Annotated in this window: 70 protein-coding genes and 1 pseudogene (2 of these 71 running past the window's edge); 41 read left to right on the plus strand and 30 right to left on the minus strand. The window is 55.0% G+C overall.

The window, feature by feature from the left end; genetic code table 11:
• From TAM4_RS10580 to TAM4_RS10630, 11 genes are all read left to right on the plus strand, one after another.
• Nucleotides 1-107: the end of a DUF1102 domain-containing protein gene (locus tag TAM4_RS10580; protein ID WP_048150704.1), read on the plus strand. It extends 430 nt beyond the left edge of the window; 107 of the gene's 537 nt are visible here — the last part of the coding sequence; the start codon falls outside the window, past its left edge; its stop codon occupies nucleotides 105-107.
• 43 nt (nucleotides 108-150) lie between these two features.
• Nucleotides 151-1,209 (plus strand): signal peptidase I, encoded by a 1,059-nt coding sequence (locus TAM4_RS10585; RefSeq protein WP_014123220.1) that lies wholly within the window; start codon nucleotides 151-153, stop codon nucleotides 1,207-1,209.
• A 2-nt stretch (nucleotides 1,210-1,211) separates the two neighbouring features.
• Nucleotides 1,212-2,129, plus strand: coding sequence for a hypothetical protein (locus tag TAM4_RS10590; RefSeq protein ID WP_148258709.1), 918 nt, complete (start codon nucleotides 1,212-1,214; stop codon nucleotides 2,127-2,129).
• Nucleotides 2,130-2,133: 4 nt separating this feature from the next.
• The gene (locus tag TAM4_RS10595; protein ID WP_014123222.1) at nucleotides 2,134-3,105 is read left to right on the plus strand and encodes a DUF5305 family protein; all 972 of its coding nucleotides are present in this window, start codon (nucleotides 2,134-2,136) and stop codon (nucleotides 3,103-3,105) included.
• A 75-nt stretch (nucleotides 3,106-3,180) separates the two neighbouring features.
• Complete coding sequence (locus TAM4_RS10600) at nucleotides 3,181-3,714, plus strand: inorganic diphosphatase (RefSeq protein WP_014123223.1); 534 nt, start codon at nucleotides 3,181-3,183, stop codon at nucleotides 3,712-3,714.
• Between the two features lie 33 nt (nucleotides 3,715-3,747).
• Entirely contained in the window at nucleotides 3,748-4,308 is a 561-nt protein-coding gene (locus TAM4_RS10605; protein ID WP_014123224.1) for a DNA-directed RNA polymerase, read from the plus strand.
• A 2-nt stretch (nucleotides 4,309-4,310) separates the two neighbouring features.
• Nucleotides 4,311-4,499, plus strand: coding sequence for a transcription elongation factor subunit Spt4 (spt4, locus tag TAM4_RS10610; protein ID WP_014123225.1), 189 nt, complete (start codon nucleotides 4,311-4,313; stop codon nucleotides 4,497-4,499).
• Nucleotide 4,500: 1 nt separating this feature from the next.
• Entirely contained in the window at nucleotides 4,501-5,043 is a 543-nt protein-coding gene (locus TAM4_RS10615; protein WP_014123226.1) for a GTP-dependent dephospho-CoA kinase, read from the plus strand.
• Nucleotides 5,033-5,329, plus strand: coding sequence for a 30S ribosomal protein S24e (locus TAM4_RS10620; RefSeq protein WP_014123227.1), 297 nt, complete (start codon nucleotides 5,033-5,035; stop codon nucleotides 5,327-5,329). Before TAM4_RS10615 ends, TAM4_RS10620 begins: the two co-directional genes overlap by 11 nt.
• 10 nt (nucleotides 5,330-5,339) lie before the next feature.
• Nucleotides 5,340-5,510 carry a 30S ribosomal protein S27ae gene (locus tag TAM4_RS10625; protein WP_014123228.1) on the plus strand — a complete coding sequence of 57 codons (171 nt, stop codon included), beginning with the start codon at nucleotides 5,340-5,342 and terminating at the stop codon, nucleotides 5,508-5,510.
• A 31-nt stretch (nucleotides 5,511-5,541) separates the two neighbouring features.
• Complete coding sequence (locus tag TAM4_RS10630; RefSeq protein WP_014123229.1) at nucleotides 5,542-6,123, plus strand: HemK2/MTQ2 family protein methyltransferase; 582 nt, start codon at nucleotides 5,542-5,544, stop codon at nucleotides 6,121-6,123.
• Between the two features lies 1 nt (nucleotide 6,124).
• Here the strand turns inward: TAM4_RS10630 and TAM4_RS10635 are convergent, their stop codons facing one another.
• Nucleotides 6,125-6,793 (minus strand): TIGR00703 family protein, encoded by a 669-nt coding sequence (locus TAM4_RS10635; protein ID WP_014123230.1) that lies wholly within the window; start codon nucleotides 6,791-6,793, stop codon nucleotides 6,125-6,127.
• 93 nt (nucleotides 6,794-6,886) lie between these two features.
• On the opposite strand from TAM4_RS10635, the gene TAM4_RS10640 reads away from it, so the two are divergent.
• The gene (locus TAM4_RS10640) at nucleotides 6,887-7,711 is read left to right on the plus strand and encodes a DUF835 domain-containing protein (protein ID WP_014123231.1); all 825 of its coding nucleotides are present in this window, start codon (nucleotides 6,887-6,889) and stop codon (nucleotides 7,709-7,711) included.
• Here TAM4_RS10640 and TAM4_RS10645 read toward each other — a convergent pair whose 3' ends face one another.
• From TAM4_RS10645 to TAM4_RS10665, 5 genes are all read right to left on the minus strand, one after another.
• Entirely contained in the window at nucleotides 7,712-8,170 is a 459-nt protein-coding gene (locus TAM4_RS10645) for a DUF371 domain-containing protein (RefSeq protein ID WP_014123232.1), read from the minus strand.
• Complete coding sequence (locus tag TAM4_RS10650; protein ID WP_014123233.1) at nucleotides 8,127-8,711, minus strand: thymidine kinase; 585 nt, start codon at nucleotides 8,709-8,711, stop codon at nucleotides 8,127-8,129. The genes TAM4_RS10645 and TAM4_RS10650 overlap by 44 nt, the downstream gene beginning before the upstream one ends.
• A 39-nt stretch (nucleotides 8,712-8,750) precedes the next feature.
• A complete protein-coding gene (locus TAM4_RS10655) occupies nucleotides 8,751-9,179 on the minus strand; it encodes an NfeD family protein (protein WP_014123234.1) in 429 nt (142 codons plus the stop codon).
• Between the two features lie 5 nt (nucleotides 9,180-9,184).
• Nucleotides 9,185-10,132 (minus strand): SPFH domain-containing protein, encoded by a 948-nt coding sequence (locus TAM4_RS10660; protein WP_014123235.1) that lies wholly within the window; start codon nucleotides 10,130-10,132, stop codon nucleotides 9,185-9,187.
• A gap of 75 nt (nucleotides 10,133-10,207) precedes the next feature.
• Nucleotides 10,208-11,545 (minus strand): hypothetical protein, encoded by a 1,338-nt coding sequence (locus tag TAM4_RS10665; RefSeq protein ID WP_014123236.1) that lies wholly within the window; start codon nucleotides 11,543-11,545, stop codon nucleotides 10,208-10,210.
• A 108-nt stretch (nucleotides 11,546-11,653) separates the two neighbouring features.
• Between TAM4_RS10665 and TAM4_RS10670 the strand changes: the two genes are divergently transcribed.
• The 6 genes from TAM4_RS10670 to TAM4_RS10695 all read left to right on the plus strand — a co-directional run bounded on the left by TAM4_RS10670 (nucleotide 11,654) and on the right by TAM4_RS10695 (nucleotide 19,309).
• Nucleotides 11,654-13,549 carry a phosphoadenosine phosphosulfate reductase family protein gene (locus TAM4_RS10670; protein WP_014123237.1) on the plus strand — a complete coding sequence of 632 codons (1,896 nt, stop codon included), beginning with the start codon at nucleotides 11,654-11,656 and terminating at the stop codon, nucleotides 13,547-13,549.
• A 130-nt stretch (nucleotides 13,550-13,679) separates the two neighbouring features.
• Complete coding sequence (locus TAM4_RS10675; protein WP_014123238.1) at nucleotides 13,680-14,978, plus strand: ATP-binding protein; 1,299 nt, start codon at nucleotides 13,680-13,682, stop codon at nucleotides 14,976-14,978.
• A 41-nt stretch (nucleotides 14,979-15,019) separates the two neighbouring features.
• Nucleotides 15,020-17,836 (plus strand): protein kinase, encoded by a 2,817-nt coding sequence (locus TAM4_RS10680; protein WP_083820432.1) that lies wholly within the window; start codon nucleotides 15,020-15,022, stop codon nucleotides 17,834-17,836.
• Between the two features lie 48 nt (nucleotides 17,837-17,884).
• Nucleotides 17,885-18,508, plus strand: coding sequence for an HVO_0476 family zinc finger protein (locus TAM4_RS10685; RefSeq protein WP_014123240.1), 624 nt, complete (start codon nucleotides 17,885-17,887; stop codon nucleotides 18,506-18,508).
• A gap of 35 nt (nucleotides 18,509-18,543) precedes the next feature.
• Nucleotides 18,544-18,723 (plus strand): hypothetical protein, encoded by a 180-nt coding sequence (locus TAM4_RS10690; protein WP_014123241.1) that lies wholly within the window; start codon nucleotides 18,544-18,546, stop codon nucleotides 18,721-18,723.
• A gap of 10 nt (nucleotides 18,724-18,733) precedes the next feature.
• Nucleotides 18,734-19,309, plus strand: a complete 576-nt coding sequence (locus tag TAM4_RS10695) for an adenosylcobinamide amidohydrolase (protein ID WP_048151097.1) — start codon at nucleotides 18,734-18,736, stop codon at nucleotides 19,307-19,309.
• A gap of 2 nt (nucleotides 19,310-19,311) precedes the next feature.
• Here TAM4_RS10695 and TAM4_RS10700 read toward each other — a convergent pair whose 3' ends face one another.
• The 5 genes from TAM4_RS10700 to TAM4_RS10720 form a co-directional block, all read right to left on the minus strand.
• Nucleotides 19,312-20,115, minus strand: a complete 804-nt coding sequence (locus tag TAM4_RS10700; protein ID WP_014123243.1) for a DUF1648 domain-containing protein — start codon at nucleotides 20,113-20,115, stop codon at nucleotides 19,312-19,314.
• Nucleotides 20,112-20,468 (minus strand): PadR family transcriptional regulator, encoded by a 357-nt coding sequence (locus TAM4_RS10705; protein ID WP_014123244.1) that lies wholly within the window; start codon nucleotides 20,466-20,468, stop codon nucleotides 20,112-20,114. Before TAM4_RS10705 ends, TAM4_RS10700 begins: the two co-directional genes overlap by 4 nt.
• Nucleotides 20,469-20,486: 18 nt before the next feature.
• Nucleotides 20,487-21,470, minus strand: coding sequence for a DUF3887 domain-containing protein (locus TAM4_RS10710; protein WP_148258712.1), 984 nt, complete (start codon nucleotides 21,468-21,470; stop codon nucleotides 20,487-20,489).
• Nucleotides 21,470-21,790 (minus strand): YbjQ family protein, encoded by a 321-nt coding sequence (locus tag TAM4_RS10715; RefSeq protein WP_014123246.1) that lies wholly within the window; start codon nucleotides 21,788-21,790, stop codon nucleotides 21,470-21,472. Before TAM4_RS10715 ends, TAM4_RS10710 begins: the two co-directional genes overlap by 1 nt.
• A gap of 83 nt (nucleotides 21,791-21,873) precedes the next feature.
• Entirely contained in the window at nucleotides 21,874-22,488 is a 615-nt protein-coding gene (locus TAM4_RS10720) for a YiiX/YebB-like N1pC/P60 family cysteine hydrolase (RefSeq protein WP_014123247.1), read from the minus strand.
• A gap of 110 nt (nucleotides 22,489-22,598) precedes the next feature.
• Here TAM4_RS10720 and dph2 point away from each other — a divergent pair, with 110 nt between their 5' ends.
• From dph2 to TAM4_RS11745, 4 genes are read left to right on the plus strand one after another with little or no spacing between them, the layout of a single operon-like run.
• On the plus strand, nucleotides 22,599-23,633 hold the full coding sequence (gene dph2, locus TAM4_RS10725; protein WP_014123248.1) for a diphthamide biosynthesis enzyme Dph2: 1,035 nt from the start codon (nucleotides 22,599-22,601) through the stop codon (nucleotides 23,631-23,633).
• Nucleotides 23,630-24,262: an METTL5 family protein gene (locus tag TAM4_RS10730; protein WP_014123249.1), complete on the plus strand. Its 633-nt coding sequence runs from the start codon at nucleotides 23,630-23,632 to the stop codon at nucleotides 24,260-24,262. The genes dph2 and TAM4_RS10730 overlap by 4 nt, the downstream gene beginning before the upstream one ends.
• Nucleotides 24,237-25,568, plus strand: coding sequence for an RsmB/NOP family class I SAM-dependent RNA methyltransferase (locus TAM4_RS10735; RefSeq protein ID WP_014123250.1), 1,332 nt, complete (start codon nucleotides 24,237-24,239; stop codon nucleotides 25,566-25,568). Before TAM4_RS10730 ends, TAM4_RS10735 begins: the two co-directional genes overlap by 26 nt.
• A 30-nt stretch (nucleotides 25,569-25,598) precedes the next feature.
• Entirely contained in the window at nucleotides 25,599-25,736 is a 138-nt protein-coding gene (locus TAM4_RS11745; protein WP_014123251.1) for a hypothetical protein, read from the plus strand.
• A gap of 76 nt (nucleotides 25,737-25,812) precedes the next feature.
• On the opposite strand, the gene cobT is transcribed toward TAM4_RS11745, so the two are convergent.
• Nucleotides 25,813-26,814 (minus strand): nicotinate mononucleotide-dependent phosphoribosyltransferase CobT, encoded by a 1,002-nt coding sequence (gene cobT / locus TAM4_RS10740; RefSeq protein WP_014123252.1) that lies wholly within the window; start codon nucleotides 26,812-26,814, stop codon nucleotides 25,813-25,815.
• 54 nt (nucleotides 26,815-26,868) lie between these two features.
• On the opposite strand from cobT, the gene TAM4_RS10745 reads away from it, so the two are divergent.
• Nucleotides 26,869-28,311 (plus strand): cobyric acid synthase, encoded by a 1,443-nt coding sequence (locus TAM4_RS10745; RefSeq protein ID WP_014123253.1) that lies wholly within the window; start codon nucleotides 26,869-26,871, stop codon nucleotides 28,309-28,311.
• A 25-nt stretch (nucleotides 28,312-28,336) separates the two neighbouring features.
• Here TAM4_RS10745 and TAM4_RS10750 read toward each other — a convergent pair whose 3' ends face one another.
• The 3 genes from TAM4_RS10750 to TAM4_RS10760 are packed head-to-tail and all read right to left on the minus strand — an operon-like array spanning nucleotide 28,337 to nucleotide 30,644.
• Nucleotides 28,337-29,842, minus strand: coding sequence for a DUF262 domain-containing protein (locus TAM4_RS10750; RefSeq protein WP_014123254.1), 1,506 nt, complete (start codon nucleotides 29,840-29,842; stop codon nucleotides 28,337-28,339).
• Nucleotides 29,843-29,895: 53 nt separating this feature from the next.
• Complete coding sequence (locus TAM4_RS10755) at nucleotides 29,896-30,108, minus strand: hypothetical protein (protein ID WP_014123255.1); 213 nt, start codon at nucleotides 30,106-30,108, stop codon at nucleotides 29,896-29,898.
• Nucleotides 30,105-30,644: a GTP--adenosylcobinamide-phosphate guanylyltransferase gene (locus TAM4_RS10760; RefSeq protein ID WP_014123256.1), complete on the minus strand. Its 540-nt coding sequence runs from the start codon at nucleotides 30,642-30,644 to the stop codon at nucleotides 30,105-30,107. The genes TAM4_RS10755 and TAM4_RS10760 overlap by 4 nt, the downstream gene beginning before the upstream one ends.
• Before the next feature lie 142 nt (nucleotides 30,645-30,786).
• Here TAM4_RS10760 and TAM4_RS10765 point away from each other — a divergent pair, with 142 nt between their 5' ends.
• Nucleotides 30,787-31,872, plus strand: a complete 1,086-nt coding sequence (locus TAM4_RS10765) for an MJ1477/TM1410 family putative glycoside hydrolase (RefSeq protein ID WP_237702138.1) — start codon at nucleotides 30,787-30,789, stop codon at nucleotides 31,870-31,872.
• Here TAM4_RS10765 and TAM4_RS10770 read toward each other — a convergent pair.
• Genes TAM4_RS10770 through TAM4_RS10800 form a run of 7 tightly spaced genes read right to left on the minus strand, consistent with a single transcriptional unit; the run spans nucleotide 31,853 to nucleotide 34,914 of the window.
• Entirely contained in the window at nucleotides 31,853-32,233 is a 381-nt protein-coding gene (locus tag TAM4_RS10770; RefSeq protein ID WP_014123258.1) for a PIN domain-containing protein, read from the minus strand. The genes TAM4_RS10765 and TAM4_RS10770 overlap by 20 nt on opposite strands.
• Nucleotides 32,220-32,429 (minus strand): DUF2281 domain-containing protein, encoded by a 210-nt coding sequence (locus TAM4_RS10775; RefSeq protein ID WP_014123259.1) that lies wholly within the window; start codon nucleotides 32,427-32,429, stop codon nucleotides 32,220-32,222. Before TAM4_RS10775 ends, TAM4_RS10770 begins: the two co-directional genes overlap by 14 nt.
• A 32-nt stretch (nucleotides 32,430-32,461) precedes the next feature.
• A complete protein-coding gene (gene cobS, locus TAM4_RS10780; RefSeq protein ID WP_014123260.1) occupies nucleotides 32,462-33,157 on the minus strand; it encodes an adenosylcobinamide-GDP ribazoletransferase in 696 nt (231 codons plus the stop codon).
• Between the two features lie 2 nt (nucleotides 33,158-33,159).
• Nucleotides 33,160-33,570 (minus strand): alpha-ribazole phosphatase CobZ, encoded by a 411-nt coding sequence (gene cobZ / locus TAM4_RS10785; RefSeq protein WP_014123261.1) that lies wholly within the window; start codon nucleotides 33,568-33,570, stop codon nucleotides 33,160-33,162.
• Nucleotides 33,567-33,998, minus strand: a complete 432-nt coding sequence (locus TAM4_RS10790) for a PIN domain-containing protein (protein WP_014123262.1) — start codon at nucleotides 33,996-33,998, stop codon at nucleotides 33,567-33,569. The genes cobZ and TAM4_RS10790 overlap by 4 nt, the downstream gene beginning before the upstream one ends.
• Nucleotides 33,999-34,232 carry a hypothetical protein gene (locus tag TAM4_RS10795; RefSeq protein ID WP_014123263.1) on the minus strand — a complete coding sequence of 78 codons (234 nt, stop codon included), beginning with the start codon at nucleotides 34,230-34,232 and terminating at the stop codon, nucleotides 33,999-34,001. It abuts the gene before it with no gap.
• A 34-nt stretch (nucleotides 34,233-34,266) separates the two neighbouring features.
• Nucleotides 34,267-34,914: a diphthine--ammonia ligase gene (locus TAM4_RS10800; RefSeq protein WP_014123264.1), complete on the minus strand. Its 648-nt coding sequence runs from the start codon at nucleotides 34,912-34,914 to the stop codon at nucleotides 34,267-34,269.
• Between the two features lie 42 nt (nucleotides 34,915-34,956).
• On the opposite strand from TAM4_RS10800, the gene TAM4_RS10805 reads away from it, so the two are divergent.
• The 9 genes and pseudogenes from TAM4_RS10805 to TAM4_RS10845 all read left to right on the plus strand — a co-directional run bounded on the left by TAM4_RS10805 (nucleotide 34,957) and on the right by TAM4_RS10845 (nucleotide 42,440).
• Nucleotides 34,957-35,703 carry a uracil-DNA glycosylase family protein gene (locus TAM4_RS10805; protein ID WP_014123265.1) on the plus strand — a complete coding sequence of 249 codons (747 nt, stop codon included), beginning with the start codon at nucleotides 34,957-34,959 and terminating at the stop codon, nucleotides 35,701-35,703.
• Complete coding sequence (gene cbiB / locus TAM4_RS10810; RefSeq protein WP_014123266.1) at nucleotides 35,691-36,575, plus strand: adenosylcobinamide-phosphate synthase CbiB; 885 nt, start codon at nucleotides 35,691-35,693, stop codon at nucleotides 36,573-36,575. The genes TAM4_RS10805 and cbiB overlap by 13 nt, the downstream gene beginning before the upstream one ends.
• Entirely contained in the window at nucleotides 36,560-37,522 is a 963-nt protein-coding gene (locus tag TAM4_RS10815; protein ID WP_014123267.1) for an aminotransferase class I/II-fold pyridoxal phosphate-dependent enzyme, read from the plus strand. Before cbiB ends, TAM4_RS10815 begins: the two co-directional genes overlap by 16 nt.
• Before the next feature lie 184 nt (nucleotides 37,523-37,706).
• Nucleotides 37,707-38,810 (plus strand): NADPH-dependent hydrogenase/sulfhydrogenase 1 subunit beta, encoded by a 1,104-nt coding sequence (gene hydB, locus TAM4_RS10820; RefSeq protein WP_014123268.1) that lies wholly within the window; start codon nucleotides 37,707-37,709, stop codon nucleotides 38,808-38,810.
• Nucleotides 38,807-39,691, plus strand: a complete 885-nt coding sequence (hydG, locus tag TAM4_RS10825) for an NADPH-dependent hydrogenase/sulfhydrogenase 1 subunit gamma (RefSeq protein WP_014123269.1) — start codon at nucleotides 38,807-38,809, stop codon at nucleotides 39,689-39,691. Before hydB ends, hydG begins: the two co-directional genes overlap by 4 nt.
• 10 nt (nucleotides 39,692-39,701) lie before the next feature.
• On the plus strand, nucleotides 39,702-40,496 hold the full coding sequence (hydD, locus tag TAM4_RS10830; RefSeq protein ID WP_014123270.1) for an NADPH-dependent hydrogenase/sulfhydrogenase 1 subunit delta: 795 nt from the start codon (nucleotides 39,702-39,704) through the stop codon (nucleotides 40,494-40,496).
• A pseudogene (gene hydA, locus TAM4_RS10835) lies at nucleotides 40,493-41,777 on the plus strand (NADPH-dependent hydrogenase/sulfhydrogenase 1 subunit alpha). Before hydD ends, hydA begins: the two are co-directional and overlap by 4 nt.
• A 56-nt stretch (nucleotides 41,778-41,833) precedes the next feature.
• A complete protein-coding gene (locus tag TAM4_RS10840; protein ID WP_014123271.1) occupies nucleotides 41,834-42,049 on the plus strand; it encodes a hypothetical protein in 216 nt (71 codons plus the stop codon).
• Entirely contained in the window at nucleotides 42,012-42,440 is a 429-nt protein-coding gene (locus TAM4_RS10845; protein ID WP_014123272.1) for a type II toxin-antitoxin system VapC family toxin, read from the plus strand. Before TAM4_RS10840 ends, TAM4_RS10845 begins: the two co-directional genes overlap by 38 nt.
• A gap of 1 nt (nucleotide 42,441) precedes the next feature.
• On the opposite strand, the gene TAM4_RS10850 is transcribed toward TAM4_RS10845, so the two are convergent.
• Nucleotides 42,442-43,158 (minus strand): hypothetical protein, encoded by a 717-nt coding sequence (locus TAM4_RS10850; RefSeq protein ID WP_014123273.1) that lies wholly within the window; start codon nucleotides 43,156-43,158, stop codon nucleotides 42,442-42,444.
• A 107-nt stretch (nucleotides 43,159-43,265) separates the two neighbouring features.
• Between TAM4_RS10850 and TAM4_RS10855 the strand changes: the two genes are divergently transcribed.
• Complete coding sequence (locus TAM4_RS10855) at nucleotides 43,266-43,709, plus strand: hydrogenase maturation protease (RefSeq protein ID WP_014123274.1); 444 nt, start codon at nucleotides 43,266-43,268, stop codon at nucleotides 43,707-43,709.
• 30 nt (nucleotides 43,710-43,739) lie between these two features.
• Nucleotides 43,740-44,480 (plus strand): Rossmann-like domain-containing protein, encoded by a 741-nt coding sequence (locus TAM4_RS10860; RefSeq protein ID WP_014123275.1) that lies wholly within the window; start codon nucleotides 43,740-43,742, stop codon nucleotides 44,478-44,480.
• Here TAM4_RS10860 and tsaA read toward each other — a convergent pair.
• The 5 genes from tsaA to TAM4_RS10885 are packed head-to-tail and all read right to left on the minus strand — an operon-like array spanning nucleotide 44,455 to nucleotide 46,849.
• The gene (gene tsaA, locus TAM4_RS10865; RefSeq protein ID WP_014123276.1) at nucleotides 44,455-44,952 is read right to left on the minus strand and encodes a tRNA (N6-threonylcarbamoyladenosine(37)-N6)-methyltransferase TrmO; all 498 of its coding nucleotides are present in this window, start codon (nucleotides 44,950-44,952) and stop codon (nucleotides 44,455-44,457) included. The two genes, TAM4_RS10860 and tsaA, sit on opposite strands and share 26 nt — an antisense overlap.
• A 41-nt stretch (nucleotides 44,953-44,993) precedes the next feature.
• The gene (locus TAM4_RS10870) at nucleotides 44,994-45,557 is read right to left on the minus strand and encodes a DUF2250 domain-containing protein (RefSeq protein WP_371136992.1); all 564 of its coding nucleotides are present in this window, start codon (nucleotides 45,555-45,557) and stop codon (nucleotides 44,994-44,996) included.
• Nucleotides 45,472-45,903, minus strand: a complete 432-nt coding sequence (locus TAM4_RS10875) for an isoprenylcysteine carboxylmethyltransferase family protein (protein ID WP_014123278.1) — start codon at nucleotides 45,901-45,903, stop codon at nucleotides 45,472-45,474. The genes TAM4_RS10870 and TAM4_RS10875 overlap by 86 nt, the downstream gene beginning before the upstream one ends.
• A gap of 3 nt (nucleotides 45,904-45,906) precedes the next feature.
• Nucleotides 45,907-46,317 carry a NifB/NifX family molybdenum-iron cluster-binding protein gene (locus TAM4_RS10880; RefSeq protein ID WP_014123279.1) on the minus strand — a complete coding sequence of 137 codons (411 nt, stop codon included), beginning with the start codon at nucleotides 46,315-46,317 and terminating at the stop codon, nucleotides 45,907-45,909.
• 55 nt (nucleotides 46,318-46,372) lie between these two features.
• Nucleotides 46,373-46,849 carry a ferritin family protein gene (locus TAM4_RS10885; RefSeq protein ID WP_014123280.1) on the minus strand — a complete coding sequence of 159 codons (477 nt, stop codon included), beginning with the start codon at nucleotides 46,847-46,849 and terminating at the stop codon, nucleotides 46,373-46,375.
• A 186-nt stretch (nucleotides 46,850-47,035) separates the two neighbouring features.
• Between TAM4_RS10885 and TAM4_RS10890 the strand changes: the two genes are divergently transcribed.
• From TAM4_RS10890 to TAM4_RS10905, 4 genes are all read left to right on the plus strand, one after another.
• Entirely contained in the window at nucleotides 47,036-47,632 is a 597-nt protein-coding gene (locus tag TAM4_RS10890; protein ID WP_014123281.1) for a NifB/NifX family molybdenum-iron cluster-binding protein, read from the plus strand.
• Nucleotides 47,633-47,663: 31 nt separating this feature from the next.
• On the plus strand, nucleotides 47,664-47,900 hold the full coding sequence (locus TAM4_RS10895) for a hypothetical protein (protein WP_014123282.1): 237 nt from the start codon (nucleotides 47,664-47,666) through the stop codon (nucleotides 47,898-47,900).
• A gap of 67 nt (nucleotides 47,901-47,967) precedes the next feature.
• Nucleotides 47,968-48,156, plus strand: a complete 189-nt coding sequence (locus tag TAM4_RS10900) for a hypothetical protein (RefSeq protein ID WP_014123283.1) — start codon at nucleotides 47,968-47,970, stop codon at nucleotides 48,154-48,156.
• Between the two features lie 40 nt (nucleotides 48,157-48,196).
• Nucleotides 48,197-48,505 (plus strand): hypothetical protein, encoded by a 309-nt coding sequence (locus tag TAM4_RS10905; protein WP_014123284.1) that lies wholly within the window; start codon nucleotides 48,197-48,199, stop codon nucleotides 48,503-48,505.
• 8 nt (nucleotides 48,506-48,513) lie between these two features.
• Here TAM4_RS10905 and TAM4_RS10910 read toward each other — a convergent pair whose 3' ends face one another.
• Both TAM4_RS10910 and sufC read right to left on the minus strand, forming a co-directional pair.
• On the minus strand, nucleotides 48,514-49,854 hold the full coding sequence (locus tag TAM4_RS10910; protein ID WP_014123285.1) for a SufD family Fe-S cluster assembly protein: 1,341 nt from the start codon (nucleotides 49,852-49,854) through the stop codon (nucleotides 48,514-48,516).
• Nucleotides 49,851-50,591 carry a Fe-S cluster assembly ATPase SufC gene (gene sufC, locus TAM4_RS10915; protein WP_014123286.1) on the minus strand — a complete coding sequence of 247 codons (741 nt, stop codon included), beginning with the start codon at nucleotides 50,589-50,591 and terminating at the stop codon, nucleotides 49,851-49,853. Before sufC ends, TAM4_RS10910 begins: the two co-directional genes overlap by 4 nt.
• A 124-nt stretch (nucleotides 50,592-50,715) precedes the next feature.
• Between sufC and TAM4_RS10920 the strand changes: the two genes are divergently transcribed.
• Both TAM4_RS10920 and TAM4_RS10925 read left to right on the plus strand, forming a co-directional pair.
• Nucleotides 50,716-51,144, plus strand: coding sequence for a NifB/NifX family molybdenum-iron cluster-binding protein (locus TAM4_RS10920; RefSeq protein ID WP_014123287.1), 429 nt, complete (start codon nucleotides 50,716-50,718; stop codon nucleotides 51,142-51,144).
• A gap of 4 nt (nucleotides 51,145-51,148) precedes the next feature.
• Nucleotides 51,149-51,162, plus strand: the start of a protein-coding gene (locus tag TAM4_RS10925) for an MBL fold metallo-hydrolase (RefSeq protein WP_014123288.1). 799 nt of this gene lie beyond the right edge of the window; only the first 14 of its 813 coding nucleotides appear in the window; the start codon lies at nucleotides 51,149-51,151; its stop codon lies off the right edge, out of view.

Consider the following 51,162-nt stretch of genomic DNA (forward strand, 5'->3'; position numbering starts at 1 on the left):
GAGACCCCGTCAAGGTCGGCATGATATTTGACACGACAAACGCAACCCTCGGATCTGAGCAGTTTACTATGACAATAACTGCAGACAGAGGTGCATGCGAACGGTGATTTCTTTTTTCGGGGCTCTGCCCCCTTTTAGGGGGAGTGAAAAATGAAGAGATTGATCGAGTACACATTCACTTTCATCGTCCTCGTGTTTCTCATGGGTTCGTTAGCCGGCTTCTTCTTGGACAGGCCCGTTTTTGTGTCCTACGCATACTCCGACAGCATGACCCCCACGATAGACAAGGGGGATCTGTTCTTCGTTAACCCATTTGCCAGGAACTTTGACGTTGGTGATATCATAGTCTTTCACCGGAGGAGCGGCTGGACGGTCCACAGGATCTTTGCGGTCACCGATGAGGGGTACATCACCAAGGGTGATCACAACGTGGCAACGGACCAGCAGGACGGCAAGTTCCCGGACGTGAAGAGGTCGGACATAGCCGGGAAGGTGGTAACACTTTTCGGGAAACCCCTGGTTATCAGGGGGGCGGGCGCGTTTCTCCAGTCGGTTAAGTTAAAACTCACAAACCCTTACGCAATAGCCCTGTTGCTTGTGCTGGGGGCAGTTCTGACGTTTTCTGGCGGTTCTGGGAGGAGACATCGCCGCGTGAAGTACTACAGGATAAGCCTCAGGACGGTTTACGCGATAGTTTCCGTCCTGATCATCGGCGGCTTTCTCTTCGTTACCGTCGCATCGTGGGGGACTCTGGCCTTTACCTACTCCTCGACGCTCGCCGGGGGTCAGAGACCCGGCTGGTACCTTCCAGGTTCAACCTTCGAGAAGAACATCACGGTCGAAAACAAGGCACTCTACCCGTTCTACTATTTCGTTGAAGGAAGCAGCACGAGGGCCCAGCTCATGGATCCAGCTTTCTTCTACCTAAGGGGCGGCTCCAGGAAAAACCTGACCGTCCACGTCACCGTTCCAAAGGACACCAGGATATACCGCGAGGAGTTCCAGGTTCGCTCTTATCCGGCCATTATCCCCGCCTCGGTCGTTGTTTATCTCTACTCAATCAGTCCGTACCTTCCACTCCTCGCCTACGCCCTGTTCCTGTCAGCGCTTTTGGTTTTCTTCTACCGCCTCGCTGGGATTTCCAAGGGGGACGTGGTCAGGATACGGAAACGGAGGGGTTTCCTCTCAAAAGTACTGGGGGATGGTTAGTTATGAGAAGGCTTGTGTTGTTTTTTGTAATGTTCCTCGGTCTGCTCCTCGTGGTAGGCTCGAGCGGAAACTTCAGGGAATACGGGGCGGACAGGATAGTAAAGCTGGCCATCGTCGATGGCAACGATTCCTACGTCTCCTACTCCTGCAGCGGCAGCATCGTGTACATGAACAGGAGCTCAAGCGTCCAGTTCACGGCAATAACGCTGTTCAACTCGATGAACGAAACGATGTCCGTTAGAGTTGAGGGGGACTTCTCGGGCTTACCTGATGGGCTTTCGGGGAACGTGGACGATTCGTGGCACACCCTCGATGCCGGTGACGGCGTTGTTATCGAGGGCAATTTCTCGGCCGATGCGGATGCCGTCAGCGGAACCTACACGGTGCCCCTTACAGTCTACGCTGAATGGAACGGGGGAAGCGCCGAACTAAAGGACTGCTCCATCAGGGTCAGCCTGAGCTCGCCGGAATACGTGCTCAGGAAGGGAATCGTTGGAGGTGTCTACAACTACACCTCCGGGAACCACACGATAGTCCTCCAGCTTAACTTCACCAACAACGGGCCGAGCGGTGATTTTGTGATATGGGACAGGGTTCCACCTTATCACTGCTTCCGTTGTCCCGGGACGTGCAACCATTCGAGTGCTCACGTGACGATAAAAAGCACGAGTGCAAGCCTAGGGACAGTTATTCTGAACCCCCCGGCGGGCTTCTCATGCTGCAACTGCCACGCCAGGAACTGTGTCGTGTGGAGGGTCCACGTGCCCCACGGTGAGACCGTAACGCTGGAGATAACGCTCGACGTTTCCTTCGATGTTCCGTCCGGATGCGTCGCCAGGTTCACCCTGAACAAGGGGGCCCATCTCTGCGGAACCAATGTCAGGTCAAATAAAGTAATCGTTACCGTTAATGGAGGTTGAGAAGATGAAGGATGTTAAGTTCGACAGAAGGCATCTGCTCCTCGCGGGGATTGCCGTTTCGATTGTCCTCGCGGTTCTTTTTGGAGCGTATTCAAGTGCCGCCTATTCGAGAGCGCCCATATCCACGAGCGCCAAGTACTCCACTCTATACAAGGAGGAGGGGCGTTTCGTGCACTTCGGGGTGTTCTCCAACAACAGCATCTATGAAAGCGGCAGTACACACGATTACTATCCGTCCAGGATAACGAGGCTGATAAGTGGAAACTACACCTTCCGCACGAGCCCATCATCTCCCGGAACCTATATGGCCACGATGCACCTTGACTACTACGTCTCCACCGGGAGGAAGAAAGTCTACGTATACCGGGAGGAGATCCCCCTTGGAAGCGGCTCCTTTGAGGGGTCCTTCACCCTGCCCGTGACCTTCAACATGAGCCTCCTGAGCGAGAAACTCAAGCGGGTCCGGGAGGGAACCGGGCTTTATCGGGCGGAGCAGGAAGTTTACGTCACGGTTGAGGTTAGGCCTGAGGGCAGGGACTCCTTCACCCAGAGGATCGGGCTGAGCAAGGATTCGGCGAGCATGCTCTACCTGACCGGGACAGAGAAGGATTATAAAAAGGTCACCAGGAGTGTAAGCACGACAACGAACTCCCTCTCCTTCGCGGGTTCCGACGTTAAGGTCTCCACCGCCAGGGCCCTGTTCCCGGCGATGGCCATAATCTTTGCCATACCGCCGATCGGGCTGGCCTACTCCCGGCGGGAGAAGAAAGCGAAGCCGAAGGCACTCAAATCGCTCGGGAAGTACACTGTTGAGGGGACGCCTCCGGCCGGAAGGCGCGTGGAACTGAAGTCGGCCGAGGACCTTGAGCGCGCCTTTGAGCTGGTGGACAGGCCCATAGTCCACTACCGCGACGGCGATACCGACGTCTACGCGATAGCGGACGGCGAGACCGTTTATGAGTACCGGGCTTCCTAGCCCGGCACCAACAACTTTAAAAGGGCAAGCGGAAAGCCACCTTAGGAGTTCTAAAAGGGTTAGAGGTGGTTAGAGATGAACCCGTTCCACGAGCTTGAGCCCGGACCGGACGTTCCGGAGGTTGTGTACGCTCTCATAGAGATCCCTAAGGGAAGCAGGAACAAGTACGAGCTCGACAAGAAGACCGGCCTCATAAAGCTTGACAGGGTCCTTTACAGCCCGTTCTTCTACCCGGTGGACTACGGAATAATCCCGCAGACCTGGTACGATGACGGCGATCCCTTCGACATAATGGTCATAATGCGCGAGCCGGTTTACCCGCTCACCCTCATCGAGGCCAGGCCGATAGGCATCATGAAGATGAACGACTCCGGCGACAAGGACTGGAAGGTCTTAGCGGTTCCGGTCGAGGACCCGTACTTCAAGGACTGGAAGGACATCGACGACGTTCCAAAGGCCTTCCTCGACGAGATCGCCCACTTCTTCCAGAGGTATAAGGAGCTCCAGGGCAAGGTCACCGAGATAGAGGGCTGGGGCAACGCCGAGGAAGCGAAGAAGGAAATCCTTCGTGCCATAGAGCTCTACAAGGAGAAGTTTGGGAAGGAGTGAGCCTTCCCCCAATCTCTTTTCGGAGGTCAGGCCATGTACAAGCTGCTGAAGGTTAAGGACGTCGTCAGGATTCCGCCCAGGATGTTCACGATGGATCCAAGGGAGGCGGCAAAGCTGGTCCTCCGCGAGACCTACGAGGGCATCTACGACAGGGACGAGGGCGTTGTGCTGGCCGTTCTCGACGTGGAGGAAGTGAGCGAGGGCGTCATCGTTCCGGGAGACGGGGCTACCTACCACGAGGTCGTCTTCAACGTTCTCGTGTGGCAGCCTTTCATGCACGAGGTTGTTGAGGGAGAGGTAATCGACGTGGCCCCGTACGGAGCCTTCGTCAGGATCGGCCCGATGGACGGCCTGGTCCACATCAGCCAGCTCATGGACGACTACGTCGTGTTCGATGAAAAGAACAAGCAGTTCCTCGGTAAGGAAACCAAGAGGATCCTCAAGCTCGGCGACGAGGTCAGGGCGAGGGTGATAGCGATAAGCGTCAAGAGCAGGGTCATAAGGGAGAACAAGATAGGCCTAACAATGCGCCAGCCGGGTCTCGGAAAGTTCGAGTGGATTGAGAAGGAGAAGAGAAAGGCAGAGGAGGCGTGAGCATGGTCAAGGAGAGGGCCTGCAGGCACTGCCACTACATAACGACCGAGGACCGCTGTCCCGTCTGCGGGAGCAGGGATCTCAGCGATGAGTGGTTCGACCTCGTCATAATCATAGACCCCGAGAAGAGCAGAATAGCAAAGAAGCTCGGTGCAACCGTGCCCGGCAAATACGCAATCCGTGTGAGATGACATGTGCGACGACTTCTACTTTTACCTGCCCCCCGCCTTACGGGACGAGCTCAAAGAGCCCTTAGGAGAACTGGTTAGGGGGGAGATTCCGGAGCCCTACCTCAGGGTTCTACCCCTCCTTCGGGAGGCGCCCTTTCTGATAACCGTCGGCGACGTCGTGACCGAAAACGTCATCAGGCTCGGGGTGTATCCATCGGTGGCCATATACGACCACCGGACAAAGAGAAAAGCCTACAATCCCTCCGTCGGCTCCGAGGCCGTGTTTTTGACCGTCAAGAACCCTCCTGGAACCATAACGAAAGCTTTATTAAACGCCGTCAGAAAGGGAGTCGAGATCGCCGGCAGGGGAAGGAGGGTCCATATCAAGGTCAACGGCGAGGAAGACCTCGCGGCGATCCCTGCGGTGCTCTACGCCCCCCTCGGCTCGATGGTGCTCTACGGCCAGCCCGACGAGGGGGTAGTGCTTATAAAGGTAACACCCGAATGCAAGCGCAGGTGCGCGCGAATCTTAGCGAAGATGGAGGTGGTTCGTGATGGAGATTAAGGTGACCGAGATAAAGGAGAACAAGCTCCTCGGAAGAAAGGAGATATACTTCGACATCATCCACGAGGGCGAGCCTACCCCGAGCAGGGAAGCGGTGAAGGGCAAGCTCGCCGCGATGCTTGACCTCGACCCGAACACGATGGTTCTTCAGTACATCAGGAGCTACTTCGGAAGCCACGTTTCCAAGGGCTACGCCAAGGTCTACGAGACCAGGGAGAGGATGCTCTACATCGAGCCCGACTACATCCTCCTCCGCGATGGTCTGATCCAGAAGGAGGAAGAGTGAGGTGGTGTAGATGGCCAAGAAGAAAAAGACCAGCCAGAAGTGGAAGCTCTACGAGGTTAAGGGTGGAAAGGTCGTCAGGAAGAACAGGTTCTGCCCGCGCTGCGGGCCCGGAGTCTTCATGGCCAACCACAAGGACCGCTGGGCCTGCGGAAGGTGCGGCTACACCGAGTGGAAGAAGTGATCTCCCTTTTCTTTCCCCTCTGGCGGTGACGATGCCCCTTTATTACGGCCTCAGGATCCTGCTCGACGATAGCGTTTATGAACCTGCCGAGGATACCTTTCTCCTCGCCGAGACCGTTGATGTCAAGCCCGGTGAGATAGCCCTCGACATTGGCACGGGGACCGGGATTATAGCACTCCTCATGGCGCGGAAGGCTAAACACGTTCTTGGCGTTGATGTGAACCCTAAGGCAATAGAACTCGCCCGAAAGAACGCCCTGCTCAACGGAATTGAAAACGTGAAGTTTCGCCTGAGCGACCTCTTCGAGAACGTTGAGGGGGAATTCGACGTCGTAACCTTCAACGCCCCCTATCTTCCCGGTGAGCCTGAAGAGCCCATCGACCTGGCCCTTGTAGGAGGCGAAACGGGGAGGGAAGTGATAGACCGCTTTATACGGGAAGTTCCGGATTACCTGACCGAGAACGGTCGGGTATACCTCGTTCAGAGCTCCATAACAGGGATTGAGGAAACGCTGGAGATGTTCCAGAAAGCCGGTCTGAGAGCGAGGGTCCTCGCAAAGAGGCACCTCTTCTTTGAGGACATCGTTGTCGTTCTGGCGGAAAAGAAAAAGTAGCTCAGTCGAGCATTGCGAGGACCTTATCGACCTCGTTCGAGACCTCCACGTCGAAGAGGTGTATCGTGGGCAGGAGCCACCAGAGGCGGTAATTGTGGGTCTTGTCTTCCTCACCGTAGTACTGGAAGACGAACCTTCCAAAGCCGGTCAAATCTCTGTGAACGTCCCTGACCTCCCTCAGAACCCTCCTCACCTTCGGCGGGTACTCCTCGAAGGGCAGAGGAAGGCTCTTGATGAAAACCCTGTCCTTGAAGAAGTCCGTCGTCAGGCCGACGCTGCCAACGTGCTTCTCGAGCTGGTTGAACTTCTTGGCCGTCCAGAAGCGGTGCAGGATTAGCCTCGGGTCCTCCTTGGCGAGCGGGTAGTTGGCTTCCTCCGTATCGAGCCAGAACTCAAGGTAGGGCTGGCCGCGCTCTATAACGATTCTTGCAAGCAACCTCGCGTTCTTCGGTATCTCCTTCTGGGTCTCGCTGATGTGGTACTCCCTGCCGTCCTGAGTGTAGGTCTCGCCCTCTTCCCTAGTTCCGGTTCTTGAGACGAAGTAGGCCTCCTTTCCGTCTATGGTTCCGAGATGTAGATCGTAGCCCCACGCCTTCAGATCCTTGAACTTGAACCTCCTCTCGGCCGGGACTATTCCGGTGTTCTCGACTATGTAGTAGCCCTCGAGCATTTTGATCACCTTTTGTAATTAAAAATCGGCCCTTTTAAGCTTTTCTCCCAAAAGGTCTTAAGGGTGAGGGAGTAAAGGGAGTGGGGTGCTTTCGTGGTTAAGGTGGCCGCTCTGATCGCTGGTCTTGTATCCCTGCTGGTGTATTCTGTTCTCTTGGTCATGGCTTACCTCTACTCAAGGAGGATCGTGGCACCTCTATCCAGGAAGTTCTCCGTGAACGTCATTCTTTCCGGAATCCTCGCGGTGATTGCAAGCGTTGTCGTCATAGTCGATGCCGTAACTGGCAAGGCTCTCTGGTGGCTTGAGGCTGCCCTGTTCCTCGTTTCTTACGTCCTCCTCATGGTGTCGGCGATCCATTACCTTCGCCTCTCTTCCCGGGTTCTTCACGAGTCCGGGAAAGGGGAGGAGGGAGGTGAGCAGAGCCCCCTCGTTGGCGGCTTCAGTGTCACCCCCGAGGAGCTTCCAAAGCTCGGCCCCCTCTGCGGGATGTTTAAGACCCGGATCTACATAGGCAGATCTCAGAACCCCACGGTGTGCGACTTTGACAGGCGCATATGGCTGAGCCGAATCGAGGCTCCGGATTCCGTTGATCCATCGAAGCTTCACGTTATCCTCGAATCCGTTATAAGGACGATCTCCGAGGGCGGTGGAAGCGGGCTCGTTCTCCTCGACGGGCTGGAGTTCCTGCTCCTTCACAACGACTTCAGGAGCGTCGTTAAGTTCCTCGCCTCCCTCAAGGACTACATGCTCCTCTCGAACTCCGCCGTTGTCGTGGTTCTCGATGAGGAAACCCTTGGAAAGAGGGAGATCTCGGTCATCAGAAGGGAGTTCCCGCCCCTTGAAATCGAAAGGCTCCTCTCAAGCCTTGAAAAGCACGCCCTCTTCGGGGCCCTTTCGAGGGAGGATCTGGAGGGATGATCAGAGGATCCTCAGCTCGATTACCGCCTTCGTTTTGGGATCTCTAAGGCGGTTTATCAGTCTTCGGTCTATGTCCTTTGCCGCCTTGTTGGCCCTTATTGCGAGCGTTCTCGCGTCGATGTATTCGCTCTTCCTCACGACGATGGAGTGGGGATGATCGAGTATTAACCCCGGGCTCCCCCAGGCGACGACCTCGTCAACGAGCTCTCCCACCCTTATCTTTATGAGCAGCTTCCTCCCCTCCCTCAGAGCCGCTTTGAACTCCTCACTGAGGTCGTTTATTCCCTTGTCGGCTTCGATGCAGATTATGCAGTCACCCCTGGGCGTGAGGTAGTCTTCCTTCGTGAACTCCAGCGTCGATCTGTGGGTTGCCCTAACGTTTTCGTGGCCCCGGCATCTTATGATCTCGACGAGTTCATTCCTCGGGGACGATGTGGTGCTCCCGGCACCTCGCCTCATAGCTCTCCCTCCCGCCGACGAGGATAACCGGCGAGTTCCTCGGCGCGGGCTTTCCGTCGATGAGCCTCTGGCTTCTGGTTGCCGGCCTTCCGCAGACCGTGCACACCGCCGTCAGGTAGACTATGTTGTCTGCCCTCACGAGGAGCTCTTTCATTACGGGGAAGGGATCCCCTTTAAAGTCGAGGTTGAGGCCGCTCGCTATGACGTAAACGCCATCGTCCGCAAGTTTGTCGAGCACTTCAACGATCTCCATCGGAAAGAACTGAACCTCATCGACGCCGATTACCTCGTACTTCTCACGAATCGTCGTTTCCATTATGCTCGCCACTCCGTCCCCGTTGGTGGGCACGACGAAGGCCTCGTAGCGAAGCCCGTTGTGGGCAACGACTTCCTCAGTAGAATAGCGGGTGTCTATCGAGGGCTTGAAGAGGGCAACCTTCCTCCTGGCGAAGGCCTGCCTCTCGATCCTCTTTATGAGCTCGGTGGTTTTACCCGCGAACATCGGGCCGGTTATTACCTCTAAGAAGCCACCCGGATGCATTGACAACACCGGAGAAAAATGGAGGGGGAAGTTAAAACGTTAGCGCTCCACCCGTTTCACCATGAGCTTAACCCCGTCCACCGCTGTAACTTCCACGATGTCCCCAACCTTGAGTTCGTCGTCGCTGAACGCGATCCACCTGTCCCCCTCGAGCTCGACTAGGTAGTGATCCTCCGCGACCTTGACGACCTTTCCCCGCTTTCCTACGAGGTCGAAGGTGTACTTTCCCTCCCTCCTGCCAACGTCCTCCACGTCCCGCCGTATGTACCGGCCGATTATTATGTAGGAAACCACCGCGGCTATAAGCGCGATGACGAAGCTCTCGGTGAAGTTCATGCCGAACCCGAGGAGCAGTCCGAGGGTGGCGAAGGCCACGCCTATGGGGGTTATGAAGGCCGTGACCATCATGTCGAGCAGGATTATCAGCAGGCCCAAAATCAAGAGGGAAACGGCGAGGGCAATGCCCATAGCCCTCACTCCATCATGTTCTTGAGCTTCTCAACGTCTTCGTCCTTGAGCCCGGTGCTTTCTTTCTCCTTCGGTGGCTCCGGCGGCTTTGGAAGCGGCGTGTCCTTCACCTTCTGGAGGACGCGGAGGAGGCCTATGAGCGCCTCGGTGTCGTAGGGCACGATGAGGTTTCCGTACTTGGCGAGGTCGGGCAGCTTCTCGATGTACTGGAGCGTCAGGTACTTCTCGTCAGCCATCTTAAGGGCCTCGAGGACCTTCTTTATGGCCTGGGCCTGGCCCTCCGCGATGAGTATCTGCCTCTGCTTCTCACCCTCGGCCTTCAGTATGGCCGCCTGCTTCTGTCCCTCCGCCTCCCTGATCGCGGCTTCCTTCTTACCTTCTGCAAGGAGTATCATGGCCCTCTTCTCCCTCTCCGCCGTCATCTGCTTGGCCATTGCCTCCTGGATGTCCTTCGGTGGATCTATGCGCTGGATCTCAACGCGGGTTATCTTGACACCCCAGCGGTCGGTTATCTTGTCGAGCTCTTCCCTAAGGCGGGCGTTGATTATGTCCCTTCCGCTCAGCGTCTCGTCGAGTTCCATCTCGCCTATTATCGCACGGAGGTTGGTCTGGGCGAGCTTGATTATCGCCATCAGGAAGTTGCTCACGTTGTAAACGGCCTTGACCGGATCGAGGATCTGGTAGTAGACAACCGCATCCACCGTAACGACGACGTTGTCCTTACAGATGACCTCCTGGGGAGGGACGTCTATGACGTGTTCGCGCATGTCAACCTTCTTGACGCGCTCCATGAAGGGGATTATGAAGTGTATTCCCGGGTCGAGTATTCTGTTGAACTTTCCGAGCCTCTCAACGAGACCCTTCTGGTAGGGCCTTATGACCTTCACTCCCAGGAGCAGCAGCAAAAGGAGAAAGCCGCCGAGTGTTACTAGGGCAACTGTGGCAAACCCCATTACGATCGCCTCCGGTGAGTGTTCAAACTCCGATTGGTAAAACTCCTTATAAACCTTCTGGGGACCCGTTTCACTTCACCGCTCAATTTCAATGGGTTCCGCCTCCAGGGGGATGTTTTGGAGTTCAAGCTTCACGGGCAGAACCTTCACTTTGAGCGTCTCCACCTTAAGTCCCAGCCCTTCCGCCTTTAGGTGAATTTCCCGAACGTGGTAGCTTGGTGTGATCCCCATATCCGGAGCGCTGCCGTTCCACCTGATCCTTGAGAGGAAGGGTTTGCTCTCGTTCCCCGAGAGGAAGGTGCCACCTACGAGGATCGAATCACCATCCTGGATGAGGAAGCTTGGAATACCAGCCCAGTACGCCTTCTCCCATAGGACTTTTCCTTCTCCATCAAGGTTGAGGATCCACATGCTGTAGTTCTCGATTGTGATGGGGATCCTGGGTACCAGTTTTCCCCCGTATATCCCCGCAACTACAATGCTACCGTCGATGAGCTCCGCCGCACCTGCGGAATCAATTCCATCGCCCCCATAAGTCTTGGCCCAGCTGACGTTCCCCCTCTCGTCGAAAACGGCAACAAACACGTCGCTGGTGGATCCCTCCGCCAGAATATTCCCAACTTCGCCGGCAACGACTATCCTCTTGCCGTCCGTCAGGACGACACTTCCGTAGACATCCTCCTGTGACGTGTAAATCTTGGCCCACTTCACGTTTCCGTTCCCGTCGATGTCGATGAGGCTCATCTGAGAGAAACCATGCTCGAGGTCCAATCCGAGGAGCAAGAAGCCGCCCTCACCATCGGATGTGATTTCAGCCGGGCCCAGAAACTCGTTGCTTGCGTTTGTGTAGCGCTTTGCCCAGAGCACCTCTCCCCGGTGGTTCAGCTTCATAACGAAGGGCCCCACTTTCTCTCTGCTCATCATCAATCCGGCCACCAATATCCCATCGTCGGTGGTTTTGACCGCCCTCACAACCAGGGACACGCTGAGATTAAAGGTCTCGGCCCATAGCGGTCTCATATCCTGGTCAATTCCGGCTATCAGAAGTTTGTTTTCTATGGAGGTTTCGTTGAAGAGAACCCCCGCGACTATTATGCTCTTTCCCGTGGCAAGGCCCCCCTCGAATATGCACTCTAAACCCTCTACTCCGTACGCGACTGCCCTTGAAACGTTCCCGTCTTCGGATAGCCGTGCTACGAGGCCTTTCCTTGAGTTCGAGATGTTAACCCATCCAACGAGGTAAGTTCCATCGTCGCTCTTAACGAGGCTGGATGCCCCACCCCTCACGTGATCTCCCGTGTAGACCTTTGCCCAGTATCCCCTCAGTGAGTTTTCCTTGCCCTCGTGCGTCACACCCGAGAGCAGAAGGGCCGCAATCAGAACGACTGCAATTAGGAAAGATAGTCTCTTCATTCGGATCACCGCTATTACCAACTCCCGAAGATTAAAAGGTTTTTGCCTTCCCGGGTTTGACCCGTCTCCTTTATAAACCCCTCCCCCATTTCAGCCTCAGGTGAGAGCATGGGGAGACCGGTTTTCCTCGGAAAGGCTTACATAAACTGGTGCGAGAAGTGCAACGTCCCGCTCATCGGCGATAGCTGTGCCGTTCACGGGAAGGAAAGCACCTTCAGGCTGAACATAACCCCTCCCGGCGATTTGAGGTTCGCCTTTGAGAAGGATTTGGAGTTCATAAAATCGGTCTTCAATGAGCACTTTGGCGTTGACGTTGGGGAGATCCTCGATGGAAAGGTCGTCCTCCTCAACAAGCTCCCGAGCGAAGATGAAGCCTACGAAATCATAGTTGACGGCTACGTCTTCGGCTACGTCAAGTTTGACCCCGTTAAACTGAGCTGGAGGGCCGGCCTGAAGGTTGAGGGCGCCATAGCGCTCTGGAAGCGCTTCGGAAAGAAGATGAGGAAGTGGGTTATAGTCGACAAAGGTGCCGTCGAGCCGATAAAGAACGGTGCGAACCTCCTGGCCGTTGGCGTTCTTGACGCTGACCCGAGCATAAGGGTGAACGACGACGTGATTCTCGTCTCGGAGGACGGCGAGGTCTTTGCGACGGGAATAGCGAAGAAGGACTACGAGGCCCTAATACGGGGCGAGCGCGGAACGGGGGTCAAGCCCAAGAGGCAGAAAGGCGTCAACTACCGCGAGGGAAGAAAGGCAACGATGGAGGACGTTCTCAGGGCGAACGCGATAGCGCTTGAGGAAAAAGTCATGAAAAGCAGGGAGTTCATGCGGAGGGTTGCCAGCAAATACTCAGACCTACCGGTGGCCGTTGCCTTCTCCGGCGGAAAGGACAGCCTGGCCGTTCTCGGGCTGGCCCTGGAGGAGTTCGGCAATGACTTTACGGTGTTCTTCAACAACACGGGAATCGAGTTTCCGGAAACGGTGGAGTACGTGGAGAAGCTGAGGAAGGAGCTTGAGCCGAAGGGTATAAAGTTCGTGGTTGCGGACGCTGGAGACGCCTTCTGGAGGGCGCTCTACGTTTTCTCACCGCCGGGTCGCGACTACCGCTGGTGCTGTAAGGTCACGAAGCTCGGTCCGATAACTCTGGCGATAAAGGAGAACTACCCGAAAGGAGTGCTCATGTTCGTCGGTCAGAGGAAGTACGAGAGCATAAAGAGGTTTAAGCAACCCCGCGTGTGGAGGAACGAGTGGGTGCCAAACGAGATAGGTGCGTCGCCGATATTCCACTGGCGCGCGATTGAGGTGTGGCTCTACATCTTCAGCAGGAAACTGCCCTACAACCCGCTCTACGAGAGGGGCTTCGACAGGATAGGCTGTTTCCTCTGCCCGAGCGCTTCGCTGGCTGAATTCGAGAGGCTCAAGAGGGAAAAGCCCGAGCTCTGGGAGAAGTGGAGAAAGGCCTTAGAGCACTGGAGGAAGCGCTTTGGCCTTCCGGAGGAGTGGATTACCTACGGCTTCTGGCGCTGGAAGAAGCTGAGCAAGGGTGAAAAGGCCATAGCGAGGAAGCTTGGCGTTGATATTCCCGAGGAGCGCTCCTGGGAGCCGGTTAAGGTTAAAATTGAAGAGACAGGCGAAGGCTATGAACTGGAGTTTAACACAATCCTCAACAAGAAGCGCCTCCTGCAGGTCGCGCCGATACTCGGCGAGGTGAGCGTTGAAGGGGATGTGGTAAGGGCTGGCGAGGTCGAGTTCTTCACGGGAACGAGGAGAGCCAAAGCCCCGGACGAGAGGGAAGCGATTAGCGCCTACCACCTCGTCAAGCGTGCCTACGAGTGCGTCGGCTGCGGCGTCTGCGTCGGCAAGTGTCCCGAGGAAGCTTTGAGCATAGACCCGCTCAGCAGGAAGATAGTTGTGGACTGGAACCGCTGTACGCACTGCAGGGAGTGTATGGAAGTCTGCCCGCTGTTGAAGATTAAGAACCCCGAGGAGGGAAGCCAGCTCTGAGCCGGCCTGTTCTCGCTTCTCTTTTGGGTTTTGGTAAACTTGACTTTACAATTTTTGCACGATTTGGTAAAGTTGAGTTGACCAAAATCCTTAAATCTTGGAAAGTTGAGTTTCACACATGGCGGGTATGATGGAGGTCCTTGAGGAAGTCATAGGCGAGTTTCACGAGTTCGGGGTTCCTGAGGTCAGGGAAAGGGAACTTAGCCTCCCCACAGATGTGGATGTCGCGGTCTCTGTTTACGGTCTTCGAAGGACTGGAAAAACTCATCTCCTTTATTTGACCATGAAGAAGCTAATCGGGAACGGCCTGCCAATCCAGAGGATTTTTTACATGAACTTCGAGGATGAAAGACTCGCCGGGCTCTCGGCTGGAGACTTATCGGCCATAGTCCAGCTCTACTATAAGCACAACCCCAATGCGGACGTGATGTACCTCTTCCTCGACGAGGTTCAAGTCGTTGAGGGCTGGGAGAGATTCGTGAGGCGTTTGATTGAGGGAAAGAGGGCAAAGGTTTTCATAACGGGCTCGTCCTCAAAACTGCTCTCCAAAGAGATAGCGAGTTCCCTTCGGGGAAGGACGCTGAGCTTTCAGCTGTTTCCGCTCTCGTTCCGTGAGTTTCTGGGGTTCAAAGGATTCGAGCCGGAAAAGCCCCTAACCGAGAGGAGACGTGGAATTCTCCTGCGCCTTCTTGAGGAGTACGTCGAGTATGGCGGTTTTCCGGGAATCGTGGACTATTCGCCCCCTCTGAAGATTAGAACCCTGCAGGAGTACCTCGACCTGATAGTTTACAGGGACCTCGTTGAGCGCTACGGGGTGGGGAAGGTCTCAGCTTTGAAGGCCCTGATAAGGGTTCTGGCCAGGAACTTCGCGAGAAAGGCTTCAATCAGGAAGCTCCACTCCCTCGTCTCTTCAACTGGCGTTAAGGTCAGCAGGCCGACACTTGCTGAGTACCTCGCCTACCTTGAGGACATCGGCTTCGTTCTCCCTGTCAGAAAATACCATCCGAGCGACGTTGAGTCATTGAGAAGCCAGCCGAAGCTCTACATAGTAGATATTGGCTTCGCAACGGCCCTTGGAGTCGAAGACACCGGTTACAGGATTGAGAACATCGTCGCCATCGAGCTCCTGAGGAGAAAGCACTACTTCGAGCCGAGGCTTGAGGTTCATTACTGGGAAGATGGGAGGGGAGAGGTGGACTTCGTGGTTTCGCTTGGGGGGAAGGTTAAGGAATTGATACAGGTCAGCTATGCCCTTGATGAACCTCAAACCCGTGAGAGGGAACTCCGGGCACTCCTAAGGGCATCAGAGGCACTCCACTGTCGGAATCTGACGGTCGTAACGTGGGGGGAAGAAGGGGTTGAGGAAATCGGCGGAAAGAGGATTCGCTTTATCCCCCTCTGGCGGTGGCTCCTCGGGGTATACCGATAGAGATAAATATTTTCCCACCATTTTTCCTTCAGGTGACTCCATTGGCATACTGGGCCAAGACGTACGGGCCGGGCGTGGCTAATGCGGTGGCGGTTGATAAGAACGGGGATATTATTGTGGCCGGGTATGTTGAAAAAGACAAGCAGAAAGACGGCTTCGTGGCTCGGCTTGACAGGGACGGGAACGTGAAGTGGTTCAAAGCCTATGGAGGAAAAAGCACAGATGTGTTCAACGACGTTAAGATTGCCCCCAATGGGGACGTTATAGTGGTAGGCTATACTGACAGCTTTGGTACTATCGAAAGAGATGTCTGGGTTCTCAGGCTTGACAAGAAGGGTAATGTAAGATGGCAGAAGACCTACGGGGGAAGCGACTGGGATGAGGCTTACGCGGTTGCCGTAGCGCCAAACGGAGACATCATCGTGGCCGGCATCACTGAAAGCTTCGGTGCTGGTAGAGAGGATGTTTGGGTTCTCAGACTTGATGGGAATGGTGATGTAAAATGGCAGAAGACTTACGGTGGTAAAGCTTGGGATGAGGCTTACGCGGTTGCAATAGCTGAAAATGGGGACATCATCGTTGCTGGTGCTACTAAAAGCTTTGGCACCGGGAGAAGTGACGTTTGGGTTCTTAGGCTTGATAGCGAGGGCAACGTGAAATGGCAGAAGACTTACGGTGGAAGCTATGATGATGAGGCTAACGCTGTTGCTATCGCACCAAACGGGGACATTATTGTCGCAGGCGTAATTATTGTCGACATCAATACTGATGATAGTCGGGATGCTTGGATTTGGGTTCTTAGGCTTGATAGCGAGGGCAACGTGAAATGGCAGAAAGTTTACGGGGGAACATATTGGGATAAGACTAACGCGGCTGTCATTGTCCCAAACGGGGACATTATAGTAGTTGGAGAGACTTGGAGCTTCGGCGCTGGGAGAAGTAACTTTTGGATTCTTAGGCTTGACCCTAATGGGGACGTTAAATGGCAGAAAACTTACGGCGGGAGCGGCTACGAGGAGGCATGTGCGGTTGCCATTGCCCCAAACGGAGACATTATCGTTGCTGGTGCCACTAACAGCTTTAGCGCTGATGATAGTGACGTTTGGGTTCTCAGGCTTCCGCCTAGTGGAAGCTTGCCGGGCTGTGACTTCTGTGGCAACTCGAACGCCCAAGTAGCAGATACAAGTGCCGTTGTTTATGATACAAATTGTGAAGTCCTGAGTGGAGTCAGGACGTATTATGGTAAAGTCGGGTTAATCCGCAAGAGATGGGAGTGGCGCACCGAGAAAGTATCTCTTGTTGTAATGGGTTCAAACGCCATAGTCAGATCCCTCAACGTAACACCCAAAGTCCAGTGTTATCTCGACCGGAAACTCCTCAAACAAAACATCCAGAACTCCCTCTCAATCAAAATCTCCCAGCTCGTCAAAGAACTTGACTCAGTTCTCAAGCTCACGGTTAGTAATAACTTTTCAAACTACCTAAAGCTAACCCTCGACTTCTCGTCCAACGACTTCCTCGAAATTGAGTCATCGGTTTTGAAACTTCCAGCCCTGAGCAGGGGCAAAAAGGTCACGAAAACGCTGACAGTCACTCCAAAGTACGCTGGAAACTTCGACCTCAGAGTCAAAATCAATGCCATAGTAGATGGGATAGGAGTCAAGGACGAGAGAGTCATTCCGGTGGAAGTCAGGGAGAAGACGGTAACGCCTCAACCTGTAACTCCTGTCACGCCCGCAACACCGGTAACGCCTTCCCAGTCTTACCCGTCCCTAACGGCATTCCCGGCGGAGCTGTTGAGCGTTTACGAGCCGCTGGAGGAGCTCGGCAAGGGCGGCTTTGCAAGAGTTTTCAAGGTCAAACGCAAGAGGGATGGCGAAATTGTCGCAGTAAAAATCCCGCTCAGCCTTGACCCGGCAACTGGCAAATCCTTCCTGAGGGAGATAGAGAACTGGACTAAGCTCAAGCACCCGAACATCGTCAGGGTTTACGACTACAACATTCTGCCAGTGCCGTTCTTCGAAATGGAGTACTGCGAGAGCTCGCTTGAGAAGCTGCCCAAACCGATGGAACCGAGGGAGGTGGCTTTGCTTATCTTTAACATCGCCGAAGGCCTCAAATACGCTCATTCCAAGGGCATTATCCACAGGGATTTGAAGCCGAGCAACATTCTACTCAAAGCCGGAATTCCCAAGATTTCAGACTGGGGGCTCAGCAAGGTCATTAAAGAAACTCGGTCCACGACGCTAACGAGCTTCACTCCGTTCTACGCCTCGCCCGAACAGATAAGCCGCTCGAAGTTCGGCAAGACCGACGAGAGGACTGACATCTGGCAGCTGGGAGTTATCTTCTACGAGCTCCTCACTGGGAAACTACCCTTCGAGGGGGACGACCTAGTAGAACTGAGCTTCGCCATAATCCGGGAGGACCCTTCAAAGCCCAGCGAGCTCAGCTCCCAAGCAGAACCCTTCGATGACATCGTTATGCGCTGTCTGGCGAAGCGGAAGGAAGACCGCTATCAGAACGTCGGCGAGCTTCAGGCCGAGCTTGCGTTAATCCTCGGGATGGAGTACAAGGAAGAGCTGAAGAAGTCGATAACGACCAATGACCTTTCAAGAAGCGCCTACTACGCCGGCGAGCTCGTTCTCATCAACATGAAGATTGGGGATTTGGTGGGGGCTTATAAGTACCTCGGCGACCTTGAGGTCTACGCGCGCTCTGAAGTGAAGGGCGAGATAAGCGCGCTGAAGGAGCAGGTCAGGCTCAGGCTGGAGGAAAGACTTCCGCTCCCTGTGGAACTGATTGAAAAGGCCGAGATTCTCGTTCACAAGGTTAAACTCGGCTATGGGAAACTCTAAGGGAGCACCTTTATAAACGTCTTCCCTTTTCTCCCTCTGGTGAGAGACATGGAGGAGTACTTCATCTGTCCCGAGTGCGGTAGCGATGACGTTGAGGTCATCAAGGAGCGCGGAAGGGAGCTTACCCTTCGCTGTAATGAGTGCGGCAACGTCTGGCACGTGACGCTTCCGAAGCTCGTCAGGGTCCCGCTCATCGTCAGCAAGCACGAGAGGAGCTTCAAGAGCGAGGCGGAGCTTCCGGAGGGCGAGGAGATTAGGGTCGGCGACATCGTCGAGACCGAGGAGGACGAGGTAAGGATTACCGGGATTGAGCTCGAAGGCGGAAAGAGGGTGAACCGGGCGAAGGTCGGAGAGATAGTGACGCTCTGGGGCGAGAGCCTGACCTATCCGAAGGTCATCAAGGTGTCGGTCTACATGCCGAAGGGAATAACCCAGTCCTTCCGCGTGAAAGTGCTGAGGAACGAGGAGTTCGCGGTCGGAGAGGTCGTGGAGGTTGGGGGCTACACCTTCAGGATTGAGAAGATTAAGACCGAGCGCAAGATGCTCCACCACGGAAAGGCTAAAGCCGACGAGATAGTCGCCCTCATGGGCCACCACATTCCCCGCGCGAGGGCGAGGAGGAGCCTCACGCTATACCGGGGCTATGAGGAGGAGAATAAGGCTGAGGAGTGATGAGCTTGGCCGCTCCCGAGCCCGGGGTGAGCACGATGGAGAGAAAGACTGTTTATCGTCTCCTCCTCATCCTCGTTCTCGTTCTGACGGTTTTCTACACCCTCGGACTCGTGGGGGTTGTCCCGTTCAGGGTGAGCTACTACATCACCGTTTTCATGATAATCCTCTTCGTCGTCCTGAGGTGGGACTACCACAGGGGGAAGGGTCGTGGGTGAGGGCTTTGTGATGCACTTCCCCAGGCCGATGCTCGCCCTCAGCAACGCCCCTCACAGGGGTGGACTGGCAAGGGCCAACGGCTTCTTCTTTATGAAGGTTCCCAAGAACTACTCGGGTGATTACAGGAAGGACTGCCTCGCCTTCGAGCGGGAAAACGGCCTGAAGAACTTCGTGGGCTTCATGACCGCCGCGGACATTGGCAAAGTTCTGTCGATTTCGAGGAGCGGGAGCGTTACTGCCTACGTTACTGCCGGAATCACAAATCCGGCCATAGCCGGAGAAGAGCCACCTCCCTGGGAACCGGGAACGATAAACATCGTCCTCGTCATCGATGAGGGCCTTACCGTCGGCGCGATGGCCAACGCGATAATGACCGCAACCGAAGCGAAGACCTACACCCTCCTGAGCCTCGGCTACAACGCGACCGGGACTACGAGCGATGGAATTGGGATCTTTGCCTTTAAGGGAGAAAAGGAGTGGGCCGGAACCGCGACGGAGCTCGGGATAAGCATAGGGAAGGCCGTGAGGGATGCCCTCGCCGAGAGCCTGAGAAAGTGGGAGATTGCCAGGGTTAATGGCAGTTAGTATCATACCCCATCATCCGACCTCACCGTGAGGAGCCTGTAAAAGCCCAGGCCCATCATCGCCAGAAAGCCGAAGAGAACGTAGTTTATCGAGCTCGCCGAAATGGAGCCGATGTTGTAGAGGAGCACCGCGATGAACACCATCACCAGGCCGGCGCTCATGATTGTGTTGAACTCGAACCAGCCCCTCCGGGTTACGCCCGCGCTTACCCTCGCGAAGAAGCCCGGATCTTTGGCGAGGAAAGTCAGTGAGAAGGGAAGCAGCCAGCCGAGGACTGGAAACACGATTAACCCCGAGAATTTGTCCATGTAGCCGTTCGGCTCTCCGCTCGCGCTGAAGTGCACCGCCACCCGCTCAGGGAGCCTATCCCAAAAAAGGGCAACCAGCAGGAGATAGAACCCCAAAAGGCCGAGCTGGACGAGGAGGTAGGGCCTTATGCCTGTTCTCTCCACTTCCCCCTTTGCCGGCGGCTTCTCGGGGGCCTCTACCGAGAGTTCCTCAAGCTCGTACTCCCTTTTCGCCATCCACGTCCCGATTATAACTTCGGAAAGCACGAAGACCAGCATCGTCAGGATGAACGGCGTGAGGGGAAAGCCGTGAAGGGCCAGAACAAGCAGGAGAAGCGAGTATGCGACGGAGTAGAGCCCGGTAAAGGTGTTCACCTTCCTCCAAACCCTGTCCGAGTGCCACGTGTAGCCGACGCGGAAGCCTATCATCCTGTTCCTCCTGTTCCTGAAGGCGAGGGTTACCAGCCCCGACCCAAGCAGGAGGAGCGACACAAAAATCTCGAAGGCCTTTTCGCTCATTTTGATCCCTCCATCCTCTCAAGGGTGATCTCAATAATCCTTATTTCATCATTCAGCTCCAGCAGAACTTCCTTCCCGAGGTTCGTGAGGCGGTAGTACTTCCTCGGCCTTCCGCTCACCTCGACCCAGAAGTCCTCCACCAGCTTGTACCTTTTTAAGCTCTTCAGGATGTCGTAGAGAGCTCCTTCGCTCGGGACAAGCTTTCCGTCGCTCAGCTCTCCGAGCTTTTTCCTTATCGCGTAGCCGTGGAGCTCCCCCTCTCTCTCAAGGAGCGAGAGGACTAGGTAGGAGTACAGTCCAGAACGCAGGTCCTTCCTGAGCTTTTTGAGCGCCTTTTCCCTGCCGCCGAGCAACTAACGACCTCCTCTGGCTTACCACCGTACGGGGAGCTCTTCGTTCTCGGACTTCGCGGCCGGGAGGAGCTTCCAGAGCAGAACCAGAGATACAGCTGACATTATCCCGTACCCGGTCACCAGAACGGCCATCGATGGATTGATGTGCCAGTAGGCCGCTACGCTGTCGATGAGCCCGTGAACGGCGATCATCGCGAACAGGGCCTCCCTCCCCCAGCCGTTTCTGTAAGAGTAGGCGAAGAGTACCGTGGTGGAAGCGTGGAAGATCAGCGCGAGGGTTCTCTCGACGAGGCCCAGAACCGAACCTCCGAGAACGGACGAGAGCACCGCAACGTAAAGGGACTCCCCGAGCCCAAAACCGGCCCCGACGTAGAGGGCCCTTCCGAGGGTTTTATCGCGGGAGAGGTAGTACTTGAGGGGTTCCTGAACGAGTCCTGCCACAAAACCCGTCCAGAGGATCATGAATGCGGTGTTATCCGCTCCCAAGTACCGGGGGAGCATCTGAAGGAGGGGCTGGATTATGAGGATGGGAACGAGCAGAACCGCCCCGAGAATGAGTTCTCCTGCGTGGAACCTCCTAAGGTAGGCCCAGATGAGGAGCAGGCCGAGCAGACCGCCGAGAACCGGGTAGATGGCGCTTCTCGGATTGAAACTCGGGACGAGGTGAAATCCCTCCACCCTGCCATCCTTCACGGCCACGCTCACAGTGTAGCTCCCCCTCTCCGCGGTGACGCGGTAGTAGTAGATCGTGTAGTCGCCTTTCCTCTCGACCTTTTCGAGGCTGTACCCCCTGATCTCCCCGTACTGTCCCACCATCTCGGCCCGGACCGCGCTTAGGGTCTTCTCCACGATGTCGCTTCTCATAGCGGGGCTGAGGTACGGCTCGACTATCGAGTAGTTTCCGGTCTTCCAGGCTTCCATCATCGCGTCCTGCGGCGTCAGTGCCGAGACGTAGCCCAGGAAAAGCAGGAAAACGAGAAAAGCCAAATACCTCATCTGCATCACTCCGGCTCGACCCTGACGGCCGTTCCGTAGGCGTAGACCTCGGCCATCCTCTGGCCAACGTTCGAGGTCATGAAGCGCACTCCAATTACGGCGTTTGCGCCCATCTCCTCCGCGCTCTGTATCATCCTCTGCAGGGCTATTTCCCTCGCCTGGGCCATCATCTCGGTGTACTCCTTGACTTCACCCCCGACGAGGTTTCTGAGCCCTGCTAAGATGTCCCTGCCAAGGTGAGTTGCCATGACGACCCCGCCCCTGGCGAGGCCCTTGACCTCAACAATTCGGTAGCCCGGAATCTTTTCGGTCGTGACGACTATCATACCATCGCCCCCATACCTCGAAGTTCGAGGTATTGTTGAGAAAAACTCCCTAAAAACTTTGCGCCGGAAAAGAAAAGAAGGGATCAGGCCTTGTGGTAGTAGATGGTGTAGGTCATCGGGTCGTCGTAGACCTCCTGCGGGGCGACGGAGTAGAAGTATTTCCAGCTCCAGGCCCCGTCGTTCTCGTCCAGGTTGACGGTGAAGTTGCTCGCCACGAGGTACGCCGCCCATACGAGCTGGGAGCAGTAGTATTTGTCGGAGTAGACCTTCGGCTTTCCGAAGTAGTTGTAGTTGTAGGGCTTTCCGAGCTGCTGGTATGCGAACTGAACCGCCCTGAGCCTCACGTCATCGCTTACGCGAACCCTCTGGAGGGCGACCACGTCGTATCTGCTGAGGAACTCCCTGAGGGGAGTGATTATGATGCCCTTGCCTATCTTAGCCTCTATAACCATCCAGTCGTCAATGCTCTCGTTGTACCAGGCTATTATCGCAACGTGTATCCAGTAGCCGGGGATAATCGCGTTGAAGAGATCAGGGCTGTGGCCGTAAACGAGGTCTCCAGGCCTTACGTCGGTCGGGTAGGGGTGCTGGTAGGTTCTCGTGTCCCAGAAGTAGTTCAGCAGGTTGCCGGCGCTGACCCCGGGAACCGTCGCTCCGAGGAAGAGAAGGGCAACGAAGATTGCACCGAGCCTCTTCATTTGATCACCCCCGAAGAGCGAAGGATGATGGAGCGGTCGTTAATAAACCTTTCCCGATGGTCTTTCCCGATTGTTTATAAACCCAGTCCGGAACTTTCAGTGGTGGTGAAATGCACGAGGTTCCCCACGGCGAGATACTGAAGGAGCTGAGGAAACTCCACGCTCATTGCATCCTCATCCAGTCGCCCGAAGGCTTAAGGAGGGAAGCAGAAGAGCTCGCACGCTTTTTGGAGGAGAACGGTTTAACCGTCATCCTGCACGGCGAGGTAAACTACGGGGCCTGCGACCCCGCCGATTCAGAAGCAAAGAGGCTCGGCTGCGACGCCCTAATCCACCTCGGGCACAGCTACATGCGCCTGAACCTCGAGGTGCCGACGATATTCGTCCCGGCCTTCGCGAGGGTCGAACTCGTCCCTGCCCTGGAGAAGAACCTCGGAGAGATTCGGAAGCTTGGAAAGCGAATAGCGCTCGTAACCACCGCCCAGCACGTTCACAGGCTTGACGAAGTGAGGGAGTTCCTGGAGAAGAACGGTTTCGAGGTGCTCATCGGGAAAGGCGACTCAAGGGTGAGCTGGCCGGGACAGGTGCTCGGGTGCAACTTCTCCAGCGCGAGGGTTGAGGCAGATGGCGTTCTCTTCATCGGGGCCGGCTACTTCCACCCGCTTGGCGTTGCGCTGGCGGTTAAGAAGCCCGTGCTCGCGATAAACCCCTACTCCGGCGACGCTCTCTGGATGGATGAGGAAGCGGAGAGACTGATAAGGAAGCGCTGGGCCCAGATAGCCAAAGCTATGGACGCGAAGAGCTTTGGGGTCGTGGTGAGCACCAAGAAGGGTCAGCTCAGGCTTGCCGAGGCCAAACGGATGGTTGAGCTCCTTAGGGAGCACGGTAGGGGGGCGAGGCTCATAGCGATGGACCACATAAGCTATCCGAAGCTGGAGGGCTTTCCCTTTGATGCGTACGTCGTCGTTGCCTGTCCGAGGGTTCCTGTCGATGATTACGAGAACTGGCGCAAGCCCGTTCTGACGCCGAGGGAAGTGGAGCTCCTCCTTGGCCTGAGAGAGGAGTACGAGTTCGATGAAATCCTTGGCGTCGAGCGAGACCGGGACGAGCCCTTTGGCATAGCGGTTCACAGGGTGAGGGGATGAAGAAGAAGCACCTCGCAATGCTCCTCTCAAAGCTCCAGGGCTTTCCCGAGCCGAAACCAGAGCTGGAGCAGTACAGAACGCCAGGAAACGTCGCTTCGGAGCTCCTCTGGCTGGCCCACTCCGCGGGAGACATCGCTGGAAAGGTCGTTGCCGACCTTGGAACCGGGACCGGCGTCTTAGCGATAGGCGCGAAGCTCCTCGGAGCGGAGAAGGTCTACGCGGTCGAGATCGATGAAAAAGCTCTTGAGGTCGCGAGAAGGAACGCTGAGAGGGCAGGTGTTGACGTGGAGTTCATAAACGCCGACGTCTCGGAGTTCAACGAGAGGGTCGATACCGTCATCATGAACCCCCCCTTCGGGAGCCAGAGGAGGCACGCGGACCGGCCGTTCCTGCTCAAGGCCTTCGAGATAGCGGACAGGATTTATTCGATCCACCTCGCGAAGCCCGAGGTTAGGAGCTTTATCGAGAGGTTCTCGGCCGACAACGGGTTCACCCCGGTTCGGCTGGCGACAGTTCCCTTTGAGATTCCCGCCCAGTTCTTTTTCCACAGGAAGAGACTGGAGCGCATTCTCGTTGATATTTACCTCTTCGGGAGGGTCCTTGATGGGAAAGCTCAAGCTCTCAGATAGACAGCTCTACGCCCTCATCGAGGCTGTTAAGCTCGGCGAGGTGATCAAGCCGAGTCAAAGCGCCAAGAGGAAGGCCTTCTCGCGCTACAAAATCGAGGGCTGGGAGAACTCCAAGCTGACTGGAATCTTTTACTCCATTCAGAGGAGGCTCGGGCTGATAGACGAGGTAATCGAGGAACTCGTGGGAGTTTCTCCCCTAATTCTCGACCCCTGGCTGAGAGCAACGCTAAGGGTCGCGGTTGAGGTGGCCGTTTTTAGGAACCCTAACGAGAAAACCCTTCAGCACCTCAAGGGCCTCGCCAAGTTCCTCTCGGGTAAAACGCATCCTTATGTGGGCTATTACTACTACGAGCTCCTGCCCAGAATCATAAACTACGTCCCAAAGCTCGACTCCGAGGAGAAGAGGCTGAAGTGGGAGTACCTCTTCCCCGAGTGGTTCATAGCGAAGATGCGCGGGCTTCTGGGGGAAGAGGCCGAGGAACTGCTGAAGGCCCTCAACGAGACCCTTCCGGTCAGCCTTCGCGTCAATCGCCTTAAGGCGAGCGTTGAAGACGTTGAGAACTACCTGAAGAGAAAAAACCTCCGCTTCGAGAGGAGCGAGCGCGTTGAAACCGTAATCCGCGTTCTGGACCCATTTAACCCCGGAAAGCTGATGGAGAAGGGCCTCGCTCTGCCCCAGGAGGAGGCCTCTGTCGTCGCTTCCCTGATACTCTCTCCCGAACCCGGTGAGACTGTGGTTGATTTGGCAGCGGCACCCGGCGGAAAGACCGCCCACATGGCCGAGCTCATGGGAAACGAGGGAAAAATCTACGCCTTTGACATCGATTCCGAGAGGATTAAGCGCATGAGGCAAATCCTCCGCTGGGCCGGCGTCGAGATTGCTGAAGTTAGGAAGCTCGACGGCAGGAAGGCCCCGGAAGTTTTGGGCGAGGAAATTGCCGACAGGGTTCTGTTAGATGCCCCCTGCACGAGCGACGGAACCATCGCCAAAAACCCCGAGCTGAGGTGGCGCCTCCGCGAGAAGAACATACCGAAGGTCGTCGCGCTTCAAAAAGAACTGATAGAGAGCGCCTGGAGGCTTTTAAAGCCCGGCGGGAGGTTGCTCTACTCAACCTGCTCGATGCTCCCGGAGGAGAACGAGGAAGTCGTGAGGTGGTTCCTTTCGAGACACGACGACGCGAGACTCGTCCCGCTCAGCGGGCCATACGATGAGGGCTTCCTGCCCGGCACTATGAGGGCCTGGCCCCACAGGCATAAGACCATAGGCTTCTTCTACGCTCTGATTGAGAAAGCTAGGGTTAAATAACTCGTTGCCCCTATTAGTGCCGGTAAGAGAATGGAAGACGTTGAGGCTCAGGTCGAGAGGCTGTTCCTCGACGCACAGAACCTCCTGCTGAAAACACGGTTAAAGGAAATTCGAAAGGGCAGGGTAACCCTTGAGGACCTAATTCGACTAGCTGAGGAGGGACTATGAGTTTTGAGTACTGACGTTTCTAACCTTGCAAAACCGGAAAGCTGGAATAGATAAAAGCCGAACTCCCCCCGGGAGCTCACCTCATCTCCATGAGCCTTCTGTACAGCTCCTCGACCTTCGCGCTGACTTCTTCCGGCGAGAAGCCTGCCTTAACGGCCAGCCACGTCGCCCCTCCCGCTCCAACGCCTTCCTTGACGTAGCCCCTTTCGTAGTCCCTCAGGCCCTTGAACTCACTCTTCGAGAAGTCAAGGTCGGCGGCGTAGCTCACAACTCCAATTTCCTTCGCCGTCTCGAGGAAGGTTGCGCTCTTATCGTTGGCGACCCACTTGGTTGTGGCAATCATGAACCTGCTTAAATCCTCGCCGAGGGCATTGAGAAGCGCCGAAACTGCCAGCATCTGCGTCCCGCCCGCTAAAACGATATCCCTCCTAAAGCCGAGCGCGATGCCGATTACCGTCGCCATCATAGGGTCTCCAAACTGCCTGAGAGCCTCGAGGGGGTTGTCCCTCAGCTGACCCTTCTCAATTCCAGCCCTTTCGAACGCCTCGGCGATGACCTTCTCCTTCAAGCTCTGGGGATTGTCTGGTGAGGCGGAACTGGTTCTCGCCTCGTAGCCGAGCGCCCAGAGGACAGCCTGAGCGGTTGTCGTTCCCCCCGGTGTTGACTCGCCGATTACGAGTTCTTTTATTGGCGTCTTGCTCAGCTCCTCGCCGAAGAGCTTGGCGCGCTTGATTATATCGCCAAACTCGGGAAGTGCCGGCTCCTTCCTGAAGTCCCGCCCGACGGCGTCGCTGATGTGGACGTGCGGGACGAGAGGGGCTAAGTATGTTCCTCCCCTGACGACGAGAACCGGAAAGTTGGCGAGCTCCCTCGCGGCCTTGGTGATTATGGCCGGCGTTGGGTGGCCTTCGGGCGTTACGGGAATCACGTCAATCGTCAGGGGCTTCTCGTGGAAGAGGTATTCAGCGTCGGCCACCGGCGTCAGCTTTGTCAGCTCTGGCGTCGCTCCGGCAACGCTTATTCCCGGCACGGTGCTTATCTCCGTGTTGCCCAGGACGAGAAGGAAGAGGCTCTCCATTCCAACCACCGTGGAGTTTTTATCCAGTCGGTTTTATAGGCTTTGGGGTTGGAGATGGGAAAAGCGCTAATGGTCCTCGGAACGTCCTCGGGAGCAGGCAAGTCGCTCCTCGTTACGGCATTATGCAGGATTTTCTCGAACCTCGGATACGACGTCGTTCCCTTCAAGAGCCAGAACATGAGCCTGAACTCGGCCCCGAGCATCGAGGGCGGTGAGATAAGCAGGGCGCAGTATTTACAGGCGATAGCGTGCCGAAAGAAACCCAGCGTGAAGTTCAACCCGATTCTGCTTAAGCCCGAAGGAAATATGAGGAGCCAGGTCGTCTTCATGGGGAAGCCGATTGGGAGCGTTTCCGCTCGAGAATACATGCTCTCGCGGAAGGAAGAACTCTTCAGGAAGGCGATGACCGTTCTGGATGAGCTAAAGGAGAACCACGACCTCGTCATAATCGAGGGGGCCGGCAGTCCGGTCGAGATTAATCTGAAAGACTACGACATAGCCAACACGCGCGTTATGCTTCACGCAAGGGCGAAGGGAATCCTCGTTACCGACATAGACCGGGGAGGGAGCTTCGCGAGCATAGTCGGCACGATGGGGCTTCTGAAACCTGAGGAGAGGGAAACAATAATCGGCTTCGTCTTCAACAAGTTTCGGGGAGATAAGTCCCTCCTAAAGCCGGGCTTTGATTACCTTGAGAAGCACTACGGGAAGCCGACACTCGGCGTTATCCCCTACGTCGAGCACCGCCTTCCTGAGGAGGACTCCCTGACGGAGTTCCCAAAGGTGAGGGGCGAGCTTCACATTCAGATAATCAAGCTCCCCCACATGAGCAACTTTACTGACTTCGAGCCCCTGCACTGGGCGAACGGCGTTGACTACGTAACGAAGCCCGAAGAGCTCAAGGGAGACGTAATAATAATCCCCGGGAGCAAGAACACTGTCGAGGATTTGCTCTGGTTGAGGAGAGAGGGCTTTGAGGATGCGATAATCGAGGCCCACCGCGAGGGAGCGTTCATCGTCGGAATCTGCGGTGGCTTCCAGATGCTTGGGGAAAAGATTATAGACACCGTCGAGTCCAAGCGTGGAACCGTTAGGGGAATCGGACTTCTTCCAGCCAAGACCGTCTTCGAGAAAACCAAGAGGACGAACCACCTGAATGCCGAGGTTCTCTGGGGACCTGCTAAAGGAATGGCCGTCGAGGGCTACGAGATACGCTTCGGAAGAAGCGTCTCGGAGAGGCCGTTCTCGGTGATTAGGGCAATCAACGGCGTCAGAGCCTTCGAGCCGGAGGGGGCAATAGGTGAGAGGTCCTTCGGGACTTACCTGCACGGAATATTCCACAACTTCGCCTTCACGGAGCGCTTCCTCAACTTCCTGAGGGCGGAGAAGGGCCTTGAGCCTGTCTCGATTGAACGCTGGAGCATCGAGGAGGATATAGAGAGGTTTGCAAAGGTTGTTGAGGAGAACCTCGATGTCGAGAGGATCATACCTCTTTAGATTGATTAAAACTTATAAATTAAACTTATAATAATTCTTCTATCACCTTATCTTTATTTCTCCTATTGCATTTTCTATGTGCAAGTACTACATTAAATATCGAACTAGTTCTTGTTTTTTTGTAAGGTACAATGTGGGCAAGATCACAAGTATTAAGTTGTTTTATTTCCGCTTTGCAATAGGGACAATAGGGATTACCAGATTTTGCTTCTTTGAATTTATCCCACAGTAACTGTTTAAGTTCTGAAGGGGATCTTTCATAAAATGTTTTACTTATGTCATTAGATAGATCCAAAACTAATTCTCTTGCAACTTTGAGTGCTATTTCGAAATCTCCAAGGGTTCTAGATGAAATTTTATCAAGATCCGTTAATGCACGAACAATTATTTCATGTTTAAACTCTTCCACTCTATTACCATAAATAAGTTCTTCATTATTATCCATTGCGAGTTTAATGGCCAATACTTCAAAAACAAATATCAATGGTGAATACTGTTTGTAATTGAATGTTAGAGCTGCACATTTAACATTTCCTCTGCAGTCTCTACCAACTTTGGGTTTTCTAAAAGCATCTTCTCCAAACATTTCATATGCCCTCTCTATGGTTTCAGAAATTTGCTCTTTGAATGTATTAATCATATTTTTAGCTTCTGAGGGGGTTCTCCTAAGAAACTGTGCGCGATCTTTAAGAATCCACTCAATAACATCATTAATTTTATTTGTATTGCTAGGCTCAAAATCTGTTCTTACTTTAAATCCGTTAAGAAAGTATTCAATTAGTATCAATGCTTTTTCTATCCTAATATATTGCTCATAATTAAGTTCTGCTTCATCGGGCAATATCGGGAAGTTTTCATCGATTATAGATTCGATGGCATCTAGATACTCCTTTGCATCTTTGTAATGAAGTGCACGAATCATATCAAACTCATTGAGCCTCATCGATCCTCTATTTATCCGAATAAAGATATCAGATATGAGATTTTTAATTGTATCAATATCGTCTCTTGTACCTCTAAATTTTATTGTAGTAACAGGAATTGGTTTGTCCAATATCCAATTTCTCAAATGGTTATGATTGTTTTTACTAAATGCTTTTCGTACATCCTCCTCACGTAATTCTAGCCCAGTATCTTTAACTAACTGCTTTACTATATCTGGCGTTAATCTTGGAGATCCTAATCTTTTATTAACCACTGGATCATCAATTTTCCCGTTTTTTATAAACCATAGTATAGTTTTTAATCTCTGCTGTCCATCTAATACATAATATTCGTCTCCAATTTGGAATAAAAATAGGGGAGGTAAAGGATAGTTTTGGATTAGTGACATCAAAAAAAGTAATCCTCTATTTCTATCCCAAACAAAACCTCTTTGAATCTTAGGAATAATGAGCTTTCCATTGTCATATTTCTGAACCAGCTCATGGACGGTTAAGTTAACATTATCAACATCAACGATACTATCAATTTCAAGGCGACTAAATACTATTGTCGGATTATCAAAATTGAAATCTCTCCTTCTTGCCATCTCGGTTCCCCAATTCTTAGTTGTTTTCATGCTTAAAAAACTTCTGGTTAGACTTAGAAATAATCCTCCGGCTCCTCAAGTTCCTTCGGCGGGTGTCTCCTCGCCCACCAGAGCTTCAGGCGAATGTAGATGTAGAACCCGAGGAAGACCACTAGGCCGACCGCGATTAAAACCACCGCGAAGAGCAGGAAGCCGAAGAGGAACAGTCCGGCGAGTATCAGGAATAGGACGAACGCCACCGCCCCTTTAACCTCGCTCCCCCTCATCTTCCCACCAGCATCGCTATCCTCTCAGCGAGCTTTAACTCTTCCAGCGTGTTGACGTTCAAAGCGAGCAACGGGTTACTCAGCTCGAAGAACCGCTCGCCCTCGGTTCCAACGGCGTTAAGGCCAACTATCACGTAGCCCCTGTAAACGACGGGCTTCAAATCCTTCGGAACCAGCTTTAGCGGTAGAACTCCCGTCAGGCTCGTTTTCCCGTCAAAGGCCTCCGAAATCCCCGCTATGTCGCTCGCCTTAACGAAGGGCAAATCTGCGGAGACGCTGATGAACGGCCCGAACTCGCGGAGGAGCCACTTAACGTCCTCAACGTAGCCCCTTCCCGGCGTCTCGACGAAGGGAATCCCTTTGCGGAGGCACAGCTCCCTCGTCTTTGGCGCATTTTTTGAGAGGGCAACGACCGTCTCACCGACCTTTTCGGCCTCGCTATAAACGCGGAGTAGCATCGGCACTCCGCCGACCTTCAGAACGGGCTTTTCCCGCCCCATTCTGCTCGAGCGCCCGCCGGCCATGATGATTATCATATCTCAACATTCGGACAAGCGTTAAAAGACCTTGCGCCCAAGATTGGACATGCGCTACATAGCCATCTTTGTCCTGCTCGTGTTCCTCTCCGCCTGCATCTCCCCCGGAAGCGATACTCAACCTCACCCTACGACTCCTGCCATGACTCAAAATATTACACCAGACGAACACTCCACGACCCCTGCCTTGGAGAGCACTTCAACGGTTCCCGGAACCGAGCGGGCTGAAAATTTCACCTCAACTTCCTCAAGCCCAAATATCGGTGCGAACACTTCGTCTCCGGGCGGTTCATGGGGCAAAACCCGGAACGAGACATCTAATCCGAGTTCAACGGGATATCCGAACCTGCCAGGTAGTTCCGAAAACCTCTCGCTTTCCTCCGTGAGGAGCTGGGCCTACTGGCTCCAGAACGCGAGTCCGGAGGTTATAGCCGAGAGCGGGTTTGATCTGGTCGTGATGGACTACTCGCGGGACGGGAGCGACGAGACGGCCTATACAAGGGAGGAGATAGAGGGGATTAAACGGGCCGGCGTGATTCCGATTGCCTACATCAGCATTGGCGAGGCCGAGGACTACCGCTTTTACTGGAACGAGAGCTGGAAGGAGAACCCTCCGGCGTGGCTCGGCCCGGAGAACCCAGACTGGGAGGGCAACTACGCCGTCAGGTACTGGGACGGGGAATGGAAGGAAATCGTCTTCCGCTACCTCGACAGAATAATCGCCCAGGGCTTTGCAGGGGTTTACCTCGACAAGGTCGATGAGTACTGGTTCTGGGCGGAGCGGGGGTACAATGAGAGCTGGACGGCGGAGCAGATGATTGAATTCATTCTCGAAATCGCCAACTACACGCGCTCCAAAGCCGGACGGGATTTCATAATAATCCCCCAGAACGGTGAGTATCTGCTTGAATACGACAACGGGACACTCCTTGCCACCGTTTCAGGCTGGGCAAGCGAGGACGTCTTCTACGACGGTCTTGAGCCGAGTCCATGGACGGCCGAGAAGGTTCCCATCCTCGAAAAGGTCGTCAACGCTGGAAAGCCCGTCTTCGTGGTTGATTACGTCGATGACGGCACGGGAAGTCAGGAAAACCTCGCTAGAATCCTCGACTTCATAGAGAAGGCCAGAAGAGCTGGATTTATCCCATACGCAACCTTTGAGGACAGGGAACTGGACAGTCTCGACGTGATTCCGGGGATTCAGCCTCCTACAGAAAAACAACCTTAACCGAGTAGGGAGCCTTTCTGAAGTCTTCGTCCATGGTTACGATTGTTAGACCATGAGTCGTTGCGACTGCGCACTGGTAAGCATCATCGAAGTCGAGTCCATACTTTTCGTAAAATTCAACAACGCGGGGATAGTCGAGAGTTGGAAGCGTTACAACTTCGATATTGGGCAGTGTGTCGTTGATGAACTCCAAAAATAACTCTGGCCTCTTGAGCCTGAAAAGAATCACTCCAATGGAATGAAGCGTGAAATCGCTCATTGCAAGGTCTCCAACGTGCGAACTCAAAAACCGCTTTGCAACCTCGGATTTTTCCTGACCCAACAGGATTTCAAGGAAAACGTTGGTGTCAATCAGGTACATCGCTCCGCCACTCCAAGGCCCTGTGCTGAAGCTCCACTGAGGTCATTTTAACGTCCTTCAGCTTCCCCGCCCAGGTAAAGCTAAACCCCTTTCTTTTCCTTGCCCCGTACTTTGCGAGCAGGAACTCGGCGTAATCCAACAGCTCTTTTCTCGCCTCTGGGGGGAGTTTTGTGAATATCCTCTCTATGTCCTCCATTCTCCCACCGTTCAACCTTTAGTGTCTTTCCTTTAAATCACTTGCCAAACCACCGCCATGCCTAAAAGCGTTCCGGCCCTCGTTATCTCAGCAACCGCTCCGATGCAGTCCCCGTTCAGCCCGCCGAAGTTTTTTAGCGAGAGGTGAATGGTGTATGCTCCAGCAAGGAGGCCGAAGAGAGACGCGAGAGAGCGGGGTTCGAGGTAAGCAAATGGCAAGAGCAGGAGGAGGTAGAGGGCCGTTCCGATGGCCAGTTGCCTTCCGTTCATGCCTTCCATGAAGTACGCTCCAAGGCCCTGGCCGAGGGGCTTCTTCGTTGCGAGGGCGAGGAGCATGGCGAACTTGGAGTTCAGCTCGGCCAGGTAGAGGGCGTAGAACGGGAGGAAGGGAAGGGAGTAAACCTGTAGGAAGAGAACCATAACGACGGCAAAAACCCCGGCTATGCCCGTGTTTAAGTCCTTCATCGCCTTAACCTTCCTCTCGCGGTCGCCCTTGACCATAACTCCGTCAGCCCAGTCTGCCAGACCGTCGAGGTGGAGGAGGCCTATCGTGAGGTAGAGTGCGAGGAGGGCGAGAACGTTGCTCAGAGGAAGTCCCAGGTAAAGGACGAGCGTCGCCAGGGCCGAAGTTACCGGTGCGAGAATGGGAAGTGCCCAGAGCTCATTTCTAACCCTCTCGAAGTCGCCTTTGACCGGAATCCGCGTGAAGAAGGGTAAGAGATTCCGCACCGCTACACCCCCTCGAACAGCCTCGTCATACAGCCCGCTATAAAGCCCCCTATCGCATCGTCGAGGAAGGGCGGAAGCTCGGCTAAAATACCGGGCTTTCTGGTGTCGTAGTAGAAGAAGTTGAAGAGCGCCATCTTCCCGCCTATGAGCTCGGCGATGTTCATGCCGATGAGTTCATCGGCCACAAGGTTCACGGGGTCGCCCTCAACCTTGAAGTTTTCCTCCAGCAGGAGAGCCGAAAAGAGCAGAGCTTGAACGTTGATGTCGCCCAGATACCTCAGCATCAGCTCTCTCAGCCTTTCTCGAACTTTCTCGCGCTCGTCGCCGATGTAGAGCTCTAACGCGGTATTGAGCATCTTTTCGAGCGTTACCCCTTTGGATTCAAGCTTAGAGAGGAGTTCTTCGGGGGTCATATTGAGCCACCCATGAGCTTTAACAGCTCTGATGGGGAATAGACGACGATTCTATCTTTGATTGCGTTTTTCAACTTTAAATCACCCGTAACAAGAGGGAGACTCAGGGCGAGTGCAAGGGCAACGTAAGGGACGTCTTTTGGGTCGGGAGACAGGGAAAGGGCCTCTTCTATGCCTGTCTTAATCACGTGCTCCGGCATCGTTATCGTCTGGGACTTGATAACCGCGAGAACGAATTCGAAGTCCTCCTCTGTTAGGCGGGTTAATCTGGCGAGGCGGTCTTTTTTTCTTTCGACTTCTTCCCAGAAGTATCCTGGAACTAAAAATTCAACGTCCCTCGTCACGTGGTTCAGCATGAAAAGTTTGTAGGCAACACCTCTGTTGTAGAGAGCCGAAAAAACGACGTTGTAGTCCAGCACCACTTCCATTCAGACCACTCCGTAGCGTCTGGCTATCTCCCTCGCAATCTCGTCTTCAAGCGCCTTGGCCTCTTCTTCGTCCTCTATCTTGATGCTCCTCACGATTTCCTCGAACCGCTTTGCCTCTTCAACCCTCTTCTGGAGCTCCCGCGCAACGTCCACGACAAGCCTTCTCTCCAGGGCCTTTCTCATCTCTTCACTCCAACCCTCCGGGACGGTTATCCTGAGCACTATCTCACCCATTCTATCACCCACAATATTTTAGCCCCGCCCATATTTACCTTTTCTCCTTTCTTAGCTCGAACCTAACCCAGTGATATCTCTCGCTCTCCTCGGTCGAGAGGATTTCAAGGACGAAGCGTCCCTCGAAGAGAGGAGATGCTAAAACAACGGTGTGGAACTCCGCGAACTCGCCGACCGGGTCAACGCCGGGATTCCTCTCGAGGAAAAGCTCCAGGTCGGCGACCGAGCGGAAGGTGTAGCCGAGCCACTCTTTGCCGAGCTTTTCACGGTTCACGGCTGTTATCGCGTACTCGAAGCCGGTATTCAGGATTTCCTCGGCGAGCTCCTTAGTGTTTCGTCCCCAGAGCGGTTCGAGGGGTTTGACTCCAGCCTCTTCAGCGAGGCGCTCAATCCACCCCAGGTGGTCCTCAAGCAGAACGTCGCCCGCTATCAGGTAGTCAACGTCCAGCGAAGCTATAAATTCCGCCAGTGCCTGGCTTCCCCGGTTCATGTCGAAGGTTAGCAGTTCCTTCCCCATCGCATCGGCGAGCGTTTTGAGGGCTGAGAAGTTCTCCCAGTGGGGCGAGAGTCCTATGGTCGTTTTGAGCGCGAGAAGGTAGGGGACCTCGATTCCGTTTCTTTCAGCAAGGTGAACCGCATAGAGGCCGTCCTTGCCACCTGAGAAAAAGGCGACTCCCTTCATCCAACCACCAAGCCTATAAAGGGTTTGGAGCTTTTATCCATTATGCTGATTCGAATTGGTGAGCTTCGGAGGGTCGGCGACGTCTACGTTAACCCGGGAAACCTTCTGGCCAGGCCACTTTCGCTGAAAACCTGGCGCGATTTCCTGAGTCTGGATGAGAAAACCTACGGAACCTACGCCCGGACGATTTACAACCCTAAGGAAAGGTTTTTGGTGACCGATGAGTCCTCTGAGGCCCGGGCGATAGAGCTTTCTGCCCTATACTGCTCCCTTCTGACGGACCCCGAGTACTTCTGTGGTAGAGAGAACCTGCGCTACCAGCTCCAGGTCGGCGAGTTCGATGGACTGCCCTTTGCCAACGGCTGGACGGGTTCCAGGGTCGTCCTCGTGGGCGAAGCGCCGGGAAGGAGAGGTTGCGGAAAAACCGGCGTGTGCTTCTACCGCGACGCCTCCGGAAGCTTACTCAGGAAGGTTCTCTTTCACCTCGGCATCAACCCGGACTTCGTTTACATAACCAACGTCGTGAAGTGCAACCCTCCGAGCAACAGGCTGTCCCGCGTTCCAGAAGGCGCCTACGAGCTCCTCGCGAGGGAACTCGAAATCCTCGAGCCGGAAGCCGTCTTTGCCCTCGGCAGAACCGCCGAAAGGGCCTTGAGGGAGCTCGGCTTTGAGGTGGAGTACCTGAGACATCCGGCCTGGTACGTGCGTCGCGGAGTCCGCGAGCCGAATGATGAGATGCTCGCCGAGTACGCTAAAATCAGGGAGGCCTTCGGGGGATGGACGCCCTAATCGTTTTTCTCCTCGCGCTCCTCTGGGACCTCCTCCTCGGGGAACCACTGGTTAAGCTCCACCCCGTGGTCTGGTTCGGAAGCATAGCTGGCTTTCTCGACGGGAAGTGGAAAAGAAAAGGCCCCCTTCCAGATTTTCTCGCAGGGATCCTAACGGCCCTCACCGTCATTGCCTTCGCTTTGGTCCTCTCGCTCATTCCCAGTTACCTCCCCTTCCCGCTGGACTACGCCCTCGCGGTTTACCTCCTGAAAAGCTCCTTCGCGGTTAGGAGCCTCCACGAGCACATAGCAAGAACGATAACCGAGGACATCGAAGCAAAGAGAAGGGCCGTCTCGATGATAGTGAGCAGGGACGTTAAAAATCTGGACGAGGCCCATCTCAACTCCGCCTCGATAGAGAGCCTCGCCGAGAACCTCAACGACTCCGTAATCGCTTCGCTGTTCTACTTTCTCCTCTTCGGCCTCCCCGGTGCTCTGCTCTACCGCGCGGTGAACACGCTCGATGCCATGCTCGGCTACTGGAGCGAGCGCTACGAGTTCTTCGGCAAGTTTTCAGCGAGGCTGGACGATGTCCTTAACTTCGTTCCCGCTCGCTTGACCGTTCTCCTATACCTCCCGCTCGGAGGAAGGAGGGTTCTCAGGCACTACCGCCTTGCAAAGTTCAAGATAAACTCCGACAAGCCGATGTCGGCCATGAGCGCCGTTCTCGGAGTCTGGCTCGAGAAGCCCGGCGTTTACCGCTTCCCGGGGAGGGAGCCGAAAAACGAGGACATAAAACGGGCCCTAAAGGTTTACTGGTTCGTCGTTGCCGAATGGATTGGAATCGTCCTTCTACTCCTCGCAACGGGGGTGTGTCCATGCTTGAGCCCGTGAAGTTCTCGACCTATCATGGAGGCGCGAGGGAGGAAGGCTTGCTCGACTTCTCGGCGTCGCTCAATCCATACCCGCCGGAGTGGCTCGACGAAATGTTCAAACGCGCGAGAGAAATCAGCAACCGCTACCCCTACTACGAGAGGTTTGAGGAAGAGCTGGAAGGGCTTGTTGGCGAGCCTCTAACCGTAACGGCCGGCATCACTGAGGCGCTCTATTTGCTCGGAATCCTCGCGCTCCGCGGGCGGAGAGTTGTTATTCCGCGCCACACCTACGGCGAGTACGAGAGAACAGCGAGAATTTTTGGAGCGAGAGTCGTCAAAGGCCCGAACGAACCAGGGAAGCTTGCCGAACTCGTTGAGAGAGGCTCGGTCGTCTTCTTCTGCAACCCCAACAACCCGGACGGAAAGTTCTACCGCGTTAGGGAGCTCAAGCCACTCCTCGATACTGTGGAAGACAGAGGGGCGCTCCTCGTTCTGGATGAAGCGTTCATAGACTTCGTGAAAAAGCCGGAGAGTCCAGAGGGAGAGAACATTGTAAAGCTCAGGACCTTCACCAAGAGCTACGGTTTGCCGGGAATAAGGGTCGGCTACGTCCTCGGTTTTGAAGAGGCGTTCAGGAGCGTTAGGATGCCCTGGAGCATAGGCTCGACAGGGGTGGCTTTCCTCGAATTCCTCATTGAAGACAGCTTCGGGCACCTCAGGAAGACGATGCCCCTAATCTGGCGCGAGAAGGAGAGGATTGAAAGGGAGTTAGACGTTAAAAGCGATGCAAACTTCTTCATCAAGCGCGTTGGGAACGCTGAGGAGTTTGTTGAGGCCATGAAGAAGCGCGGAATCCTCGTGCGGAGCTGTGCTAGCTTTGGACTGCCGGAGTACGTGCGCTTTTCGGTGAGGAAGCCGGAGGAGAACAAAACGCTCGTCCGGGCCTTTAAATCCGTCGAGGTGTAGGGGTTGCTCTCTCTGTCTCCTTCGAATATTTTTGTTTGCTTTCCTCGAATTAGCTAAACAAACGATGTAAACCTTTGGTTTAGAATTCTCGGGTTTAAAAACGCTTTTTTAGGCTCCGGGTAAGTCCCTATTGAGGGAACAAAAATGGTCGTGTGTACCTTTATGTTCATCGGAGGTGGTGGGGTTGAGATACGTTAAACTGCCAAGGGAAAACACCTACGCCTTCCTTGAAAGGCTCAAGGAGTGGGGCAAGCTCTACGCCCCGGTCAAGATATCGGAGAAGTTCTACGACTTCCGCGAAGTTGACGACGTCAGGAAGGTGGAGTTCCACTACAACAGGACGATAATGCCCCCGAAGAAGTTCTTCTTCAGGCCAAGGGAGAAGCTCTTCGAGTTCGACCTCAGCAAGCCGGAGTACAGGGAGACCATTGAGGACGTTGAGCCCTTCGTGCTCTTCGGCGTTCACGCCTGCGACATCTTCGGTCTCAAGATACTCGACACCGTTTACCTCGACGAGCTCCCCGACAAGTACTACAAGGTTCGCAGGGAGAAGGGAATCATAATAGGAATCAGCTGTATGCCCGACGAGTACTGCTTCTGCAACCTCCGCGAGACTGACTTCGCCGATGACGGCTTCGACCTGTTCTTCCACGAGCTCCCCGACGGCTGGCTGGTCAGGGTTGGCTCGCCCAAGGGACACAGGATAGTTGACAAGAACATCAAGCTCTTCGAGGAGGTAACCACTGAGGACATCTGCGCCTTCAGGGAGTTCGAGAGGAAGAGGAGTCAAGCGTTTAAGTACCACGAGGACTGGGGAGACCTGCGCTACCTGCTCGAGCTTGAGATGCAGCACCCGATGTGGGAGGAGGAGAGCGAGAAGTGTCTCGCCTGCGGAATCTGCAACACGACCTGCCCGACCTGCCGTTGCTATGAGGTTCAAGATATCGTAAACCTTGACGGCGTAACCGGCTACCGCGAGAGGCGCTGGGATTCCTGCCAGTTCAGGAGCCACGGCCTCGTTGCCGGAGGCCACAACTTCAGACCCACCAAAAAGGACCGCTTTATGAACCGTTACCTCTGTAAGAACTCCTACAATGAGAAGCTCGGGTTAAGCTTCTGCGTCGGTTGCGGTCGCTGTACCGCCTTCTGCCCGGCAGGCATAAGCTTCGTTCGCAACCTGCGCGTTATCCTCGGCCTTGAGGAGCGCTCCTGCCCGGCCAAGATAGCCGAGGAGATACCGAAGAAGGGCTTCGCCTACGCCGAAAACATAAGGGGTGAGGACGTATGAGCGAGGTCGTTCCCAAGGAGATTATGATGCCCGACGATAACCCCTACGCCCTCCACAGGGTTAAGGTCCTCAGGGTTTACAAGCTCACCGAGAAGGAGAAGCTCTTCCTCTTCCGCTTCGAGGACCCCGAGATAGCCGAGACCTGGACGTTCAAGCCCGGCCAGTTCGTCCAGCTCACGATTCCGGGAGTTGGAGAGGTTCCAATAAGCATCTGCTCCTCGCCGATGAGGAGGGGCTTCTTCGAACTGTGCATCAGGAAGGCTGGAAGGGTCACCACCGTCGTCCACAGGCTCCAGCCCGGCGATACAGTTCTCGTCCGTGGGCCGTACGGCAACGGCTTCCCGGTCGATGACTGGGAGGGCATGGACCTGCTCCTCATAGCGGCGGGTCTCGGAACGGCACCGCTGAGGAGCGTCTTCCTCTACGCGATGGACAACCGCTGGAAGTACGGCAACATAACCTTCATCAACACCGCCCGCTACGGAAAGGACCTGCTCTTCTACAAGGAGCTGGAGGCCATGAAGGACCTCGCCGAGGCTGAGAACGTCAAGATAATCCAGAGCGTAACCAGAGACCCCGACTGGCCAGGAAGGCACGGAAGGCCCCAGAAGTTCATAGTCGAGGCCAACACCAACCCGAAGAAGACGGCAGTGGCTATCTGCGGTCCGCCGAGGATGTACAAGTCGGTCTTCGAGTCGCTCATCAACTACGGGTACAGGCCGGAGAACATCTACGTGACGCTGGAGAGGAAGATGAAGTGCGGAATAGGAAAATGTGGCCACTGCGTTGCCGGAACGAGCACGAGCTGGAAGTACATCTGCAAAGATGGCCCGGTCTTTGGCTACTTCGACATAATATCAACGCCCGGCCTGCTGGACTGAGGTGGTGGCGATGGAGGAGAAGAAAGTCAGGATTGGGTTTTACGCTCTAACGAGCTGTTACGGCTGTCAGCTCCAGCTGGCGATGATGGACGAACTGCTCAAGCTCCTTCCCAGGGCCGAGATAGTCTGCTGGTACATGCTCGACAGGAACAGCGTCGAGGATGAGCCCGTCGATATCGCGTTCATCGAGGGTAGCGTCTCGACGGAGGAAGAGGTTGAGCTCGTCAAGAAAATCCGCGAGAACGCGAAGATTGTGGTGGCTGTCGGTTCCTGTGCCGTTCAGGGCGGAGTTCAGAGCTGGGAGAAGGACAAACCCCTCGAAGAGCTCTGGAAGACAGTCTACGGCGACGGAAAGGTCAAGTTCCAGCCCAAGATGGCCGAACCCGTCTCGAAGTACATCAAGGTAGACTACAACATCTACGGCTGTCCGCCGGAGAAGAAGGACTTCCTCTACGCCCTTGGAACGTTCCTCGTCGGCTCGTGGCCAGAAGATATAGACTACCCGGTCTGCCTTGAGTGCAGGCTGAAGGGCAACCCGTGCGTACTCCTTGAGAGGGGCGAGCCCTGCCTCGGCCCGATAACGAGGGCCGGCTGTGACGCGAGGTGTCCGGGCTTTGGAATAGCGTGCATCGGTTGCAGAGGTGCGATAGGCTACGACGTTGCCTGGTTCGACTCCCTCGCGAGGGTCTTCAAGGAGAAGGGCCTGACCAAGGAGGAAATCCTCGAGAGGATGAAGATTTTCAACGCCCACAACGAGAAGCTTGAGGAGATGGTTGAGAAAATCTTCGGAGGGGAGAGCGGATGAAGAACGTTTACCTGCCAATCACCGTTGACCACATAGCAAGGGTAGAGGGCAAGGGTGGCGTCGAGATAGTCATCGGCGACGATGGGGTTAAGGAGGTCAAGCTCAACATCATAGAGGGGCCGCGCTTTTTCGAGGCCATAACCCTCGGCAAGAAGCTCGACGAGGCTCTCGCAGTTTACCCGAGGATATGCTCCTTCTGTTCAGCGGCGCACAAGCTCACCGCCGTGGAGGCGGCCGAGAAGGCGGTAAACTTTGAGCCGCGCGAGGAGATTCAGGCCCTGAGGGAGGTCCTCTACATCGGCGACATGATTGAGAGCCACGCTTTGCATCTCTACCTACTCGTCCTGCCGGACTACCTCGGTTACTCCGGACCGCTCCACATGGTTGATAAGTACAAAGGAGATAGGCATAGCGCTCGACCTCAAGAACCTTGGAAGCTGGATGATGGACGAGCTTGGCGCGCGGGCCATACACCAGGAGAACGTCGTTCTCGGAGGCTTTGGAAAGCTCCCAAGCAGGGAAATCCTCGAGAAGATGAAGGATAAACTTAAGGAGGCCCTTCCGAAGGCCGAATACACCTTCGAGCTGTTCGCCAAGCTTGAGCAGTACGAGGAGGTTGAGGGGCCGATAACGCACCTCGCCGTGAAGCCGAGGAACGACGTCTACGGAATCTACGGCGACTACATAAAGGCCAGCGACGGAAACGAGTTCCCGAGCGAGAGTTATAGGGAGCACATAAAGGAGTTCGTAGTTGAGCACAGCTTCGCCAAGCACTCCCACTACCACGGAAAGCCCTTCATGGTCGGTGCCATCTCGCGCGTCGTCAACAACTGGAAGCTCCTCTACGGCAGGGCCAGGGAGCTTTACGATGCTCATAAGGAGCTTCTCCGCCCAACGAACCCCTTCGCCAACAACCTGGCTCAGGCCCTTGAGCTCGTCTACTTCATCGAGCGCGGAATCGATTTGCTTGACGAGGCCCTCGCGAAGTGGCCGATAAGGCCGAGGGACGAGGTAGCGGTGAAAGACGGCTTCGGCGTCAGCACGACCGAGGCACCGCGCGGCGTTTTAGTGTACGCGCTCGAAGTAAAGGGCGGAAAGGTCGCCTACGCCGACATCATAACGCCAACGGCCTTCAACCTCGCCATGATGGAGGAGCACGTCAGGATGATGGCCGAGAAGCACTACAACGACGACCCCGAGAGGATTAAGTTCCTCACCGAGATGGTGGTAAGGGCTTACGACCCATGCATCTCCTGTTCCGTGCACGTCGCGAAGCTCTGAGCTCTTCTCAAATTTTTTTAAGGTATTTACCGAAACTACGTATAGGTGAAGGGGTAGTGGGAAAGATAACCATTCAGGTTGAAGTCCCTGATGAGTACGCAGAGACGTTTAGAAAAGAAGTGGAAGAAATCGCCCGCTTCTTAAGGAATAAAAAACGGCTTATGAAGAACATGAAAAAGCTTGAAGGGATTTTAAAGACAGACAAAACGTGGAAAGAGCTAAAGGAGGAGTATTATGAGGCACACGTTGGTAGATACCTCCGTTCTGGTTGAGTACCTGAAAGGCAACAAGAGAGCCGTTTCGTTAATATCCAACCTCCTTCAGAGTGGCGCTATCCTCTATATTAATCCGATAATCTTCAGCGAAGTTGTTTACGTTGCGATGGGTTTCCTGTCAGGTAGGGCACCCAGAACGATTAAAGGAAACCCCGAAAGGCTCCCAGATGGCCTCGATACGGTATTTATGATTCTCTCTGATTACGCGTTCATGGAAATTACCAGAGAAAGCATTACTATTGCCAAAAGGTTGATTAAGGAGTACGCCATGCTCCCGAACGATGCACTAATCCTCGCGACATACATCGAGCACGGCTTTGCCTTAGCTACGCTCGACGAGGACTTCTTCGAACCGGCAAAGAAAGAAAAAGTTGAGCTGATTTCCTGAATCACTTTCCCGCCATCTTCTCGCAGGGGAAGTACACCTTCCCGACGAATCCCTCCCCAGCCGGACCAACGACGTAAACGTCGCCGACTGAGTACTTGTAGATTGCCGTAACGCTTCCGCTCTTTATTTTGCATATCTCCGGCAGGACGTAGGTGCCGTTCTTGAATTCAACAGTGGGAGCGTTGGCGATCTGAATGGGCCTCTGAATCATTATGGTGACGTTGAAGGTCTCGTTCCAGAGGGTTATCCTTTTCGGAGACCAACCAATGGGCCTGACGATGTAGTGCGTCCCGTTCTTCTCAACATCGTAGTTGACGACCATGTCAATGCTTTTCTCCGGTGTGCCCTCAATCCTGATGTCAACGCTCGTCGTTGAGCCGTTTTTCATGCGCACCAGTATTGACGCGAGGTTCTCGGGGTTATTGAAGCTGTAGTACGGGAGCATGTACACGTCGTCCGAGAGCCTGAATGCGGAGACGTTGAGAACGTCCGGGCTCGTCTTGATCAGTATCGCAGGATAGGAGTAATCCACGGCAACGTGTTTGTACCCGTTGAATTCAGCGTGAACGTGGAACATAACGGCGGTTACGTTGAGGCGGGGGTTGAAGGGAACCGCGTTGATCTTTACGGCGAAGTTCGTCTTGGTTTCCTCGTGCCCGAGGCATCCGGTCGACAGAACCACGAACAGAAGCAGTAATGGAACGATTTTCCTGATCATAACTATACGCCCCTTGCTGTGAAGACGACCATGACTATGTTCCTTAGTATATAAACGTTTTGGCAAGGCTCATAAACCCCCGGCGCAACTGTACTTTGTGAGGAAAGATGGGAAGCCTTATCCTTGCCCTTGGGAACGAGCTGATGAAGGACGATGGAGCCGGCCTTAAAATCGGCAGAATCCTCGCGGAGAAGGGCTACAACGTTCTTGAGGTTGGGACAGACATCTTCATGCTTTCGAACCACTACAACGGCGAGGAGAGGCTGATAATCGTCGATGCGATACTGAGCGAGAAGTTCAAGCCGGGAGAGGTAATACACCTCAAAGGTGAGGAGGTCTTCGAGAAGCTGAGGGCGGAGATAAGGAGCGCACACTTCATGGGGGCGATAGACGGCCTCAAGCTTCTCATGAAGCTCGACGAGAGGCTCGCTAGGGCGGAGGTTCACTTCGTGGGAATAGTTGCGAAGGAGATCGACCTTGGAACCGAGCTCAGCGAAGAGGTTCGGGATGCGATACCAAGGGCCGTTAAGCTGATCGAGGAGCTTTATTAACTCGGGGGATAACTTCAATTGGGTGATTCCATGCTCCTGAAGGTTATCAAACACAGGGCACTGGAGCTCTCGTCAGGGCTTGAGCTTGTTGATTTTGGCTTCGCCCTGCCTTACACGTGGATTCTCGTTGAAGGAGAAAGGGGCAGAGCCCTCGGGGTTGCGATGACCCTTCCCGAGGAAATTCAGCGCTACACGAACTCGATAGGTGAGCCCTCGATTGAGGCGTTCATCGAAAGGGCCGACAGTATGAACGTCATCGAGAGAACCCTTGGGCTCGCAGCGATTAATGCTATTTCTCAGTACCATATTGACCTAAGCAACGCTGAAAAAACCGATGTTCTGGAGCTCCTGCCCGAAAGGCCCGGAAAGGTGGCCTTAATCGGCAACATGCCTCCTCTGGCGAAGGAGCTTCGGGAAAGGGGTTATGAGCTCTACGTCTTTGAGAGGAATCCCAAGCTGTGGGACAGGGAGACGCTCAGCGACACCCTCGAGTACCACCTGCTTCCCGAAATGGACGTTGTGATAGCGAGCGCGAGCTGTCTCGTGAACGGAACGATAGACCTTCTCCTCGACAGGGCAAAACGGGCGGAACTCTTCGTCCTGACCGGGCCGACGGGACAGCTTTTACCGGAGTTCCTCAGTGGAACGCGCGTTACCCATCTGGCTTCTATGAAGGTGATCGATATCGGAAAGGCCCTCCTCGGCCTCAAGCTCGGCTCCTTCAGGGGCTTTGAGAAGGGGAACGTCAAGTACGTGGTCGAGGTCGAATGAACCTCCCGTCGTCCCTCGTTTTTTCGAGCCTGTGAACCCTCTCCTCAAGCCAGCCGATTCTCTCAACTTCCCTGACGTCGAACTCGGGCACGTAGGGCTTTATGTCGAGGACAGGGGTTCCATCGACGATATCAACGTCCTCAATGTGCAGAACGTTCCCCTCGACGCGGACGAGCCTCACCACAGAAATCCCAATCGGGTTCGGCCTGCTCGGTGCCCTCGTCGCGAAGACGCCGTGTTCTTCCTCGTCCATGTACGGCCTGACGAGTAACTTCCCCTTCCCCGCTAGGTGGAAGTGGTAGACCAGGATTATGTGTGAGAATCCATCGAGGTCTTTCAGTCCCGCGGCGTACTCGGGGAAGACCTCAACCCATCCCTTAATCCCCTTTGCGGCCGAGGCCTGAATAGGAACGCCCTTCGGCTCCTTAAACGGGCTGTGTATCACTCCAATCGCTCGATATTTGAACTCCATTTCAAATCCCCATCGAATTTGGGAATTAGCTTAAAAAGGCTTTACTTGAGGAACTCCCACAGCCTCTTGAGGAACTCCGTTTTTCTGCCCTTTTCAGTTATGAAGCGCAGGATTTTGAGTTCCTCGATGGTGGCGTCGCTTATTGGGACTTTCCTGCACGCTTCCCTCACATCCCTGCTTTCTGCAAGGGCGTTAACGACCTTCCAGCCGTCGGGAAAGAGGGCGTTGAAGTACCTCTTAAGCCACCTCCCGTCAATCGAGCGGACGAAGAGCTCACCCTCTCGCGAAAGGCGGTAGTAGGTGTGGTGCTTGTGAACCTCGAAGGCCTTCTTGAAGCGCGCCTTACTTCTTTTTATCGCGCTCCCAGAGTCGCGCTCAATCAAACGAAGCTCGAGGAGGTCGTTTATCGCGTCTTCGATGAGCTCAAGGGGTAAACCGCTCACCTTCGCCATCATCTTGGCGTAGTCAACCCCTGCTTTCTTCAGATGGACGAGAACGTAGAGGTGAACAGGCAGGAGCTCAAGGCCTCGGTATGAACCGAGGTGTTCTCCTCGCGTATTTCCGCCACCCATCGCCGAACCGCTCCTCAAGGACCTTCTCCTCATCGCCTATAAACTTCACCACGGCGAACCAGTAAACCATGGGTAAGCCGAGCATGAAGCCTCCTATGGTGAGGGAGAAGCCGGGGATTATCAGGAGGCCCCAGATTGAGTATATCGGGTGCCTGACGCGGGAATAACAGCCTTCAGTCAGCAGTTCGCCTTTTCGGTAAGCCCTTGAAACCTGAAGGTAGCAGATGAGCCACAGTGCGACTCCGACGATAACGAGAAAGGCCCCAACTTCCGGGAATCGCAGAGTCTGGAGCCCAAGGGCGGAGTTCAGGTAGAAGGAGATGAGCGCGTAGGGAAAAGCGAAAAGCGCCACCTTCGGCTCTATCCCGAGGAACTTCATCGCTCACTCCTCGATTGGGGGCTTTTCGGCCTTCTTCGCCTGCACCTGCTCCCAGAGGTCGTCGAAGTTCTCAATGAGCCTCTGCAGGGCGAGCTTCAAATCTCTCGTCCTCGTGAAGAAGGCGACCTTGTTGGTCTTGTCGCGAATCCTCAGGAAGTTCGGCCCCATCCTGAAAGCCGCAAGAACGTCAACGTCAAGGAGCTGGCTTACGACGGCCTTGAACTTTCTCGGGTCGCCGTGGCCTTCGTCGTGCTCTTCTTCAAAATCTTTAGCTTTGTTCGGCCTCTTCTCGATGAGCCTCACGCTTCCATCTTCGCAGACTTCATAGATTGCGAAGAACTCCGAATCTCCGTAGTGGGCATCAATAAGGTGTTCATCGTCCTCCATTCCGAACGCGACTTTGAGGCACCTCATAAGCATCACCGCTGAAAGCTCGCGGGGCCCTTTAAAAAGATTTAGGGGAGCCTAATCACAGGTCGATGTCCTCGAACCACTGCTCGATTAAATCCTCTGGAATCTCTTCCTCTTCAACGCTCTCCTGCATGAACTCCCACATCTCGAGGTGCCTCCTCAGGATTTCGGCGTGCTCCCTGCTTATCTCTGCCAGCCAGCGGAAGAGCCTCCTCGTCTTCTCGGATTTGGCCTTCATGCTCAGCTCCGAGTAAAGCCTTGCCGTCGCTTCCTCCGCGTCGATGGCGTAGCGGTAGTAGTCCTCGACGGTCGCTTCCGGGTCTGTGAGGGCTTTCTCAAGGAACCCCAGTGCGACTTCAACTTCCTTCATCCCCTTGGTGTTGGGCGGCACGTCCACTTCCCTGAGCAGCTTTGCGTTCCTCTCCGCGTGGTTCGCTAGCAGTTTGAGGTCGTCTTTGAAGTCCCTCGGGACGAGCGGGAGCAACGCCCTGTAAACCTCGGCCTTCCGGATCTCTATCCTCTCCAGAGCCTTCATGACCACCACCGATAATTTAATAACGAAAGGTTATATAAACTTTTTTGCGTGCTTATGCAGGTGAAAGGGCGGGATGGCTTTTCTGGGCTGTTCTTGTGATTGGGCATAGGGCTTTCTCAAACCGCATCGAAAAGCTTTTAAATGTATGTGCATATGCACAGAATAGAATGTGAGGAGGTGGTTGAGATGAGGATCGCGGTGCCGACGAACGGTGGCGGGCTCGAGGACACGGTTGCACCGGTCTTCGCAAGGGCCCCGGCCTTCGCAATCATTGACGTTGAGGGAGAGGAGATCAAGAACGTGAGGGTGATCCAGAATCCAGCCGCAAACGCGGCCGGCGGAGCGGGACCGCTCGCAGTTCAGACACTCATAAACGAGGGCGTCGAGGCCATAGTCGCTCCGCAGGTCGGGCCGAATGCCCTCGGAGCCATCCAGGCCGCGGGAATAAGGCTCTACCAGGTCGCCCCGGGAACCCCCGTTGAGGAGGCCGTCAAGGTCGTGACCAGCGGAACTGCCCAGACAACGGCGACGGCCCCGGTTGCTCCGGCCTACGGACCGTATCCTGCCGCTCCGACGGTTGCTCCTGTTACTCCAGCGTACCCGGCTTATCCGGCCTACGGCTTCGGCCCTGGAAGGGGTTGGGGCCGCGGCTGGGGAAGAGGACGCGGATGGGGCCGTGGATGGGGCAGAGGCGGAAGAGGCTGGGGAGCGAGGCTCGGCTACTGCCCCTGGACAGGCCAGCCCAGCAGGAGAGCCCTTCGCTGGCTCTACGGCTGGTGGTGAGTCCTTTCTTTTAAATTTTGGAGGGTGAACGATGCCGCGCGGTATGGGCAGGGGCTATGGCAGGCGTTTTGGCGGGCCGTATCCTGGCTATCGGTTCTTTCCGTTCTGGGGTTTCTACGGGCTAATCGATTTGATCCTGCTTTTGCTCATGCTCTACGTTCTGTTCAAGCTCTTCCTCGTGGCCTCGGTCTACGTCGTGGCCCTCGTGGTGCTGTGGCTCATCAGGAGCGCACTCAGACCGGGCAGGGGTTTCTTTGGCCCCTGGTGATACCTTTTCATTTCCATGCGATCGAAACATTAAAGTACTTTAAAACAGAGAAAGACTTGGTGGTCTTATGCGCGGGCCATTCCCGGATCAGGTTACCGTTAAGAGGTCTGAGATGCTTGCCGAAGAGAAGCAGAAAAGGTTTCTGCGTGAGAGCGAAGAACCCGGAGGGGAGTCAATCCTGGAAACCGCTGTGGTTGTCATACTCGGACTGCTCGTTTTCGGGTTCGTGATCTTCGTCCTGAAGAACTACCTGTGAGTTCCTTCCCCTTCTCGATTTGTCTGACTGGGGTGGTTTCATGGCGGTTATGAGGCTCTGGCATGGGAAGGTTCCATTGGACAAGGCCGATGAGTACGAGCGTTTCCTGATCGAGAGGGCCCTTCCGGATTACGGCTCCGTCGAGGGCCTGCTGAAGCTCTACTTCACGCGGAGGAATGAAGGGAGCATAGCCCACTTCCTCCTCGTCACTGTGTGGGATTCTATGGAATCTATAAAGCGCTTTGCTGGGGACAGGCCCGAGCTGGCGAAGTACTACCCGGAGGACGACGAATTCCTGCTGGAAAAGGAAAAGTACGTCCAGCACTACGAGATCTTCTACGAGAAATGAAGAGGGGCTCACATGCCCCCGCTGACCGCTAGCTCTATTATCTTCCTTATCTCGACGAGGAACTCCATCGGAATGTCCTTGAGCATTGGCTCGAGGAAGCCCTTCACTATGAGCTGTGTCGCCTTCTCCTCGTCGAGTCCCCTGCTCATGAGGTAGAACAGCTCCTCCTCGCGTATCTTGCCTATCGCTGCCTCGTGGCTCAGCTCGGCGTCGTCAACCTTGCTGACCAGCCCGGGGTAGGTCTCCATCGTGGCCCTGTCGCTGAGGAGAAGGGCATCACAGCTTATGTGGCCCTTCGTCTTTGGCGCCTCAGCCCTTATGATTCCGCGCGTTATGACGGTGCTCTCGTCCATTATGACGGCCTTGCTCGCGTTTATTCCCCCGGCGCCTTTGCCCTGGAGATACATCTCGCCACCCAGGTCCACGAACCAGTCCTTCTGGCCGAGCAAGATACCGTTCAGCTCGACGTAGCCGTTCTCATCAACCCAGTACTTTGGATTGGCGACGTTGCTCCTTCCGGTTCCGAGGCCGACGGTGGTGTTGATGAAGCGCGCCCCCTTTCCAATCTTCGCCCTCGTCATGGGCCTCGTGTGGACGTACTCCGGCCAGTTCTGCAGGACGGTCAGCTGGCCTTTGGCGTTCTCGTGGAAGTACGCCTCGGTCATGTCAAGGTGGAGTGAGTGCTTGACGAGTATCGGAGCCGTACAGCCCTCTATGAGATGGAACTCCGTGTTCTTCTCCGCGATTATGATGATGTGCGGAGCCTGAGCAAGGGCGCTCTCCTGTATCAGGAAGAACAGGTGAAGCGGGAACGGAACCTTAAGGCCTTCCTTGACGTAGAGGAAGATTCCCCCGTTCCAGACTGCCGTATGGTAGGCCGTAAGCTTGCTCTCGTCAACGCGGAAGAGCTTGAGGAAGTGCTCCTTGACGAGGTCGGGATACTTTCTCACCGCCTCCTCGGTCGGAAGGACTATCAGGCCCTTCTTGGCCCACTCCTTGAGGAACTCGTTGTAGATGACTCCGGTGTCGGTCTGAACCGCTAAGCCGGCTATGTACTTCTGCTCGACCTCAGAGATGCCGAGCCTGTCGAGGAGAGCCTTCATCTCCGGTGGCAAATCGTCGAGGCTCTCGACCTTCTCGGGCAGGCCCTCGATTTCGGGCTTCGCTATGAACTGGAGCAGTTCCTCCTCGCTTATGACCGGGTCGTTCAGCGGGGCCCTCTCGAACGCTTCTAACGCCTTGTACCTTATCCTCGTCATCCACTCCGGTTCCCTGTTCCTCTTTGCAAGTTCTTCAATCTGGTTCTCGATTATAGCCTTGGCATCGCTCATGGTTATCGTCTCGGTCATGCTCCCACCTCCTCAAAGATTCCGGCGAAGCCTTCCCTGTCTATCCTGTCGACGAGCTCTCCCCCGCCGGTCCGAACGATCCTGCCGTCCTTCATGACGTGGACGGTTATCTTTTCCCTGTCGATATGCTCAAGGATTCTGCCGTAGTGGGTTATCAGGAGTATCGCAGTTCCCTTGCTGTGGAGCTCCTCAATCTTCCTGCTGATTACGCTGAGCGAGTCAACGTCAACACCGCTGTCGGGCTCGTCCAGAATCAGCAACTTTGGCTCGATGAGAACCGCCTGGAGAAGCTCAAGCCTCTTCCTCTCGCCACCGGAGAAGCCGACGTTCACGTAGCGGTGTAGATCCTCCTCATTGAACCACAGCTCCTTCGCCTTTTCCACTATAAGGTCGTAGGCCTCCACCGGGTCGAGTCCCTTGAGCTCGACCAGAACCTGCTGGAGGAACTCGATGATCTTAACGCCCTCGACCTCGGGCGGAACCTGAAAGGCCAGCATAATGCCCCGCTTTGCCCTCTCGTCCGGGCTCAGCTCGGTTATGTCTTCGCCCTCGAAGAGAATCCTCCCGTCCCTGACCTCGTACTTGGGATGACCGGCAATGGTTAAGGCGAGCGTTGATTTTCCAGATCCGTTCGGGCCCATTACCACGTGCAGCTCGCCGGGTTTCACCTCCAGGTCGACCCCCTTGAGTATCTCCCTGTCCTCGACGTTCACGTGAAGGTTCTCAACTTTGAGCATTAGCTCACCTCCGTGGGTAACGTGATTGGGATCTTTTTTAAGCATTTTGGAACAGGTCTGGGTAGTGAGCATATGCACAAGCCTTTTAACTTAGGCTTTCCTAACCCGGATGGAGGTGGTGTGAATGAGGATAATAGTCTCAACCGTGAACGGAGGGCTCGACGACAGGGTAAACCCCGCCTTCGGCAGGACTCCGACCTTCACGATAGTCGACGTTGAGAACGGGGAGATAGTGAACGTCCAGGTCGTTCCGAACCCGGGCTACAGCCAGCCGAGGGGAGCGGGGGTAACCGCGGCCCAGTTCGCCATAGACCAGGGCGCCGACGTCGTCATAGCCGGCCAGTTCGGGCCGAACTCATCGGGCGTCCTCCAGGCGGCGGGCATAAGAATGCACTCCGCACCGCCAACGATGACTGTGAGGGAGGCGGTCGAAGCGCTTCTTCGCGGGGAGCTGGGCCCGGCTGTCTTCGGTTCGGAAGGAGGCATGGGCGGAAGAGGACGCGGAAGGGGAATGGGTAGAGGAATGGGCCGGGGTATGAGGGGCGGATGGTGATCCCGTGCGCCTCACAAT

It is taken from the genome of Thermococcus sp. AM4, assembly GCF_000151205.2.
In the GTDB taxonomy this organism is placed as follows: Archaea; Methanobacteriota_B; Thermococci; order Thermococcales; family Thermococcaceae; genus Thermococcus.

Bases quoted from the DNA above. Each gene is read 5' to 3' on its own strand.
- TAM4_RS10615 (WP_014123226.1), top strand. From the start codon at position 4,501: ATGTGCGACGACTTCTACTTTTACCTGCCCCCCGCCTTACGGGACGAG.
- TAM4_RS10630 (WP_014123229.1), top strand. From the start codon at position 5,542: ATGCCCCTTTATTACGGCCTCAGGATCCTGCTCGACGATAGCGTTTAT.
- TAM4_RS10905 (WP_014123284.1), top strand. From the start codon at position 48,197: ATGGCGGTTATGAGGCTCTGGCATGGGAAGGTTCCATTGGACAAGGCC.
- TAM4_RS10805 (WP_014123265.1), top strand. From the start codon at position 34,957: ATGCTGATTCGAATTGGTGAGCTTCGGAGGGTCGGCGACGTCTACGTT.
- TAM4_RS10750 (WP_014123254.1), bottom strand. From the start codon at position 29,842: ATGGCAAGAAGGAGAGATTTCAATTTTGATAATCCGACAATAGTATTT.
- TAM4_RS10585 (WP_014123220.1), top strand. From the start codon at position 151: ATGAAGAGATTGATCGAGTACACATTCACTTTCATCGTCCTCGTGTTT.
- cobT (WP_014123252.1), bottom strand. From the start codon at position 26,814: ATGGAGAGCCTCTTCCTTCTCGTCCTGGGCAACACGGAGATAAGCACC.
- TAM4_RS10710 (WP_148258712.1), bottom strand. From the start codon at position 21,470: ATGCAGATGAGGTATTTGGCTTTTCTCGTTTTCCTGCTTTTCCTGGGC.
- spt4 (WP_014123225.1), top strand. From the start codon at position 4,311: ATGGTCAAGGAGAGGGCCTGCAGGCACTGCCACTACATAACGACCGAG.
- TAM4_RS10770 (WP_014123258.1), bottom strand. From the start codon at position 32,233: ATGTACCTGATTGACACCAACGTTTTCCTTGAAATCCTGTTGGGTCAG.
- TAM4_RS10815 (WP_014123267.1), top strand. From the start codon at position 36,560: ATGCTTGAGCCCGTGAAGTTCTCGACCTATCATGGAGGCGCGAGGGAG.
- TAM4_RS10760 (WP_014123256.1), bottom strand. From the start codon at position 30,644: ATGATAATCATCATGGCCGGCGGGCGCTCGAGCAGAATGGGGCGGGAA.
- TAM4_RS10845 (WP_014123272.1), top strand. From the start codon at position 42,012: ATGAGGCACACGTTGGTAGATACCTCCGTTCTGGTTGAGTACCTGAAA.
- TAM4_RS10620 (WP_014123227.1), top strand. From the start codon at position 5,033: ATGGAGATTAAGGTGACCGAGATAAAGGAGAACAAGCTCCTCGGAAGA.
- TAM4_RS10910 (WP_014123285.1), bottom strand. From the start codon at position 49,854: ATGACCGAGACGATAACCATGAGCGATGCCAAGGCTATAATCGAGAAC.
- cobZ (WP_014123261.1), bottom strand. From the start codon at position 33,570: ATGACCCCCGAAGAACTCCTCTCTAAGCTTGAATCCAAAGGGGTAACG.
- TAM4_RS10665 (WP_014123236.1), bottom strand. From the start codon at position 11,545: ATGAAGAGACTATCTTTCCTAATTGCAGTCGTTCTGATTGCGGCCCTT.
- TAM4_RS10695 (WP_048151097.1), top strand. From the start codon at position 18,734: ATGCACTTCCCCAGGCCGATGCTCGCCCTCAGCAACGCCCCTCACAGG.
- TAM4_RS10735 (WP_014123250.1), top strand. From the start codon at position 24,237: ATGGGAAAGCTCAAGCTCTCAGATAGACAGCTCTACGCCCTCATCGAG.
- TAM4_RS10715 (WP_014123246.1), bottom strand. From the start codon at position 21,790: ATGATAGTCGTCACGACCGAAAAGATTCCGGGCTACCGAATTGTTGAG.
- TAM4_RS10790 (WP_014123262.1), bottom strand. From the start codon at position 33,998: ATGGAAGTGGTGCTGGACTACAACGTCGTTTTTTCGGCTCTCTACAAC.
- TAM4_RS10880 (WP_014123279.1), bottom strand. From the start codon at position 46,317: ATGAGGTGCCTCAAAGTCGCGTTCGGAATGGAGGACGATGAACACCTT.
- TAM4_RS10655 (WP_014123234.1), bottom strand. From the start codon at position 9,179: ATGGGCATTGCCCTCGCCGTTTCCCTCTTGATTTTGGGCCTGCTGATA.
- TAM4_RS10700 (WP_014123243.1), bottom strand. From the start codon at position 20,115: ATGAGCGAAAAGGCCTTCGAGATTTTTGTGTCGCTCCTCCTGCTTGGG.
- TAM4_RS10650 (WP_014123233.1), bottom strand. From the start codon at position 8,711: ATGCATCCGGGTGGCTTCTTAGAGGTAATAACCGGCCCGATGTTCGCG.
- TAM4_RS10795 (WP_014123263.1), bottom strand. From the start codon at position 34,232: ATGGGTGAGATAGTGCTCAGGATAACCGTCCCGGAGGGTTGGAGTGAA.
- hydD (WP_014123270.1), top strand. From the start codon at position 39,702: ATGGAGGAGAAGAAAGTCAGGATTGGGTTTTACGCTCTAACGAGCTGT.
- TAM4_RS10875 (WP_014123278.1), bottom strand. From the start codon at position 45,903: ATGAAGTTCCTCGGGATAGAGCCGAAGGTGGCGCTTTTCGCTTTTCCC.
- TAM4_RS10635 (WP_014123230.1), bottom strand. From the start codon at position 6,793: ATGCTCGAGGGCTACTACATAGTCGAGAACACCGGAATAGTCCCGGCC.
- TAM4_RS10800 (WP_014123264.1), bottom strand. From the start codon at position 34,914: ATGAAGGGAGTCGCCTTTTTCTCAGGTGGCAAGGACGGCCTCTATGCG.
- tsaA (WP_014123276.1), bottom strand. From the start codon at position 44,952: ATGGAGTTCAAATATCGAGCGATTGGAGTGATACACAGCCCGTTTAAG.
- TAM4_RS10895 (WP_014123282.1), top strand. From the start codon at position 47,664: ATGCCGCGCGGTATGGGCAGGGGCTATGGCAGGCGTTTTGGCGGGCCG.
- TAM4_RS10920 (WP_014123287.1), top strand. From the start codon at position 50,716: ATGAGGATAATAGTCTCAACCGTGAACGGAGGGCTCGACGACAGGGTA.
- TAM4_RS10900 (WP_014123283.1), top strand. From the start codon at position 47,968: ATGCGCGGGCCATTCCCGGATCAGGTTACCGTTAAGAGGTCTGAGATG.
- TAM4_RS10670 (WP_014123237.1), top strand. From the start codon at position 11,654: ATGGGGAGACCGGTTTTCCTCGGAAAGGCTTACATAAACTGGTGCGAG.
- TAM4_RS10885 (WP_014123280.1), bottom strand. From the start codon at position 46,849: ATGAAGGCTCTGGAGAGGATAGAGATCCGGAAGGCCGAGGTTTACAGG.
- TAM4_RS10860 (WP_014123275.1), top strand. From the start codon at position 43,740: ATGCTCCTGAAGGTTATCAAACACAGGGCACTGGAGCTCTCGTCAGGG.
- TAM4_RS10625 (WP_014123228.1), top strand. From the start codon at position 5,340: ATGGCCAAGAAGAAAAAGACCAGCCAGAAGTGGAAGCTCTACGAGGTT.
- cbiB (WP_014123266.1), top strand. From the start codon at position 35,691: ATGGACGCCCTAATCGTTTTTCTCCTCGCGCTCCTCTGGGACCTCCTC.
- TAM4_RS10675 (WP_014123238.1), top strand. From the start codon at position 13,680: ATGGAGGTCCTTGAGGAAGTCATAGGCGAGTTTCACGAGTTCGGGGTT.
- TAM4_RS10590 (WP_148258709.1), top strand. From the start codon at position 1,212: ATGAGAAGGCTTGTGTTGTTTTTTGTAATGTTCCTCGGTCTGCTCCTC.
- TAM4_RS10645 (WP_014123232.1), bottom strand. From the start codon at position 8,170: ATGAGGCGAGGTGCCGGGAGCACCACATCGTCCCCGAGGAATGAACTC.
- TAM4_RS10730 (WP_014123249.1), top strand. From the start codon at position 23,630: ATGAAGAAGAAGCACCTCGCAATGCTCCTCTCAAAGCTCCAGGGCTTT.
- TAM4_RS10745 (WP_014123253.1), top strand. From the start codon at position 26,869: ATGGGAAAAGCGCTAATGGTCCTCGGAACGTCCTCGGGAGCAGGCAAG.
- TAM4_RS10690 (WP_014123241.1), top strand. From the start codon at position 18,544: ATGGAGAGAAAGACTGTTTATCGTCTCCTCCTCATCCTCGTTCTCGTT.
- TAM4_RS10755 (WP_014123255.1), bottom strand. From the start codon at position 30,108: ATGAGGGGGAGCGAGGTTAAAGGGGCGGTGGCGTTCGTCCTATTCCTG.
- hydG (WP_014123269.1), top strand. From the start codon at position 38,807: ATGAGCGAGGTCGTTCCCAAGGAGATTATGATGCCCGACGATAACCCC.
- sufC (WP_014123286.1), bottom strand. From the start codon at position 50,591: ATGCTCAAAGTTGAGAACCTTCACGTGAACGTCGAGGACAGGGAGATA.
- TAM4_RS10685 (WP_014123240.1), top strand. From the start codon at position 17,885: ATGGAGGAGTACTTCATCTGTCCCGAGTGCGGTAGCGATGACGTTGAG.
- TAM4_RS10870 (WP_371136992.1), bottom strand. From the start codon at position 45,557: ATGAGGAGAAGGTCCTTGAGGAGCGGTTCGGCGATGGGTGGCGGAAAT.
- TAM4_RS10595 (WP_014123222.1), top strand. From the start codon at position 2,134: ATGAAGGATGTTAAGTTCGACAGAAGGCATCTGCTCCTCGCGGGGATT.
- TAM4_RS10720 (WP_014123247.1), bottom strand. From the start codon at position 22,488: ATGAAGAGGCTCGGTGCAATCTTCGTTGCCCTTCTCTTCCTCGGAGCG.
- dph2 (WP_014123248.1), top strand. From the start codon at position 22,599: ATGCACGAGGTTCCCCACGGCGAGATACTGAAGGAGCTGAGGAAACTC.
- TAM4_RS10660 (WP_014123235.1), bottom strand. From the start codon at position 10,132: ATGGGGTTTGCCACAGTTGCCCTAGTAACACTCGGCGGCTTTCTCCTT.
- TAM4_RS10765 (WP_237702138.1), top strand. From the start codon at position 30,787: ATGACTCAAAATATTACACCAGACGAACACTCCACGACCCCTGCCTTG.
- TAM4_RS10890 (WP_014123281.1), top strand. From the start codon at position 47,036: ATGAGGATCGCGGTGCCGACGAACGGTGGCGGGCTCGAGGACACGGTT.
- TAM4_RS10775 (WP_014123259.1), bottom strand. From the start codon at position 32,429: ATGGAGGACATAGAGAGGATATTCACAAAACTCCCCCCAGAGGCGAGA.
- TAM4_RS10850 (WP_014123273.1), bottom strand. From the start codon at position 43,158: ATGATCAGGAAAATCGTTCCATTACTGCTTCTGTTCGTGGTTCTGTCG.
- TAM4_RS10600 (WP_014123223.1), top strand. From the start codon at position 3,181: ATGAACCCGTTCCACGAGCTTGAGCCCGGACCGGACGTTCCGGAGGTT.
- TAM4_RS11745 (WP_014123251.1), top strand. From the start codon at position 25,599: ATGGAAGACGTTGAGGCTCAGGTCGAGAGGCTGTTCCTCGACGCACAG.
- TAM4_RS10605 (WP_014123224.1), top strand. From the start codon at position 3,748: ATGTACAAGCTGCTGAAGGTTAAGGACGTCGTCAGGATTCCGCCCAGG.
- TAM4_RS10855 (WP_014123274.1), top strand. From the start codon at position 43,266: ATGGGAAGCCTTATCCTTGCCCTTGGGAACGAGCTGATGAAGGACGAT.